General features: G+C 62.6%; 51 protein-coding genes and 1 riboswitch (1 of these 52 only partly in view). Of the genes, 25 read left to right on the top strand and 26 right to left on the bottom strand.

Going from position 1 to position 55,436, the window contains the following annotated elements:
- Positions 1–692, bottom strand: partial view of a competence/damage-inducible protein A gene (locus C2U40_RS00530; RefSeq protein WP_103827308.1) — the 5' portion only. Its footprint begins 466 nt before the window's first position; only the first 692 of its 1,158 coding nucleotides appear in the window; its start codon is at positions 690–692; its stop codon lies beyond the left edge, outside the window.
- Between the two features lie 59 nt (positions 693–751).
- A complete protein-coding gene (locus C2U40_RS00535; protein ID WP_016349264.1) occupies positions 752–1,990 on the bottom strand; it encodes an HD-GYP domain-containing protein in 1,239 nt (412 codons plus the stop codon).
- A gap of 144 nt (positions 1,991–2,134) precedes the next feature.
- Between C2U40_RS00535 and metA the strand changes: the two genes are divergently transcribed.
- Positions 2,135–3,088 (top strand): homoserine O-acetyltransferase MetA, encoded by a 954-nt coding sequence (gene metA / locus C2U40_RS00540; protein WP_017408885.1) that lies wholly within the window; start codon positions 2,135–2,137, stop codon positions 3,086–3,088.
- An 8-nt stretch (positions 3,089–3,096) separates the two neighbouring features.
- Here metA and C2U40_RS00545 read toward each other — a convergent pair whose 3' ends face one another.
- Positions 3,097–3,615, bottom strand: a complete 519-nt coding sequence (locus C2U40_RS00545; RefSeq protein ID WP_181014747.1) for a cyclin-dependent kinase inhibitor 3 family protein — start codon at positions 3,613–3,615, stop codon at positions 3,097–3,099.
- Positions 3,616–3,774: 159 nt separating this feature from the next.
- Here C2U40_RS00545 and C2U40_RS00550 point away from each other — a divergent pair, with 159 nt between their 5' ends.
- Entirely contained in the window at positions 3,775–4,245 is a 471-nt protein-coding gene (locus tag C2U40_RS00550) for an Lrp/AsnC family transcriptional regulator (protein ID WP_011704464.1), read from the top strand.
- A 57-nt stretch (positions 4,246–4,302) separates the two neighbouring features.
- Here the strand turns inward: C2U40_RS00550 and C2U40_RS00555 are convergent, their stop codons facing one another.
- Positions 4,303–6,267 (bottom strand): LTA synthase family protein, encoded by a 1,965-nt coding sequence (locus tag C2U40_RS00555; RefSeq protein WP_103827310.1) that lies wholly within the window; start codon positions 6,265–6,267, stop codon positions 4,303–4,305.
- A 259-nt stretch (positions 6,268–6,526) separates the two neighbouring features.
- On the opposite strand from C2U40_RS00555, the gene C2U40_RS00560 reads away from it, so the two are divergent.
- The 3 genes from C2U40_RS00560 to C2U40_RS00570 all read left to right on the top strand — a co-directional run bounded on the left by C2U40_RS00560 (position 6,527) and on the right by C2U40_RS00570 (position 10,740).
- On the top strand, positions 6,527–6,784 hold the full coding sequence (locus C2U40_RS00560; protein WP_011704466.1) for a DUF2442 domain-containing protein: 258 nt from the start codon (positions 6,527–6,529) through the stop codon (positions 6,782–6,784).
- Positions 6,785–7,029: 245 nt separating this feature from the next.
- Positions 7,030–8,997 (top strand): TonB-dependent copper receptor, encoded by a 1,968-nt coding sequence (locus C2U40_RS00565; protein WP_103827311.1) that lies wholly within the window; start codon positions 7,030–7,032, stop codon positions 8,995–8,997.
- Between the two features lie 123 nt (positions 8,998–9,120).
- On the top strand, positions 9,121–10,740 hold the full coding sequence (locus C2U40_RS00570; protein WP_167825294.1) for an alpha-amylase family protein: 1,620 nt from the start codon (positions 9,121–9,123) through the stop codon (positions 10,738–10,740).
- Between the two features lie 54 nt (positions 10,741–10,794).
- Here the strand turns inward: C2U40_RS00570 and C2U40_RS00575 are convergent, their stop codons facing one another.
- The gene (locus tag C2U40_RS00575) at positions 10,795–11,328 is read right to left on the bottom strand and encodes an MgtC/SapB family protein (RefSeq protein WP_181014748.1); all 534 of its coding nucleotides are present in this window, start codon (positions 11,326–11,328) and stop codon (positions 10,795–10,797) included.
- Positions 11,329–11,352: 24 nt separating this feature from the next.
- Positions 11,353–12,795, bottom strand: a complete 1,443-nt coding sequence (locus C2U40_RS00580) for a RimK family protein (protein WP_102989577.1) — start codon at positions 12,793–12,795, stop codon at positions 11,353–11,355.
- Between the two features lie 186 nt (positions 12,796–12,981).
- Between C2U40_RS00580 and C2U40_RS00585 the strand changes: the two genes are divergently transcribed.
- Genes C2U40_RS00585 through C2U40_RS00595 form a run of 3 tightly spaced genes read left to right on the top strand, consistent with a single transcriptional unit; the run spans position 12,982 to position 14,503 of the window.
- A complete protein-coding gene (locus tag C2U40_RS00585) occupies positions 12,982–13,440 on the top strand; it encodes a GNAT family N-acetyltransferase (RefSeq protein WP_024946079.1) in 459 nt (152 codons plus the stop codon).
- A gap of 14 nt (positions 13,441–13,454) precedes the next feature.
- Entirely contained in the window at positions 13,455–13,700 is a 246-nt protein-coding gene (locus C2U40_RS00590) for a DUF3624 domain-containing protein (RefSeq protein ID WP_016349272.1), read from the top strand.
- 56 nt (positions 13,701–13,756) lie between these two features.
- Positions 13,757–14,503, top strand: coding sequence for an SDR family oxidoreductase (locus C2U40_RS00595; protein WP_103827314.1), 747 nt, complete (start codon positions 13,757–13,759; stop codon positions 14,501–14,503).
- A gap of 61 nt (positions 14,504–14,564) precedes the next feature.
- Here C2U40_RS00595 and C2U40_RS00600 read toward each other — a convergent pair whose 3' ends face one another.
- Positions 14,565–16,037: a C69 family dipeptidase gene (locus C2U40_RS00600; RefSeq protein ID WP_146054359.1), complete on the bottom strand. Its 1,473-nt coding sequence runs from the start codon at positions 16,035–16,037 to the stop codon at positions 14,565–14,567.
- Positions 16,038–16,502: 465 nt separating this feature from the next.
- Between C2U40_RS00600 and C2U40_RS00605 the strand changes: the two genes are divergently transcribed.
- A complete protein-coding gene (locus C2U40_RS00605; RefSeq protein WP_103827316.1) occupies positions 16,503–16,955 on the top strand; it encodes a hypothetical protein in 453 nt (150 codons plus the stop codon).
- A gap of 195 nt (positions 16,956–17,150) precedes the next feature.
- Here the strand turns inward: C2U40_RS00605 and C2U40_RS00610 are convergent, their stop codons facing one another.
- Complete coding sequence (locus C2U40_RS00610) at positions 17,151–17,732, bottom strand: hypothetical protein (RefSeq protein WP_103827317.1); 582 nt, start codon at positions 17,730–17,732, stop codon at positions 17,151–17,153.
- Between the two features lie 211 nt (positions 17,733–17,943).
- Between C2U40_RS00610 and C2U40_RS00615 the strand changes: the two genes are divergently transcribed.
- Complete coding sequence (locus tag C2U40_RS00615; RefSeq protein ID WP_103827318.1) at positions 17,944–19,119, top strand: iron-containing alcohol dehydrogenase; 1,176 nt, start codon at positions 17,944–17,946, stop codon at positions 19,117–19,119.
- A 146-nt stretch (positions 19,120–19,265) separates the two neighbouring features.
- Here the strand turns inward: C2U40_RS00615 and C2U40_RS00620 are convergent, their stop codons facing one another.
- The 3 genes from C2U40_RS00620 to C2U40_RS00630 form a co-directional block, all read right to left on the bottom strand.
- Positions 19,266–19,895 carry a glutathione S-transferase family protein gene (locus C2U40_RS00620; RefSeq protein WP_181014749.1) on the bottom strand — a complete coding sequence of 210 codons (630 nt, stop codon included), beginning with the start codon at positions 19,893–19,895 and terminating at the stop codon, positions 19,266–19,268.
- A gap of 108 nt (positions 19,896–20,003) precedes the next feature.
- Positions 20,004–21,272, bottom strand: coding sequence for an O-acetylhomoserine aminocarboxypropyltransferase/cysteine synthase family protein (locus C2U40_RS00625; RefSeq protein ID WP_103827320.1), 1,269 nt, complete (start codon positions 21,270–21,272; stop codon positions 20,004–20,006).
- 156 nt (positions 21,273–21,428) lie between these two features.
- Positions 21,429–21,605, bottom strand: a complete 177-nt coding sequence (locus tag C2U40_RS00630) for a hypothetical protein (protein WP_016349280.1) — start codon at positions 21,603–21,605, stop codon at positions 21,429–21,431.
- A gap of 100 nt (positions 21,606–21,705) precedes the next feature.
- Between C2U40_RS00630 and sgrR the strand changes: the two genes are divergently transcribed.
- The 3 genes from sgrR to C2U40_RS00645 are packed head-to-tail and all read left to right on the top strand — an operon-like array spanning position 21,706 to position 24,615.
- Positions 21,706–23,439: an HTH-type transcriptional regulator SgrR gene (gene sgrR, locus C2U40_RS00635; RefSeq protein WP_181014750.1), complete on the top strand. Its 1,734-nt coding sequence runs from the start codon at positions 21,706–21,708 to the stop codon at positions 23,437–23,439.
- Positions 23,440–23,474: 35 nt separating this feature from the next.
- Positions 23,475–23,870, top strand: coding sequence for an acyl-CoA thioesterase (locus C2U40_RS00640; protein ID WP_103827322.1), 396 nt, complete (start codon positions 23,475–23,477; stop codon positions 23,868–23,870).
- A 31-nt stretch (positions 23,871–23,901) separates the two neighbouring features.
- Positions 23,902–24,615 carry a hypothetical protein gene (locus C2U40_RS00645; RefSeq protein ID WP_103827323.1) on the top strand — a complete coding sequence of 238 codons (714 nt, stop codon included), beginning with the start codon at positions 23,902–23,904 and terminating at the stop codon, positions 24,613–24,615.
- Positions 24,616–24,679: 64 nt separating this feature from the next.
- Here the strand turns inward: C2U40_RS00645 and C2U40_RS00650 are convergent, their stop codons facing one another.
- Positions 24,680–25,423 (bottom strand): lipase secretion chaperone, encoded by a 744-nt coding sequence (locus C2U40_RS00650; protein ID WP_103827324.1) that lies wholly within the window; start codon positions 25,421–25,423, stop codon positions 24,680–24,682.
- Positions 25,420–26,331 carry a lipase family alpha/beta hydrolase gene (locus C2U40_RS00655; RefSeq protein ID WP_042066117.1) on the bottom strand — a complete coding sequence of 304 codons (912 nt, stop codon included), beginning with the start codon at positions 26,329–26,331 and terminating at the stop codon, positions 25,420–25,422. The genes C2U40_RS00650 and C2U40_RS00655 overlap by 4 nt, the downstream gene beginning before the upstream one ends.
- A gap of 290 nt (positions 26,332–26,621) precedes the next feature.
- Here C2U40_RS00655 and C2U40_RS00665 point away from each other — a divergent pair, with 290 nt between their 5' ends.
- Complete coding sequence (locus C2U40_RS00665) at positions 26,622–27,047, top strand: hypothetical protein (protein ID WP_016349286.1); 426 nt, start codon at positions 26,622–26,624, stop codon at positions 27,045–27,047.
- Between the two features lie 21 nt (positions 27,048–27,068).
- Entirely contained in the window at positions 27,069–27,683 is a 615-nt protein-coding gene (locus C2U40_RS00670) for a superoxide dismutase (RefSeq protein ID WP_103827326.1), read from the top strand.
- A gap of 55 nt (positions 27,684–27,738) precedes the next feature.
- On the opposite strand, the gene C2U40_RS00675 is transcribed toward C2U40_RS00670, so the two are convergent.
- The 3 genes from C2U40_RS00675 to C2U40_RS00685 form a co-directional block, all read right to left on the bottom strand.
- Positions 27,739–28,746 carry a SanA/YdcF family protein gene (locus C2U40_RS00675; protein WP_103827327.1) on the bottom strand — a complete coding sequence of 336 codons (1,008 nt, stop codon included), beginning with the start codon at positions 28,744–28,746 and terminating at the stop codon, positions 27,739–27,741.
- Positions 28,747–28,912: 166 nt separating this feature from the next.
- Complete coding sequence (locus C2U40_RS00680) at positions 28,913–31,660, bottom strand: collagenase (RefSeq protein ID WP_103827328.1); 2,748 nt, start codon at positions 31,658–31,660, stop codon at positions 28,913–28,915.
- Between the two features lie 491 nt (positions 31,661–32,151).
- Positions 32,152–32,475, bottom strand: a complete 324-nt coding sequence (locus C2U40_RS00685) for a fimbrial protein (RefSeq protein ID WP_065479870.1) — start codon at positions 32,473–32,475, stop codon at positions 32,152–32,154.
- A gap of 93 nt (positions 32,476–32,568) precedes the next feature.
- Positions 32,569–32,654: riboswitch (cyclic di-GMP riboswitch) on the bottom strand.
- Positions 32,655–33,686: 1,032 nt separating this feature from the next.
- Between C2U40_RS00685 and C2U40_RS00690 the strand changes: the two genes are divergently transcribed.
- From C2U40_RS00690 to C2U40_RS00715, 6 genes are all read left to right on the top strand, one after another.
- On the top strand, positions 33,687–34,229 hold the full coding sequence (locus C2U40_RS00690; RefSeq protein ID WP_103827329.1) for a fimbrial protein: 543 nt from the start codon (positions 33,687–33,689) through the stop codon (positions 34,227–34,229).
- A 99-nt stretch (positions 34,230–34,328) separates the two neighbouring features.
- Complete coding sequence (locus C2U40_RS00695) at positions 34,329–34,718, top strand: hypothetical protein (protein ID WP_181014754.1); 390 nt, start codon at positions 34,329–34,331, stop codon at positions 34,716–34,718.
- A 67-nt stretch (positions 34,719–34,785) separates the two neighbouring features.
- Positions 34,786–37,320 (top strand): fimbria/pilus outer membrane usher protein, encoded by a 2,535-nt coding sequence (locus C2U40_RS00700; RefSeq protein ID WP_103827331.1) that lies wholly within the window; start codon positions 34,786–34,788, stop codon positions 37,318–37,320.
- Between the two features lie 10 nt (positions 37,321–37,330).
- Complete coding sequence (locus C2U40_RS00705) at positions 37,331–38,062, top strand: fimbrial biogenesis chaperone (protein ID WP_077096674.1); 732 nt, start codon at positions 37,331–37,333, stop codon at positions 38,060–38,062.
- 2 nt (positions 38,063–38,064) lie between these two features.
- On the top strand, positions 38,065–39,090 hold the full coding sequence (locus C2U40_RS00710; RefSeq protein ID WP_103827332.1) for a fimbrial protein: 1,026 nt from the start codon (positions 38,065–38,067) through the stop codon (positions 39,088–39,090).
- Positions 39,091–39,098: 8 nt separating this feature from the next.
- Entirely contained in the window at positions 39,099–39,638 is a 540-nt protein-coding gene (locus C2U40_RS00715) for a fimbrial protein (RefSeq protein WP_077096672.1), read from the top strand.
- Between the two features lie 2 nt (positions 39,639–39,640).
- Here C2U40_RS00715 and C2U40_RS00720 read toward each other — a convergent pair whose 3' ends face one another.
- The 7 genes from C2U40_RS00720 to C2U40_RS00750 form a co-directional block, all read right to left on the bottom strand.
- Complete coding sequence (locus tag C2U40_RS00720; RefSeq protein WP_103827333.1) at positions 39,641–40,870, bottom strand: winged helix-turn-helix domain-containing protein; 1,230 nt, start codon at positions 40,868–40,870, stop codon at positions 39,641–39,643.
- A gap of 301 nt (positions 40,871–41,171) precedes the next feature.
- Complete coding sequence (locus tag C2U40_RS00725) at positions 41,172–42,578, bottom strand: 2-succinylbenzoate--CoA ligase (RefSeq protein ID WP_103827334.1); 1,407 nt, start codon at positions 42,576–42,578, stop codon at positions 41,172–41,174.
- Positions 42,579–42,588: 10 nt separating this feature from the next.
- Complete coding sequence (gene menC, locus C2U40_RS00730) at positions 42,589–43,518, bottom strand: o-succinylbenzoate synthase (protein WP_103827335.1); 930 nt, start codon at positions 43,516–43,518, stop codon at positions 42,589–42,591.
- Complete coding sequence (gene menB / locus C2U40_RS00735; protein ID WP_039215084.1) at positions 43,518–44,378, bottom strand: 1,4-dihydroxy-2-naphthoyl-CoA synthase; 861 nt, start codon at positions 44,376–44,378, stop codon at positions 43,518–43,520. The genes menC and menB overlap by 1 nt, the downstream gene beginning before the upstream one ends.
- Positions 44,371–45,141 carry a 2-succinyl-6-hydroxy-2,4-cyclohexadiene-1-carboxylate synthase gene (gene menH / locus C2U40_RS00740; RefSeq protein WP_103827336.1) on the bottom strand — a complete coding sequence of 257 codons (771 nt, stop codon included), beginning with the start codon at positions 45,139–45,141 and terminating at the stop codon, positions 44,371–44,373. The genes menB and menH overlap by 8 nt, the downstream gene beginning before the upstream one ends.
- A complete protein-coding gene (menD, locus tag C2U40_RS00745; protein WP_103827337.1) occupies positions 45,131–46,861 on the bottom strand; it encodes a 2-succinyl-5-enolpyruvyl-6-hydroxy-3-cyclohexene-1-carboxylic-acid synthase in 1,731 nt (576 codons plus the stop codon). The genes menH and menD overlap by 11 nt, the downstream gene beginning before the upstream one ends.
- Positions 46,862–46,895: 34 nt before the next feature.
- Positions 46,896–48,242: an isochorismate synthase gene (locus C2U40_RS00750; protein ID WP_103827338.1), complete on the bottom strand. Its 1,347-nt coding sequence runs from the start codon at positions 48,240–48,242 to the stop codon at positions 46,896–46,898.
- Between the two features lie 207 nt (positions 48,243–48,449).
- Between C2U40_RS00750 and C2U40_RS00755 the strand changes: the two genes are divergently transcribed.
- A complete protein-coding gene (locus C2U40_RS00755) occupies positions 48,450–49,355 on the top strand; it encodes a 1,4-dihydroxy-2-naphthoate polyprenyltransferase (protein ID WP_026080210.1) in 906 nt (301 codons plus the stop codon).
- A 106-nt stretch (positions 49,356–49,461) separates the two neighbouring features.
- Complete coding sequence (locus C2U40_RS00760; RefSeq protein ID WP_016349305.1) at positions 49,462–49,677, top strand: DUF6500 family protein; 216 nt, start codon at positions 49,462–49,464, stop codon at positions 49,675–49,677.
- A 79-nt stretch (positions 49,678–49,756) separates the two neighbouring features.
- Here C2U40_RS00760 and C2U40_RS00765 read toward each other — a convergent pair whose 3' ends face one another.
- Positions 49,757–51,154, bottom strand: a complete 1,398-nt coding sequence (locus tag C2U40_RS00765; protein ID WP_103827339.1) for a PepSY-associated TM helix domain-containing protein — start codon at positions 51,152–51,154, stop codon at positions 49,757–49,759.
- A gap of 274 nt (positions 51,155–51,428) precedes the next feature.
- Between C2U40_RS00765 and C2U40_RS00770 the strand changes: the two genes are divergently transcribed.
- Positions 51,429–51,824, top strand: coding sequence for a hypothetical protein (locus C2U40_RS00770; RefSeq protein ID WP_024943653.1), 396 nt, complete (start codon positions 51,429–51,431; stop codon positions 51,822–51,824).
- 30 nt (positions 51,825–51,854) lie between these two features.
- On the opposite strand, the gene C2U40_RS00775 is transcribed toward C2U40_RS00770, so the two are convergent.
- On the bottom strand, positions 51,855–52,145 hold the full coding sequence (locus tag C2U40_RS00775) for a YkgJ family cysteine cluster protein (protein WP_016349308.1): 291 nt from the start codon (positions 52,143–52,145) through the stop codon (positions 51,855–51,857).
- A 72-nt stretch (positions 52,146–52,217) separates the two neighbouring features.
- Positions 52,218–53,594 carry an ATP-dependent RNA helicase DbpA gene (gene dbpA, locus C2U40_RS00780; RefSeq protein ID WP_011704511.1) on the bottom strand — a complete coding sequence of 459 codons (1,377 nt, stop codon included), beginning with the start codon at positions 53,592–53,594 and terminating at the stop codon, positions 52,218–52,220.
- 564 nt (positions 53,595–54,158) lie between these two features.
- On the opposite strand from dbpA, the gene C2U40_RS00785 reads away from it, so the two are divergent.
- Complete coding sequence (locus tag C2U40_RS00785) at positions 54,159–55,364, top strand: NupC/NupG family nucleoside CNT transporter (RefSeq protein WP_016349310.1); 1,206 nt, start codon at positions 54,159–54,161, stop codon at positions 55,362–55,364.
- Positions 55,365–55,436: the final 72 nt, after the last annotated feature.

Below are 55,436 nucleotides of genomic sequence, written 5' to 3' on the forward strand. Positions count from 1 at the left end.
CTGGCGCCGTGGCCAATAAGCTTCAGCTCGATGAGCGGCATGGAGGAGCGATAGCCCAGCTCAATGCCGGCGGGCCAGGGAGCGGCATCCAGCATGTCGCTGAGGGCCGACTCGGAGACGCCGAAGGTATAAAAACGGCGCAGTTCGGTGTCGGTCTGTTCGCCGGCCAGCGCCTTGAGGCGCGGCATGATCTGCTCGCGCACCATCTGCTTGAATTCGAACGGCACGCCCGGGGTGAAGAAGAGCCGGCTTGGGCCCTGATGGCCTGTGTGGGTGACCACAAAGCCGCAGGCGGTACCGACCGGGTTGTCGAGGATCTCGCACTCCTGTGGCAGCCAGGCCTGTTTGGCGTTGCTGGCGGGCATGGGCCTGCCCCGGCTGGCGTAGCGCGCTTCGATGGTAGCGAGCCAGTCCGGGAACAGGGTGAGCGGCTGGTCGAAGGCTTCGGCTGCCGCCTGGGCGGTGAGATCGTCGGCGGTGGGGCCGAGCCCGCCGCACACCAGCACCACCTCGGCGCGGCTGGCGCTCTCTGCCAGCACGGCCTTCAAGTCCTTGAGGTTGTCCCCCACGGTGACGCGGCGGCGCACCTGCCAGCCCTGCTCCAGCAACAGGGCGCTCAGCCAGGCGGCGTTGGTGTCCACCACCAGGCCCGTCACTATTTCGTCTCCGGTGCTGATGATTTCGATGCGCATGGCGGGCTCCTCGGGGCTGACGGCTGGACTGGGGGGGGCCACCTGGGTGGCCGGGTCGATCAGGGCTTGGTGTGTTCGAAGTAGTAGCTGATGCGGGTGCGCGGGTTGAGGTACTCAAACACCGCCGGCGGCAGCCGCTTGGGATGGATCACCTTGGCGATGGAGAGTTCGGCCTGCTGCAGGTCGATGATGGCCGCCTCCTGGCGCGGGATGCGCGGATCGTACACCAGCACCGAGGGGTAGAGCAGGCGAGAGGCGTTGACCGACATCACCAGCCCCACCTGGCCGTTGGAGAGCTGGACCACGCTGCCGGGCGGGTAGATCCCCATCAGCCGGATCAGCATGCTGAGGTATTCCGGATTGAACTGGGCCTTGCGCTGCTTGTAGAGGCCGCTCAGGGCCGAGTAGGGCACCTTGGCCTGCATGTGGCAGAGGTTATCGTACTCGTTGATGAGCGACACAATCTGGGTGAGCGGATCGAGCTGCCCCTTCTTGAGCCCCTCCGGCCCGCTGCCGTCCAGGTATTCGTGGTGGTGCAGCACTATGCCCTTCGCCTCGGCCGGGAAGTCCTTGGCCAGATTGAGCAGATCCAGCCCGTAGCGCGGGTGCTGGGCCATCAGGTTCTGCTCCGGCTTGGTGAGCGGCTCGGTCTTGCGCAGGATCTGGCTCGGGATCTTCAGCTTGCCGATGTCGTGGAACAGGGCCCCCATGCCGACCTGGCGGATCTCGTCGGCCGACATGTTGCACTCCTTGGCCAACAGCATGCTGAGCACGCTGACGTTGAGGGAGTGGAAGTAGAGGTTGTTGCCGTCCTCGCTGTCGGAGACCAGGTGCAGCACCATCTCGTCCACCGACAGCAGCTGCTCGGTCATGGCGTTGATCAGCTCCTGCGCCTCGCCGATGGCGTTGAGGGGGCGGGACTGGATCTTGCTCATCACGTTGCGCACCTGGGCCAGCGACTGCTGGAACTGCTTCTCGCACTGCTGCAGATCGCGGCGATACTGCTGCAGCTGCTCGATGCGACGCTCCTTCTCCAGCTGCATTTCGGCCTGACGCTGGGAGGTATCCGGCGCCTCTACCGGCTGAGCCTGGATCTGGTTCAGCGGTTTGGGTGGGGCGTCGCTCTTGTCGGGGATGATGGTCACGAGCTTGAGACCGAGCCGGCGAATGAGCTCGATCTCCTCTTCATTCTTGAGTTTGAAGCTGGAAAACAGGAAGGGGTGTTCGCGCCAGCCAAGTGGCAGAGAAACGTAATTGCCGACTTGCAGCCGGTCTACTGAAATCTTGATACCTGTCATTGTCTTGGATGCGAGAGACACACTGAGCCGTATGCTAGTCAAAGGTGGGGGTGAATACAAAAGGTATCTGATGACAGGGTGGGTGCTTTATTATAGGCTTCTGGATGTCCAGACATATTTACCGATGCAGTACAGGGAGTAAGCATGCCGATCAAGATCCCGGATCAGTTACCCGCCGCCGAAGTGCTGGGGCAGGAGAACATCTTCGTGATGACGGAATCCAGGGCCGTCACCCAGAACATCCGCCCGCTGCGGGTGTTGATCCTCAACCTGATGCCCAAGAAGATTGAAACCGAGATCCAGCTGATGCGGATGCTCTCCAACTCGCCGTTGCAGGTGGACGTGGATCTGCTGCGCATCGACGATCGGGAGTCGAAGAACACGCCCCAGGCGCACCTGGAGAACTTCTATCACGACTTCGAACAGGTACGCGGCAACAACTACGACGGCATGATCATCACGGGGGCGCCGCTCGGGCTGGTGGAGTTCGAGGAGGTGGTTTACTGGCCGCGCATCGTCGAGATCATCGAGTGGTCCCATCAGCACGTGACCTCCACCCTGTTCCTCTGCTGGGCGGTGCAGGCGGCGCTGAAAGCCCTGTACGGCATGGAGAAGCAGACCCACGGCGAGAAGCTGTCCGGGGTCTATCGCCACCACCGGCTCGACGAGCACGAACCGCTGCTGCGCGGCTTCGACGACGAGTTTGTGGCGCCTCACTCCCGCTATGCGGCGTTCGACGGGGATCTGATCCGCGCCCACACCGATCTGCAGATCTTTGCCGAATCGGCAGAGGCCGGGGTCTATCTGGCGGCCACCAAGGATTGTCGTCAGGTGTTCGTCACCGGTCACCCGGAATACGATGCGCTGACCCTGGATGGCGAATACCAGCGGGATCTGGCGGCCGGGCTTGCGCCCGTCATTCCGGTCAACTACTACCCGGACAACGACCCAACCCGAACCCCGCGTGCCAGCTGGCGCAGCCACGGTCACCTGCTGTTTTCCAACTGGCTCAACTACTACGTCTATCAGCTCACCAGCTATCGCGTCGAGGATATCGGCAAGGTGTTTACCTATCAGCAGAACTCGCCGTCGAGGTAGGGACTGGCTCAGTCGCCCTCGGCCAGCCGCGCCGCCAGCCCGTCGAGCCACTGGCGGTGGCAGGCCAGGGTGAAGGCCTTGGGCCGATGGGCCCGGATGGCGGCCATCGCCTCCTGCTGGGGCTGGCCCAGGCTCATCAGCAGGGCCGCCGCCACCAGCCCGGTGCGGCCGCTGCCGCCCTTGCAGTGGATGACCAGGTGCTTGCCGTCCCGCAGCAATCCGATGAGGTCTGGCAGTGCCTGCTGCCAGGCGGCCTCGAAGGCGGCATCGGGAGCCTGATCGTCCTCGATGGGCAGCTGGAACCAGCGCATGCCGGCGGCCTCGATCTGCTGGCCAAGCCTGCCCAGTTCAAGCCGGGCCAGTTCGGCATCGGTCATCAGGGTCAGCACGCCGTGCGCCCCCGCCAGCTTGAGCTGGCCCAGCGCCAGTGGCAGCGCCACCTGCTGGGTGCCGGGGCAGGGGGTCAGCAGCAGCTGGCCATCGACGCGGGGGACTTCCTGGCTCCAGAAGGGGTGAGACGGGTGCATAAAGATCCTTATGACGCCAGCAACGGCGAGGCAAGCCGGGCCTGACCCGGTTTTTGAGTGCGCCAAAGCATAGGGGGCGCGGCCCCGATGTCAATCTGCGTTGTGTTCGGCCCGGTTTACGGGCAGAGTCTAAAAAATTGAGCGGTTCAAGGAGTAAAGATGAGAAACCTGGATCAACTGGATTTGGATATCCTGGCCCATCTGTTTCGCGATGCGGGCATGACCAACAAGGATCTGGCCGCGCTGGTCGGGGTGGCACCGTCCACCTGTCTGGAACGGGTACGCAAGCTGCAGCAGGACGGGGTGCTCAAGGGCGCCCACTGCGAGGTGGATTACCAGGCCCTCGGCGGTCACATCCAGGCCATGGTGTCGCTGCAGTTGGCCCGCCACAGCCGCCAGATCATCGATGCGTTTCGCGACGCCATCCTGGCCCTGCCCGAGGTGATCAGCCTGTTCCACATGGGCGGCAAGGATGACTTCCTGGTGCATCTGTGCGTCGCCGACACCGAGCACCTGCGCAACTTCGTGTTCGATCACTTCACCTCCCGCGAAGAGGTGGTGCACCTGGAGACCTCGCTGGTGTTCGAGCACAAGTTCAGCCGCTCGCTGCCCTGCTTCCTCAACACCTGACGCCCCGTCTGCCTCCTACAAAAAACCCGCCAATCGGCGGGTTTTGTTTTATGGCGCTCAGTTCAGCACGGTGCGGGTATCCGGCGCCGTCCGGTAGAGCCCCTGCTGGTAGGCGAGGCTGCCCCACAGCGCCAGGCCGAGGGCGGCATCCTTCATGGTGGCCGGCTGCGGCGCCGGGGTGAGCGTCTCTGTCGCATCCTCATAGATGAAGCCTTCCGGCGCTCGCTCCGGCTGCAGGATCACCACGTCCTTGCCGCGCATCAGGGCGAAGTTCTTGTCGTACTGCATGATGGCGCGGCCCGGCCAGTCGGCGGGCATGCGGGTCAGATCCTTGCCGAGCATGGGGTAGTCGGCGCTGATCCCCATCAGGGAGAGCAGGGTCGGCGCCATGTCGATCTGGCTGACGATGCGCGGATCCTGTCTCGGCGCTATGCCGTCACCCACGATGACGCCCGGAATGTGGAAGCGGGGGATGGGCACCAGGCTGGCGCCGCTGACCCGGCTGTCGTGATCGGCGATGACCAGGAACAGGGTGTCCTTCCAGTATTCGGACTGTTTCGCCTTCTTGAAAAACTCGCCGATGGCGTAGTCCGCGTACTTGGCGGCGTTGTTGCGAGTCTGCTTGGGCTGCTCATAGAGGGCGATGCGATCGTCAGGAAACTCGAACGGATCGTGGTTGCTCGAGCTGAACACCAGGCTGAAGAAGGGTTTGCCCTGCTTGCTGAGCGCCTGGAAGGTCTCGTCGGCCTTGGCCATCAGATCTTCGTCAGAGGCGCCCCAGGAGCCCTCGAACACCGGGTTCTTGAAGTCCTTCTGCTCGACGATGGTGGTGAAGCCGTTGCCGAGGAAGAAGCTGCGCATGTTGTCGAAGTGGCTCTCGCCGCCGTAGATGAAGCTGGTGTCGTAGCCCCGCTGCTTGAGCAGATCGGCGATGGTGAAGAAGTTGGTCTGGCTGCGGCCGAGCTTGACCACGGCCTGGGCCGGGGTCGGCGTGAAGCCGGTCAGCACCGCCTCGATGCCGCGCACCGAGCGGGTGCCGGTGGCGTAGAGCTGCTCGAACGCCCAACCCTCTTTCGACAAGGCATCGATGTTGGGGGTGAGCGGCAGGCCGCCGAGGGAGCCGACGAACTGGGCGCCCAGGCTCTCCTGCAACAGGATCACCAGGTTCTTTGGCTTGCCGCCGTAGCTGGCCTCGTTGAAGGTCTGGCTGGGCAGGGTGTCGGAGCTGAATTCATGGGATTCGCGGCCGCTCTCCTGGCGAACCAGATCCAGAATGCGCTGACGGGGTAGCTCGTCGTAGAACTGGCCGGCATCCTCCTCGGCCCGCATCTGCTTGATGGCGAAGAACAGGGAGTAGGAGGAGTTGACGGTGAGCGCATTGACCAGCGGATCGCTGGCAAACGCCACCATGGCCGGGTTGAGGGCACGGTGACCCAGGCTGGAGCGGGCACCGAGAAAACCGATGGCGAGGATCAGCAGGGCGAAGGCGGGCCGCCAGTACCAGCGTGGGAAGCTGATGCCGCGCAGCAAGCGGCCACTCAGCCACCAGCCGCCCGCCAGCACGGCGCCGCTGAACAGCAGTGCCAGCAGCAGCTCCCCTTTGCGGCCGGCCCACAGCATGGCGAACACCTCTTTGGGATAGATGAGGTATTCGATGTAGAGGCGATTGGGCCGCACCCCGTACTCGGTCACGAAGGAGGGAGTGGAGATCTCCAGGAAGAGCAGCAGCCAGAGCCCCAGGGTCAGCCAGACCCGGATGAACTGCAGCCAGGCACGGCCCACGGCATGGGGGCCGGCCAGCAGCAGGGTGAACACGGCGGGCACGCCCCACAGCCAGCAGAGGGTAGCGAAGTCGACCCGCAGCCCCTGCAGCAGCATCTCCTGCCAGCCGGCGACGGCGTCGACCCGCTCCAGCTGCCAGAGGCCGAGCGCGAGCCGGCTGATGGAGAGAGAGACGAGCGCGATCAATGAAAAAACGGCGATGGGCCAAAACGGTCCCAGCCATCGTCTGATAGTGGTCATTGTTGTTCCTACAAGCCTGTTTGCACCCGTCCACGGGCGCATTGTTTTTATATTGCAGGGTTATGACAGCGGGCCCGGGGAAAGGTTGCGGGTAGGTGCTGTTTAAAAGGATGTTTTGGCACGATTTATGATTTTTATGTGAGGGCGCGCAGGGTTCGAAGACAGCATAAACGGCTGGAAAAACTGTGATCCTGCCGGCAAAGCGGTGCGGGGGGCTTATCTATAATGGCGCCGAATTTTCTCAATCGGAGCCGAAGGGATGCCGGTCTTTATCGATGTGGAATATTTGCAAGGGTGGAGCCTGTTCGTGGTGCTCTCGGACGGTACCACGGGGGCGCTGGACCTGACCCCCTGGCGCACCCAGCCGCTGTTCGCGGCGCTGGATTCGGAGCGGCGCTGCGCCCGGGTCTTCATCAATCGCCACCACCAGCTGGAGTGGCCCGCCGGCTGCATCCTGTCGGCCCACGAGGTCTATCACCTGATCAAGCCCATCGACGAGCGGGAAGCGTTCAGCTAACCCCCTGTTTTTGTGAGCCATCCCAAGATTCCTGTAACGGGAATGTTTGAGCGTTTGCCTTCCTCACCCAATTTGGGTAAAACCTGCGCAACATTTTGCCAACCCTAGCTTGGCTTCGCCTCAGAGGGCTTGCCGCCACCGCGCCGCAGGCCTTTTTTGCAGCCTGACGGCAAACATTCCAGTTACTGAATGGTTTGTTGGTTGAAATTAAAAAAACAAAATAAACAAAGAGATAAGGAAAGAGTATGGCTTGTCATATGCGCACCCCGCTGGCCCTGCTGGTGGGCGGTTTCGCCTGTCACGGCGCCGCCGGCCAAGAGCCTGTCCAGCAACTGGAGCCCATGGTGGTGGTCGCCAGCCGCCCCGTCAGCACCCTGGAGGTGACCCTGGATCCCAAGAAGCCGGGCTCCCCCATGCCGGCGGCCGACGGCGCCGGTTACCTCAAGAACGTCACCGGCATGAGCATGGTGCGCAAGGGGGGGCTGGGCGGCGATCCCGTGCTGCGGGGGATGGGCATGTCCCGCCTCAACGTGCAGATGGATGGCGGCATGCTGGCCGGTGGCTGCGGCGGCCGCATGGACCCGCCCACCGCCTACGTTTTTCCCCAATCCTTCGACCGGATCCGGGTGCTGAAGGGGCCGCAATCCCTCGAGCAGGGGGCCACTCTGGCGGGTACCGTGCTGTTCGAGCGGGACAGGCCCGAGTTCACCGCCCCCGGCGTCAAGGCCGAGGCATCGGCGCTCTATGGCAGCTTCGGGCGCGACGACCAGATGCTGGATGCCACAGTAGGGGCGCCGCAGGGCTATCTGCGCGGCCAGTTCACCCACTCCGACAGCGATGACTATCGGGACGGCCACGGCGACAAGGTGCGCTCCTTCTACCGGCGCGAGAACGGCACCGCCCAGCTCGGCTGGACGCCCAGTGAGCACACCTGGCTCGAACTCACCGCCGAGCGCAGCAACGCCCGCGCCGCCTATGCGGATCGCACCATGGACGGCCCCATGTTTGACCGCGAATCCTTCGGGCTCAAGCTCAGGCAGGAGCAGATCAGCCGCCACTGGCAGCGCAGCGAGCTGACCCTGTGGGACAACGACATCGACCACATCATGGACAACTTCAGCCTGCGCCCGAACAGCGGCATGAAGATGCTCTCTAACCCGGACCGGCGCAACACCGGCGGGCGCTGGGCCAACGACATCGCCCTGCCAGCCGACTGGCTGCTGACCGCCGGGCTCGATGCCAACCGGGATCAGCACAGGGCCCGCAGCGGGGTGGATTACGCCAGCCAGCCGCGCCAGCGCACCCTGCGCTTCGAGCAGCAGGGCGGCTTTGCCGAGCTGGGCCGTCAGCAGGGGGCCCACAGTTACAAGGGGGGTTACCGGCAGGACAGGGTCGAGACCACCCGTTACGGCGCGGGGGATCAGACCCTCTACAGCGATACCCTGACCCTGGACAGCGGCTTTGGCCGCTACGAATACCAGTGGTCGCCGGCCTGGTCGAGCTACCTGGCCTGGGGCCAGGCCAAGCGAGCGCCGGACTACTGGGAGCGCAGCAAGGACAGCGTGCCCTTCACCCTCAACCCTGAGCGCAGCCGCCAGTGGGATGCGGGGCTGGCCCTGCGCAGTCGCGAACTGGATCTGACCCTCTCCCTCTTTAGCGCCGACATTCAGGACTACCTGCTCTATAACAACAAGTCGAACAAGGTGCGCAACATCGACGCCCAGACCCGCGGTGGCGAGCTGGAAGGGCGCTGGCAGTTTGCCGAGCAGTGGCGCCTCGATGGCGGTCTGGCGGTGGTTTACGGCGAAAACCAAAGCGATCACCAGCCGCTGGCCCAGATGCCACCCCTCGACGGCAAGCTGGCGCTGGGCTGGCAGCCGGCCGAGGCGTGGAACCTGACCCTGCTGGGCCGCGCCGTGGCCGCGCAGGATCGGGTCGATGTGGGCTCTGGCACGGTAGCCGGGCAGGATCAGGGGGAGACCCCTGGCTTCTTCACCATGAACCTGAGCGCCGCCTGGCAGTTCCAGCCGGGCTGGCAGCTGTCGGCCGGGGTCGACAACCTGTTCGACACCTTCTACTACGAGCACCTCTCCAAGTCGGTGCACGCCAGTCAGGCCGGGCTGGGCTACGAGCAGGTGGGGCGGATTCCGGAGCCGGGTCGCGCCTACTGGCTCTCGGTCAGTTACCGTTTCGCCTCGGCCGGCGTGCTCTAGGTCGGCGCGCCAACCGACTGAGCCAGGTAACGTTTTCAGTCACAGACCCGTGCGGACGGGGCCGCTATCATGGCCCCAGTGCGGCGCTTTGGGCGCCGATACCACCACAGCGGGAACATAACAATGAAACAAGGAACGTTGCGCCATGGCGGCCTCATCGGGGCCGCCCTGTTATTGACGGCTTGCGGCAGCGGAGGCGGGAGCGGCTCCAGCGAGCCCCAGCAGCCCCCGGTCACCAACCCGCCGCCGGCCACCGCCAGCCGCGCCTGCTACGGCAATGATCAGCCGGCCTGCAATCTGCGCACCTATCAGGTGATGGTGGAGTCGTTCGTCGACGGCGACGGCAGCGCCAACTACGGCGTCGGTTACGGCCCCTCCCAGCACAACGGCGATCTGCAGGGGATCATCGACAGCCTGGACCACATCAAGAGCCTCAACGTCAATGCCATCTGGCTGACCCCGGTGTTCGACTCCTGCGCGGGGCAAGGCGGTGACGACAAGCTGGATGCCACCGGCTACTTCGCCTGCGACTTCTTCAACGTGGATCCCAACTTCGGCAGCAACGTCCAGCTTAAGAAGCTGGTGGACGGAGCGCATCAGCGCGGCCTCTACGTCTTCCTCGACGGGGTGTTCGGCCACGTCAACAAGGTGGGGGTGAGCAAGCCTTCTCCCGAAGGACGGCTGCCCGCCCTCAAGAGCGGCGGGGCCGGTTATCCCGGCCAGCTGGTGGATTACAGCCAGCCCCAGAGCCTCGCCTACTTCAAGGAGGTGGCCCGCTACTGGGTCGAGCAGTACGGCATCGATGGCTGGCGCCTCGATCAGGCCTATCAGCTCGGCCTCGACGACTGGCGCGCCATTCGCAGCGAAGTGGAGCGGGCCAGCGCGGCGCGCAAGACCGCCGGCCAGCAGTGGGGCACCCTCGGCTACATGGTGGGCGAGGTGTGGAAGGGCGCCGACGAGATCCGCGCCCAGGCATATGGGCCGAGCGACAACCCGGCGCTCTCTTCGGCGTTCGACTTCCCGCTGCGTTACGGCCTGGTGCAGGCGCTGGCGGTGGAGGAGTCCGGCAAGGGCGGGCAGGGGGCCAGCGTACTCGACGCCAGCTGGAACAAGGTGGAGAACTACCCGAATCACGCCATGCCCAACCTGATGCTGGGCAACCACGATCTGGTGCGCTTCGGCGATCTGCTGGAGCGCGGCAACTTCAATCCGGCGGATTACTGGCAGCGCCACAAGGCGGCCTTCAGCTTCCTGGCGGCCCGCTCCGGCCCCATCACCCTCTACTACGGCGAGGAGTTTGGCGACGAGGTGCCAGGCTTTGCCAAGCAGGTGGGGGGCGACTGCGCCGCGCAGGGGCTCTGCGACGATCACGTGGCCCGCAGCGATGGCAAGGTGCCGGGCGCCACCGGCTTCGTGCCGAGCAGCGAGCAGAGCGAGCTGAAACAGTGGCTCAGCCAGCTGCTGGCCCTGCGTGCCGCCCACCCCGCCCTCTATCAGGGGGAGCGGGTCAAGCTGGTGGCCGAGGGGAGCGTCTATGGCGACATCAAGCAGACGGCGGCGGAGCAAGTAGTCTACCTGCTCAACGTCTCCGGCACGCCCCAGAGCTACGCGGTGCCGGTCGGCAAGCTGCGCAGTGCCAGCGCCCTGGTGGATCTGCAAAGCGGCGAGAGCCTGGCCATCGGTGGCAGCAGCGTGACGGTGGATTTGCCGCCGCTGAGCGGCCGCTTCCTGCTGGTGCGCTGAGCGAGGTTGGCAACAAAAAGGGCTCCGTGATGGAGCCCTTTTTCGTGGGGGAGGTTACTTCTCGATGCCGCTGCCGAGTTCGTCCTGATGGGGGGTGGCCTGCGCGTGGCCATTGCCGTGCCGCCAGCTCTCCAGCCGGTTGTGCACCCCGCGGCGCAGGCTCTTGAAGCTGGTCTCCAGGTAGTCCACCCCCACCAGGATGGAGAGGGTAACGCCGGTGAGCAGCAGTGCCTGGTGCAGCATCTGCATGCCGATGAGGGCGCCGAGGGCCGCCAGCATCCAGACGGTGGCGGCGGAGGTGACCCCCAGTACCTGCCCATCCCGGGTCATCATCACCCCGGCGCCGAGAAAGCCGATGCCGGTGATGAGCTGGCCCAGCACCCGCGCCTGATCGGCGCTCTGGGGGCTGACGGCGGCACCGATGGCGAGAAAGCAGTAGGTGCCGAGGATGATGAGCGAGGAGGTGCGGATGCCGACCGGCTTGCCGCGCAGCTGCCGTTCCAGCCCCACCAGGGTGCCGCACACCAGACAGACCAGGATGTTCTCCCAGCCAAGGGGAGCAATGTCCCACCAATCAGTCGTCATCATATCCACCTCTGCTCTCGATGCTTGTTATCCGGCCGCGCTCTGCCCCCGGTTTTCCAGCCGCTGGCGGAAGGCCCGGGCGAGGCGCTCGTAGAGGTCCTTTGCCTCTCTGTCCTCAATATCGCCACGTATCCAGGGATTGTCGATGATTTCCAGCAGCACGCAGTCACGCCCCTGCTGGCGCAGATCCACCCCGAACAGGCCGTTGCCGAGCTGATGCACCGCGCGGCGAGCGGTTTGCAGCACCCGCTCCGGCACCTCGTTCAGTGGCAGCGCCTCAATGCGGCTCATGTCGAGAGGGTGCTTGCGGCGGCGGATGCGGTTGCCGGGCTCGGGGCGGAAACGGCGGCAGGCAAACAGCGGCGAGCCGTCGAGAAAGCCGATGCGCCAGTCGAACTCGGCGGGGATCCGGCTCTGCACCAGCAGCAGGGCGGAGCGGGCCAGCCCCTCGTCCAAGAGGCGGGCCAGCTGCTGTTCGTCGCTGGCCATGGCCAGATCTCGTCCCTGCGCCCCGTCGGGCACTTTCACCATCAGCGGCAGGCCGAGCCGCTGCACCAGCTCGTCCACGTGGTGGCGGCCGCGGCGGGTCACCACCATGGTGGGCGGCATGGGCACACCGCTGCGCACCATCAGCTCGTAGAGATAGAGCTTGTTGCTGCAGGCGAGGATGGCGCGGGAGCTGTCGATCACCGGCATCTTGAGTTGCTCGGCGCGGCGGGCAAATTCGAAGGTGTAGTGGCCGACCGCGGTCTCGGAGCGCAGCCAGAGGGTGTCGAACTCCGGCAGCCGCTCGATGGCGGACGGCGCCAGGATCTCGGCCCGGATCCCCTGCGCCGCGGCCGCCTGGATGAAGCGATCCAGCGCCACTGCATCACTGCTGGCACGACCGTCGTTGGGGTCGACCAGGATGGCAAGCTGGTAGAGCGGCGCCGCCTGCTCCTCGTCACCGGTGCCCACCAGCGCCTGGGCGTGGTGCAGCATCAGCGCCTTCTCGCTTGGGCTCAGCGCCAGCGGCGACAGGCTCTGCTGCTGGCGCACCGACCAGCCGTGGCGGCCGCGCTTGAGGGTCAGCTCCTGCAGCGGCAGCTGGCTCAGGCCGTAGTAGTAGCGGGCCAGCCCCGCCAGCTCGCTCTGCTCGCACTGGCCGAAAATGGCGCGTACCCGGATCCTGTCTTCGCTCTGCTGGGCCAGCCAGCCCTGTAGCTTGCGCCACAGCTTGGCTGGCGGCTGCTGGGGTTGCAGCTGGCTGATGGCCTGCAAACCCGGCAGGCAGTGGTGGCCGCGGGCCTGGGCCAGCAGCGAGCAGTAGTAGCCGGCGCTGAGGTGCTCCAGATTGCGGCAGAGGTTGATGATGCGGGGGCGGCCACCGGTGGTGGGCACCCCGTGTTGCAGGTAGGTGCGGGCGGTCAGCAGATAATCGGCATGGCAAGGCCAGTCGCCCGGCTCTTCGACGATGACGTAGGTACTCATTTTTTCGGCTCCACAGATGAAACTGCCTTACGCGGCAGGATCCCCAGTGGGCTTCGATGCACCGACAAGCACGACAATGGCGCGAGGGGAAACAAGAGGTTACAGTGCCTAATATGCCGCCTTGGTAACTTGTGATACAAGTCGCATTTTTGGTGATGAAGATAAATAACCGAACAAGGACTCCCCGTGTTGACCGTGCGCGCGGCCCGGACCGATGATCTGGGCGCCATCGTTAAGCTGGAACGCTACTGTTTTCCCCCCGAAGTCGCCTTTGGCCGCAGCCGCTGGCACTATCTGCTGACCCACGCCAAGGGGCGTACCCTGCTGGTGCTGGACCAGCAGGAGCAGCTGATGGGCTACCTCTGCCTGCTGGAGCACAGGGGCTGGGATCGGCTGATCATCCAGACCCTCGCCATCCGCTGGACCATCCGCCGGCAAGGCTGGGCCCGCCGCCTGCTGGAGCAGGTGATCCAGGAAGGCAAAGAGGCCGGCTGGGGGGCGATCCGGCTGGAGGTCGGTGATGCCAATGAAGAGGCGCAGGCCCTCTATCGCGAGCTGGGTTTTCGGCCCAGACAGAAGCTGCCGGACTATTATGGTCACGGTCAGCACGCCCACCGGCTGGTACTGGCGCTGAAGCAGGCCTGAGAGAGGAAGAGGGGATGAGCTGCGACAACTGCCTCGCCACCGCCATCAAGGCCAAGCTGGGGCGCTGCCCGGTCTGCGCCGGCCAAACCTTCGTCATCGGCCTGGTCGGTTGGCTGGTCTGGTGGTGGTGTGGCGCCGACACCTCGGTCAACGCCCTCACCGGCCTGCTGTTCGCGCTGGGGGGATCGGGCCTGTTTTTGCTCCACCTGCTGGTGTTTGTCTGGCGCAGGGCGACCGGGCGTGAATTGAGCGATGAATGAATCAGATTGATTTCAAACAGATAAATAACAATAGCGCTGTAGATATGGAGGTTCAGATGATAGCAATGGTAACGGGCGCTTCGTCCGGGTTTGGTGAGTCCATCAGCCGTCAGCTGGTGCAGGCGGGCTACAAGGTGATCGGCACCGGCCGCCGCGGCGAACGGCTGGCGGCGCTGGCCGACGAGCTGGGCGCGCAGTTCCTGCCGCTGGTGTTCGACGTGCAGGACAAGGCGGCCACCCGCGCCGCCATCGACGGGCTGCCGGCCGAGTGGCGCGAGGTGGATCTGCTGGTCAACAACGCCGGGCTGGCGCTGGGGCTGGAGCCGGCCCACAAGGCGGATCTGGAAGACTGGGAGCAGATGATCGCCACCAACATCAGCGGTCTGACCCTGCTCACCCGATTGCTGCTGCCGGGGATGGTGGCGCGCAATCGCGGCCACGTCATCAACATCGGCTCCATCGCCGGCACCTACCCCTATCCGGGCGGCAATGTCTACGGCGCCACCAAGGCGTTCGTGAAGCAGTTCAGCCTCAACCTGCGCGCCGATCTGGCGGGCACCGCCATCCGCGTCACCAACGTGGAGCCGGGCCTGTGCGGCGGCACCGAGTTCTCCAACGTGCGCTTCCACGGTGACGATGCCAAGGCGGCCACCGTCTATCAGGGCGTGCAGGCGATCCAGCCACAAGACATCGCCAATACCGTGCTCTGGGTGAGCCAGCAGCCGGCCCACGTCAACATCAACAGCATCGAGATCATGCCGGTGGCGCAAACCTTCGGCCCGCTCAATATCAGCCGTCGCTGATGGTTGCAGCTGACGAAATAAAAGAGGCTCCCCTGGGAGCCTCTTTGCGTTGGCGAGCCGATTACAGGCTCATGATCTTCTTGAACTCCTCCGGCGAGTAATTCTGCTCGGTGCGCTTGGTGAGATCCGTCATCAGCTTGTAGCGCAGCTCTTTGGCCATCTGATAGGTCTGCTCCAGCTGGCCATAGGAGTAGTCGGCGGCCAGCCCGATGGCGGTAGCCTTGTCGCTGGCGTAGGCCTGCTTCAGGCTCTGGTCTAGCAGGGCCACTTCCTGGTAGAGCTTGCTGCTCTCCTTGCTCCAGACACCGCGCAGCAGCGGCAGGTACTTGTCCGGATCGGCGCTGGCCAGCGCGGTCAGGCTGCGGAACTGCCAGTAGGCGGAATCATCGGAGTAGCTGTCGCTGCCGCTGCGATAGGGCAGGGGGTAGGACTCCAGGGTGTTGTAGAGCGGCACCATCACCGATTCGGCCAGCACGCCGTAGCTCTGCCAGATCAATCCCTGCAGCTCTTTGGGCATCTCCTTGCGCAGCTGGATGACGTGGGATTCGAGCTGCCTGTCGATGCGGATCGGCCGCTCTGCCTTGCCCGCCAGCGGTGTGCCGTCATAGGTGGCGCTCAGCAGTTTGGCCACGTCCGGCACGGCGATGGGAGCATCCGGCTTCATAAAGAGCGGATATTGCGCTTGCCGGGTCGGCTGCGGGTGGCTGGCGGTCAGCATCTTCTGGCCGAGCCACTCCCGATCCACGTTGTAGGGGTCGGCGATGACCCCGAACGCCTTGGCGAAGTTGAACTCTTTCGGGTCGGCGTTATCCAGCAGTTTGTGTTCGCGCACGAACTCCAGCAGCTTGGGTGAGTGCAGCACATCTGCCCCGTCGAGATTGACGCCGTGGATGCGCAGGCCGTTGGCCACCATGGCGTAGCTGTCGTCCGGCACCCGCACCGCGATCCAGTGGTGGCCGGAGCCGATCTCCATCAGCCAAGCCTCGTTCACATCCGCCAGATAGAGGCTGTTGCCTTCCCCGGCGCCATATTGCTCCACATAACGGCCGAGCAGTGCGACCCCCTCTTTGGCCGTCCTGGCCTGCGGCAGGATCAGGGTGGGGATGATGGCTTCTATGATCCCTTTTTCGATCAGGGGATCGGCTTTCTGGGCCTTGTCGTTGACCTCGGCGCTGGTGGTGGCCGAGATGGCGACGTTGAACTCGTTGATGCCGCGCTCCTCGTAATACTTGCCTGCCGGGTCGCTGGACGTCGCATCCCAGTCGCGGATGGCGGAGTAGGCGAAGAAGGCCTTGGGCATCGGCACTTCCAGCCCGTTGCCCAGTTTCCAGATTGTGCCCTCGTTCTGCTGGGCGGGCCGGAAGGCCAGGTACTTGTTCCAGTTGTTGACGCCAAAATCCTCGTTTCTGGCGATCATCACGCTGCCATCGGCAGTGGCGCCCTTGCCGACGATGAGGCCGGTACAGGCGTCGGCACTGGTGCCAAGCAGGGTGAGCAGGGTGGCGGAGAGAAGACTCAAGGTGTGTTTTTTCATGGGATTGCCCGAAGCGTAACTGTGGGTGAAAGCCAGGCGGTGGGATGCAGGTCTGCCGCAGAGCGATCGGCCGCCGATACGCTGCCGGGGGATCGTGCTGCTCATGGTCGATGACGCAAACATTTCATCCATAACACTGCTTGCTGGTCGTTTTGTGCGCCGAAATTGTATGCTTCACCGGTTGTTTGTTTTGTGATCCATGAGTCGTTCCTTTGCTTTGTCTGGTAAAGCGTGAAAAAGGCAGCGATATGCACCAGAACCTGCCGATTGGGCAGCGCAGCGTCATGATTCTGACGTCGAGATGGCCATCGGGAGGCTCGAGAGCCCGTGCAAGCCGGGATCTGCACCAATCTGGCAAGTTGGCCTGCAACTTGCTGGTTTTATTGCCAATGATGGGGCCTGGCGCCTCATGCCATCGAATCAGCGACCTCGTCATGCCGGATCGGCATGCAGACTGGAGTCCCCATGGATATCAAACCCTACAGCCAGCAGCTTGCCCAGAGCGCCTCCAACAACCGCGCCCTCGCCACCCTCAGCAGTGCCGACAGCGGTCAGGGTGGCGGCTGGGAAGATCTGGTCAACCTCTCCTCCCAGCGGATCACTGGCCAGGCCCAGCAGGCGCTGACCTATGAACACCTGGCCAAGAACAGCAAGCTGCCGCCGGCGCTCGACATCGGCTCCGACAAGGGGGGCGTGATGCAGCAGCTGGTGGACAAGGCGCTCGGTTTTGATCGCAAGAAGTTCAACGAGCTAGAAGAGAAGCTCAAGACGATTGCCGACAACAAGCAGCTGACTGCCGAAGAGCGGGCGGAGCAGAGCAAGCCGCTCAACGAGCAGCGGGACGCCATGTTGCAGGATGCGATGGACCGCCTCACCGGCAAGAAGAGCAGCAGCAAGGAAGAGACCAAGAACGCCTGAACGGCGGGATGACTCGAACGGCAATCCATGGTCGGTGGGGGCAATCACTTGCCCCTGTCAGGGCACCAGCGGGTTGCTTAGGCGGCGCAGCACGGGCCGCTCTGCGCCGCCACCACGGCAGCAAAAAAGGGAGGGCGGCTGCCACTCCCTTGGTGACCGGACGGAGCCCGGCCGCTGCATCGACTCAGGCCGTCGCTACTTCTTCTCGGGCAGAATGCCGATCCCCACCGCCTGGGTCTGCACGGCCTTGATCTGGTCGCCCTTGGCGATCAGCGCAAACTGGGCCGGGTTGTGCACCTTGAGCACCAGGGTGTGATCCACCCCCTTCACCGTGATGGTCTGCTGCCCCTTGTCGACCGCGATGACGTCGCCATAGAGAGTGACCTTTTTGCCGATCCCGGCGCCCGGCTTCTCGCCTGCCTCGGCCTTGTCGGCCGCCACTTCCACGACACGTTTTCTCACCCCGGCGGTGCCCTTGAGCAGCTCCAGATCCAGCATCTGCATGTATCTCAGTGCTACCGTATCGCCCACCTTGAGGTTGGCCAGGTTGGTGACCTGCTCACCGGCGACGATGTCGAATGCCTCGCCGGCGGCGTTTTTCAGGCTGACCTTGCGGCTGGCCATATCGATGGCAGTGACCGTGGCCTGGGCCGAGACGGCTTCCACCAGATTGGCCTTGCCAGGGGCCGTGGTGACTTCGGCCGCCACCTCGGCGGCCTGTGTCAGGCAGGTTGAAAGGGAGAGCAAACCGGCAATCCATGCATGCTTGAGTTTCATGTGTCAGACCTTATCAACAAAAGAGTGAGGAGGGTGGGAGCGGGGCGATGAGAGTGGAACACCCGGTTCCCAGAGAGACCATAGCAGAGCGGCACGGAAACAGGAGTGGCGCCGCATCACATCTTTCCGCTAGCCCGGCCCCCACTGCGCAATTTGATAGCCGGCTCCCGTTTTTTGACCTGCCGGAGCCACAGGCGCACAATTCCCCTGCATGTATTCAACCGAGGGCTCTGCCGTGTACAACTTCCAATATGCCAATCCTACCCGCGTCTGTTTCGGTGACGGCCAGATCGCCAGGCTGCCGGAGCTGATCCCGGCCGGCCGCCGCCTGCTGGTGCTCTACGGCGGCGGCAGCATCAAACAGAACGGGGTCTACGAGCAGTTGACCCAGGCGCTGGCGGGACGGGAGTGGCTGGAGTTTCCCGGCATCGGCGCCAACCCCCAGTATGAACAGCTGATGGAGGCGGTGGCCCTGGTCAAGCGCGAGCGCATCGACTTCCTGCTGGCGGTCGGCGGCGGTTCCGTGGTGGATGGCAGCAAGTTCGTGGCCGCCGCGGCCTGCTTCGAGGGGGCGGATCCCTGGGAGATCCTGCTGCACAAGGCCCCCATCAAGGCAGCGCTGCCGCTGGGCTGCGTGCTGACCCTGCCGGCCACCGGTTCGGAGAGCAACCCGGCCGCCGTGGTGAGCCGCGGGGAGGCCAAGCTCTCCTTCATGAACCCGCTGGTGCAGCCGGTGTTTGCGGTGCTGGATCCCACGACCACCTACAGCCTGCCGCCGCGCCAGGTGGGCAACGGGGTGGTGGATGCCTTCGTCCACATCATCGAGCAGTACCTCACCTTCCCGGTGGGGGGCGAGGTGCAGGACCGGCTGGCGGAAGGGCTGCTGCAGGTGCTGGTGGACAACGGCCCGCGTGCGCTGGCGGAGCCCACCAACTACCAGGTGCGCGCCAACCTGATGTGGGCGGCCAGCCTGGCGCTCAACGGCCTCATTGGTCGCGGTGTGCCGCAGGACTGGTCCACCCACGCCATCGGCCACCAGCTCACCGCCCTGCACGGGCTGGATCATGCCCAGAGCCTGGCGGTGGTGCTGCCCTCCCTGCTGCGTGAGCAATCGGCCCAGAAGCAGGAGAAGCTGGCGCAGTTCGCCGAGCGGGTATGGCACTCCAGCCGGGAAGACAAGGCGCTGCGCATCGAGGAGGCGATTATCCGCACCGAGCAGTTCTTCCAGCAGATGGGGGTGGGCACCCGGCTTGCCGACTACGGCCTGAGCGAGAGCTGCATCCCTAGCATCTGCTCCAACCTCAAGCGTTTCGGGCTGACCGCCCTCGGGGAGCAGCAGGACATTGATCCCGACAAGGTAGCGCGGATCCTTTCTCACGCCCTCTAGGCCTGAGGCCCTTGGCCAAGGGGCGATCTGGACAACAAGTGCGGCCAGGATCCTCTCTCACGCACTCTGATCATCTGGCTGACGGCCGGAAAAGAGAACGCCCCGATCATCGGGGCGTTTTGCGTGGTGTCGCCGGGCACTGCCGTTTATCCGGCGCTGCGGTCCAGCTCGCGCTCCAGCGCCGCCGCCTTCTGGCGGGCCGGATGGGTATTGAGGCGCTGCCAGTAGGCTTGCAGATGCGGGAACTGGGCCAGCTGACCGCTTTGCGCCAGCAGATCCACCAGGAAGGAGTTCAGGATGTCGGCGCCGGTGAGGCGATCGGCCACCAGATAGCGGCGGCTTGCCAGCACCGCATCGAGGTAGCCCAGCACCTTGGCGCACTCGGCTTTGGCGTAGTCCGGCAAAAAGCGCATCGGGCTGCCGTCCTTGCGCACGAACATGTCGAGCAGCAGCGGCAGAATGCCTGAGCTCTCGGCAAAGTGGAGCCACTGCAGATATTCGGCATAGTCGGGGCTATCTTGAGCCGGTGCCAGCCGATCGGCGGCGTGGCGGGCGATCAGGTACTCGGTGATGGCACCGGATTCGGCCAGTACGCGGCCGTCGAACTCGATGACCGGCGACTTGCCGAGGGGGTGGATGGCCTTGAGCTCGGGCGGCGCCAGAAAGGTGGCGGCATCGCGCTGATACGCCTTGATCTCATAGGGCAGGCCCAGCTCTTCAAGCAGCCAGATGATGCGCTGGGAGCGGGATTTGTTCAGGTGGTGCAGGACTATCATGGAAACCTCGACGCAGTGACGGAAGGCGGTGATACGCAGCGGCGCGGTGGCAGGTTCACCGCTGACCAAAAAAGAGCGGGCTGGATGCCCGCTCCTGCGTTGACTGACTCAGGCCTCCAGCGCCTGATCCAGATCCGCCAGTATGTCCTCGATGGCTTCGATCCCCACCGACAGCCGGATCATCTCAGGTTTCACGCCGGCCTTGGCCTGCTCCGCCTCGCTCAACTGGCGATGGGTGGTGGAGGCCGGGTGGCAGGCCAGCGACTTGGCATCGCCGATGTTGACCAGCCGCTTGAAGATCTTGAGCGCATCGTAGAAGCGCACGCCCGCTTCATAACCATCCTTCAGACCGAACGAGAGAATGGCCGAGGGGCGGCCGGCCATGTATTTCTCCGCCAGCAGGTAGTGGGGGTGACCCGGCAGACCGGCGTAGCTGACCCAGGCCACCTTGGGGTGGTGCTTGAGGTGATGGGCCACCCGCAGGGCGTTGTCGACGTGGCGCTCCATGCGCAGGCTCAGGGTCTCCAGCCCCTGCAGCAGCAGGAAGGCGTTCATGGGGGCCAGCGCGGCGCCGGTATTGCGCAGCGGCACGGTGCGCACCCGGCCGATGAAGGCGGCCGGGCCAAAGGCCTCGGTGTAGACCACCCCGTGATATGAAGGCTCGGGTTGGGTCAGCTGAGGGAAGTGCTCGGCATGATCCGCCCAGGGGAACTTGCCCGAGTCGACGATGACGCCTCCCAGCGAGTTGCCGTGGCCGCCGACATATTTGGTCAGGCTGTGCACCACGATGTCAGCGCCGTGTTCGATGGGTTTGCACAGCACCGGGGTGGCGACCGTGTTGTCGACGATGAGCGGCACGCCGCGGGCGTGGGCCACCTTGGCGAAGGCCGCCAGATCGACGATGTTGCCGGCCGGGTTGCCGATGCTCTCGCAGTAGACCGCCTTGGTCTTGTCGTCGATGAGGGCGGCGATGGCCTCGGCGCTGTCATCCTTGGCGAAGCGCACCTCGACCCCGAAGCTCGGCAGCATGTGGGCGAACAGGGTGTAGGTGCCGCCATAGAGCTGGGGGGTGGAGACGATGTTGTCGCCGGCGGCGGTCAGCGCCTGGATGGCGTAGGTGATGGCAGCGGAACCCGCCGAGACCACCAGGCCGGCGATGCCCCCTTCCAGCGCGGCCATCCGCTGCTCCAGCACATCGTTGGTGGGGTTCATGATGCGGGTGTAGATGTTGCCTGGCACCGCCAGATTGAATAGATCCGCCCCGTGCTGGGCGCTGTCGAACTCGTAGGCCACCGTCTGGTAGATGGGCACGGCGACGGCCTTGGTGGTGGGGTCGCTGGTAAAGCCGTGGTGCAGGGCCAGGGTCGCATCTTTCATCACACACTCCTTGTTGGATGTTGCTGGGTAGCAGTTATAGATGGATAGACGTCCAATCTATCAGGCCCAGCGCCGATGTAAACCACCCAATCCGGCAAAGCAATTGCGCCCGTTGGCGAACTGCGCCCCCCCTTGTGCGATCCGGGCGAGGGGGGCTCAGAGGCGGCGGCGATACTCCCGATCGTCGATCTGCTGCATGTCCCACTGCATCAGGCGGTTGAGCTGGCTCATGGGATCTTCGATCAGGGTCAGCGGCCTGGGCAGGATCCGCTTGAAGTAACGGCGCAGGATCTGTTGGATCCGGTTCGGTTTGATGGGGTTGGCGTGGCTCATGATGGTGCTCCTCTGCTGTGGTTCTCACGTTCGCCAGCAGTATTGAGCTAAAATGCGGAAGTAAAAACTGATGACTTTAAGCAACAGGATTTCCTCTTTTATGCCCACCAGCCGCCTTTACCAGCAATTCCAACGGCTCGCCCAGCAGCTTGGCTGCGACGAGCGGGAGATCAGCCTCGCCGAGGTGGCGGATCTGCTCTGCTGCACCCCGCGCAACGCCCGCCTGCTGCTGCGCCGCATGCAGGATCAGGGTTGGCTCAGCTGGGCGGCGGAGGCCGGGCGGGGGCGGCGCTCCCGGCTCACCCTGCTCGACAACCAGGAGAGCCTGACCCGGCGCCGGCTGCGGGATCTGCTCAGCCAGGGCCAGCTGGCGCAGGCGGTGCGGCTGGCCGAAGATCGCCTCGATCTGCTCACTCCGCTGCTGATCGAGCAGCTCGGTCAGGCCACCCGGGAAGGGCGCCAGATCCTGCGGGTGCCCTACTACCGGCCGCTGCCGCGCCTGTTGCCCACCGGCCCACTGCGTCGCTCCGAAATCCACCTGAGCCGCCAGATCTTCAACGGCCTGACCCGGCGAAATGAGGAAAATGGGGAAATCGAGGGGGATCTGGCCCACCACTGGGAGTGTCTGGGCCCCTGTCACTGGCGCTTCTACCTGAGGCCGGCGGTGCGCTTTCACCATGGCCGCGAGCTGGTGGTGGAGGACGTGGTGGAGAGCCTGCTGGCCCTGCGCGATCGCCCGCTGTTCGCCCATCTGGCGCGGCTGGAGAGCCCCTGGCCGCGCACCCTGGATCTTCATCTCGACAGCCCGGATCCTCTGCTGCCCCAGCTGCTGGCCGAGCCGGTGGCGGCCATCCTGCCGCGTGAGCTCAAGGGGGAGGCGGGCTTTGCCCTGCAGCCGGTGGGCACAGGCCCCTACAGGGTGACCGCCAACGATCCGCTGCAGCTGTGTCTCGCGGCATTCGACGACTACTTCGGCCTGCGCGCCCTGCTCGACGAGATCGACATCTGGATGCTGCCGGAGCTGGCGGAGCGGCTGGAGAGCCACTTGCAGCTGGGGCGCGACAGCCCCGAGCTTGGCACCATGCGCGGCGAGTCGGAGCTGGAATCCGGCTGCTACTTCCTGCTGCAGGACGACAGATCCGCACCCTTGCAGGATCCCGCCCTGCGCCAGTGGCTGGCCGGCCTGCTCAACCCCATCGCCCTGATGGCGCGGGTCGCCCCCGAGCTGCAGCGGGGCTGGACCAGCGCGCTCGGCCTCTTGCCCCACTGGCGCGAGGCGCAGCCGGCCCCGCTGCCGACGCCGAAACAGCTGCCGCGCCAGCTGGTGCTGGCCTGCTTCAACCAGCACCTGGAGTTCAACGAGTGTGCCAACGCCATGAGCAGCCTGCTGGCAGAGCAGGGGATCCGGCTCGAGGTGCGCACCCTGGACTACGGCCGCTGGGTGAGCGGGGCGGACGAGGACGTGGATCTCTGGCTCGGCACCCTCAACCTGGAGCACGAACACGCCTTCGCCCCCTACGCCTGGTTGCAGGGCACCCCGCTGCTGCGCAAGGTGTGGGGCAGCCAGCAGCGCCTGTGGCAGGGGCTGACGCAGTGGCGCGCCAGCTGCGAGGAGCCGGGGCCACGCGCCCTGCTGGCAAGCGTGCAGCAGCAGGGCTGGTTCGTGCCGCTGTTTCACCACTGGCTGGAGCTGGAGAGCCGGGTCGGCGTGCACGGGGTGCGGATGACTGCGCTCGGCTGGTTCGATTTTCGCAGCGCCTGGCTGCGCCCGGAGCTGGCCGTCGGCGCCGGCGACACGACGGGGGAGCTTGAGTCCAAAGGCGGGCCGCGTTAGCCTGAGCGCGGTCCAACGACAAGGAGTCGATATCCATGCTGGAAATGCAGATCCAACCCCGTTTTCAAGAGACAGATGCCCTCGGCCACATCAACAACACGGTGCCGGCAGTCTGGTTTGAATCGGCCCGCGACCCGCTGTTTCGCATCTTCTCCCCCGAGCTGGATGTGCACAACTGGCATTTGATCATCGCGGGTTACACGGTGCAGTTCAAACGGGAGCTTTTCTACGGCCAGCAGGTATTGATCAAGACCGGGGTCCGCCGCATCGGCTCCAGCTCCTTCACGCTCTGGCAGGAAGCCTGGCAGGGGGACGAGCTGGCGGTGACTTCCGAAACCACCCTGATCCATTTTGACTACCAGTCCCGCCAGTCCATTCCCCTGAGCGATCGCCACCGGGAGGGGCTGCGGGCCTGGCTGATAGAAAGCTAACCTTGGCCCACCGGCCAATCACAGGACACTTATGCGCAATACCGTGATCGCCCTGAGCCTCGGCTTGGGACTGGGGCTCTGCTCCCTGCCTTCCGTGGCGGCCTCCCTCGCCGAGCAGTTCTCCCTGATGGAAAAGGGGGCCGAGAGTGCCCTCGATACCCGTCTGTTCAGCCACGACGGCGTCGACATCAAGGCCTGGGTGGATGGCGCTCCCGTCATCATCGCCGTGCCCATCATGAACGAGCAGGGCAAGCTGGAAGGGGAGAGCCGCTACTACTTCAAGGGCGGCAAGCTGTTCGGGGTGAAGGAGCCCGCCGCCCAGTTCACCTTTGACGACAGTGGCAAGCTGACCCAGTGGCTGGACGAGAAGGGCCAGCCCGCCGAGTTCGTCAGCAAGATGAGCATGCAGCAGCGGGAAGTCTGGCTCACCAAACGGGCGGCCGAGCTGGGCAAACTGTTTGCCCAGAGCCCGGCCGAACAGAAGGCGGCCAAGGGTGGCGTCAAGTTCAAGGGAGCGGAGCTGGCCCACTGGCTCTGCAACGGCAAGTTGATGGCGCTGGCCGGGGGTGACAAGGTGACCTTCGAGCAGGCCAAGCTCAAGACCCGTGCCGAGGGTATCGAGGGGGAAGTTTCCCTGCGCCAGGAGAAGGGGTGGCAGGATCTGAGCCTCAAGTGCGAGGTGCAGGGACCCCAGGTGACCCGCCTTACCTGGCAGCCGCTGCCGGGTGCCAACAAGCCGCAGTAAGCGCGGCAGTATCAAAGCAAGGGGCCCAGATATGGGCCCCTTTTTATTTTGGTTATTGTGGCGGTTACTCGCCCAGCCTGAGCCGGGTGAGGGCTTCCACCCGTCGCCACTGGTCGGGCTCGAACCAGCGCGCCAGTAGCTCCGGCTGCTGTTCGGCTCGGCGCTCGGCGGGCAGGGGCTTGAGTTCGGCCAGATAGCCGGCCAGCTGCTGCTCGAACCCCTGCTGGCTTTGCGTCAGCTGGTGCAGCCGGTCCGCCGCCTCCGGTCCCAGCTGCTCGCGCAGCACGGTGTCGCGCTCGGCTGCCGGCAGCCGCTCCAGACTCTGCAGGTCGCCGAGCAGGCGGCTGTTGGCCTCCGCCTCCCGAAACCACTGGGGCTGCTCCGCCAGCCAGAGCTCGAGCTCGCTCGCCAGCAGCGGCTTGTCGGCATCGCCAGCCTCCGCCAGCGCCTTGCGGCGCAGGGTCCACTGCTCCATCAGCCGATCTTCGGCAAACAGCTGCTCCTGCTCGGCCGGGGTGAAGCTCTGCTGGCGCAACTGCTCGCGCTCGTCGAACAGCACCTGCAGGCTGGCCAGGCCCGGATCGGTCGGCACCGTCAGGCTGCCTTCGGCGGCGAGAAAGGCTTCATAGCGGGTCTGCAGCGAGCTCTCATCGGGCGAGGAGGCCGCCTGCCGGGCCAGGGGGGCGCTCGGCCTTGCCTCGTCCACCGGGGGAACGGCTGGGGTGGAGTTCGGGGCGGGCCACAGCTGCCAGCCCCCCAGCAGCAGGGCCGCCCCCAGCGGAGCGGCCATCAGCCATGCCTTGTTCATAACCCCAGTCTCTGCAGGCGGTTGGCATGCTGGCGATAGAGGCTGACCGGGTCGGTCTCAAACAGGTGGCGAATGCCGAACGACTGGTTCACCTCGTCCAGGTGGTTCATCCGGTAGTCGGTGCCGATCACCTTGCCGAGGTGGCTGCTGCACACCCCGACCAGGCCGTCGTTGGGCTCCTTGAAGAAGCTGCCGGTCAGCGCCAGCGCCGGATCCACCGGATCCAGGATGTTGGTCATGGTGCCGCGCCCGCTCCAGGAGAAGTAGTAGACCCCGTTGGCGGCCTGCATGGGCCCTTCGCCGCAGTACTGGCTGGGCAGCCCCTCCGGGTAGCGCTGGTTGAAGCGCTGGGCGCCGGCGCTGGTGAGGGCGTCGAGGGCGGCGAGGGGATCCTGCGGCAGCTGGCTGCCCCCGGAGAGCAGCGAGATGACCCCGGACAGGGCGGAGGCAGCCGCCACCGCCAGCTTCTCGGCCACCGAGCCCGGTGCCACGTTGGCGCGCACCAGATCGGCGATCTCCGAGCCGTAGTTGACCCCACCCACGCTGGTGGCGGAGGCGACCAGCTCGGGGGCGACCGAGGCGACGTAGCGAATGGTGGGGCCGCCGTGGGAGTGGCCGATGAGGTTCACCTTCTCCGCCCCGGTAATGGCGAGCACCTGCTGCACCTGCTTGAGCAGCTGCTCGCCGCGCAGTTCCGAGCTCTGGGTGGCGGAGACCTGGGCCACATAGACCCTGGCGCCATCCCGGGTCAGCGCCTGGGGGATGCCGTAGAAGTAGTCGACCCCGAGCAGCTTGTCGAAGCCGAACAGGCCGTGCACCAGCACTATGGGGTAGCGGGTCTGGGTATACCCTGCCGCCTGGCCCAGCATGGGCAGGGCGCACAGCAGCACCAATAGCCATTTTTTCATCTTGTCCATCCTTGTGAATAAGGTTGCCGCAACGGCAACCACCGGCCTCATGCCAGTACCGACCAGCATGACGGAGCGGGACGTTTGCATCTGTGCAAATGATCACCAAACAGACAGATTCAAAAAAGCCCTACCCATATGGGCAGGGCTGTTGGCGGTGCCGGCACAACTATCCCTTGTGTTCGCCGCCCACATAAGTTAAATAATAATTATTATCATTTGTGGTGTTGAGGATCATGGCGGCGAGCTGGGTAAGAGGATGGGTGGGGACGGAGGAGAGCGACAGCAGCATGGTGCACTGGAAGGTGCAGACCATGAGCGGTAATCGCCACTTCGATGCCGGTGAACACGGCAAGGCGCTCTCCTGCTATCAGCAGGCGCTGTGGCTGGCCCGCCAGCAGTTTACCGGCTGGCCCGACGTGGACGAGGCGGTCGCCGCACTGGTGGTGGCCCACCACAATCTGGCGGATCTGCTGGTCGCCATGGCGCGGCCGGAGCGCGCTGCCGACCTGCTGTGCCACATCCATGACTGCCTGCTTGCCACCAGCCAGTCGCCGGCCAGCCCCGATCCTCTGCGGGATGCGGCCCTGCGCCACACCCGCAGCACCCATGCCGAGCTGCTCGCCTTCCTGCGCAAACACGGCAACCACGACGGCATCCGCCGCTGCCTCGGCCAGTGCCTGTGCCAGACCGGGTCCGCCCGCCAACTGCATTAATCACAATAAACAGAGGTGACCATGAGCCATACCCTGCCAGCCCTGCCCTATGCCTATGACGCGCTGGAACCCCACATCGATGCGCTGACCATGGAGATCCATCATAGCCGTCACCATCAGACCTATATCAACAACCTCAATGCCGCCCTGGCCGATCTCCCCGAGCTGGCGGCGCTGCCGGTGGAGGAGCTGCTTGCCCGCTTCGACAGCCTGCCTGCCAAGGTACAGGGGGCGGTGCGCAATCACGGCGGCGGTCACGCCAACCACAGCCTGTTCTGGCAGGTGATGAGTCCGCAGGGCGGCGGCGAGCCGGCCGGCGAGCTGGCCGCGGCGATCGAGCGAGACCTGGGCGGACTGGAGGCCTTCAAACAGGCCTTTACCCAGGCGGCGCTGAGCCGTTTTGGCAGCGGCTGGGCCTGGCTGGTGGTCGATCAGGGCGGCAAGCTGCAGGTCGTGAGCAGCGCCAACCAGGACAGCCCCCTGCAGGATGGGTTGGTGCCCATTTTGGGGCTGGATGTGTGGGAGCACGCCTACTACCTCAAGTACCAGAACAAGCGTCCCGACTACATAGCCGCGTTTTACAACGTGATCGACTGGAACGAGGTGGCACGGCGTTACGTGACGGCGCTGGCCTGATCGCCGGAAATACCGACCCCTCAATAGCAGAGACCCGCCTGTTGGCGGGTCTCTGCTATTGAGGGGTCGGCGCGCTGCTGGTTGGCGGCGCCGCACTGGCGGCAGCCGAATTATCCACGGGCGTAGCTTCGCTCGGCATGGCTGCGCTGGTGGTCTGGGCACTGCTGGTTGGTGTTGCCGCACTGGCGGCAGCCGGGTTATCCACGGGCGTTGACTCGCTCGGTGCAACTGCGCTGGTTGCCGCTGCCGCACTGGTGGCGGTTGCAGCGCTCACTGCCACTGCCGGCTTGGCCTTCGGCTTATGAGGGGGCGGTGCAATGGGCAGGCAGGGCTGGCTCGCCCCTATGGTGCTAAACGCCTGGCAGGGGACCGGGCCGCCGATGACGATGGGCTCGCCGAGGAACTTGGGACCCTTGTCCAGCACGTAGAGGTCGAGCAGCCCCATCAGGCGGGCGAACACCTCGCGCACCCGGGTCTTGATGCCCTGATAGGCGCTGGGATCCACGGCGTTGAAGCCGACCGCCTCGATGCCGAAATGGCGGGCGATAAAGATGGCTCGCTCGTTGTGAAAGGCCTGCGAGACCACGGTGAAGTGGGCCTGACCGAACACCTCCTTGGCCCTCACGATGGAGTCCAGGGTCCGAAAGCCGGCGTAGTCGCTGTAGATGACGTTGGCCGGGATGCCGGCCTGGATCAGAGCCCGCCGCATCTGGCGCGGCTCGTTGTATTGTACGGTGGCGTTGTCGCCGGAGACCAGGATGTAGTCCACCTTGCCGTTGTTGTAGAGCTCGGCGGCGGCCTTGATCCGGTACTTGAAGTAGTGGTTCGGGCTGCCGCCAATCAGGTACTTGGAGGTGCCGAGCACCAGGGCGACCCGGTTGTAGGGCACCGCATTGACGTCGTCGTAGGTGTAGTGACGGGCGTCCGAGACGGTCCACTCGCTGTAGCCCAGCAGTGTTGCGACGGAGGCCAGCAACAGGCAGAGGCAGGCGAGCAGGATCTTGGCAAACTTCTTCATGCGCGGTGCGGTTCGGGTCTGAAGTAAGAGGTGACAGAGGGTCATTCTATTACAAGTTGCCGCCGTACGTCAGGCTTGATGACCGCCGAAGACGTCACTCGGGCAGAGGTTGTCGCAGGGAGAGGTCGGCTAACTGCTTGATCCTGAGCCGATTAAAATCGTTCATAAGCAGGGGCGGCCATGGCCGCCCCTTGTCATAGCCGTCTCGTCCTCAGTGGGAGGAGTCGTTGGCTTTGCACTCGTCGGAGTCCTTGTTGGCTTCCCACCAGGGCAGCAGCTCACGGCCGAGCCACTGCTGGTAGGCCTCGCTGTCATTGGCAATCAGCTGGTCCAGCTCGGCTTCGAAGGCGCTCATGGCCTGCTGCTGATCCGGGTTGCGCAGGGCCTGGGCCATGGCCAGCCAGCTGGCGCCGCGACCGGTCTCGTTCAGGAAGCGGTGCACCGTGTAGGACCAAGAGTAGACCATCTCGCCGCCCTTGTCGTAATCCAGGTGCAGGATGTCGGCCAGGGCCGGACGATCACTGGCCGGACGGCCGGCGACGTTGTCCAGACCGCGGGCGAAGCACTGACCGTGGGCGACGAACTCCGCCAGCCCTTCCGACCACCAGGTGGTACGGTTGAGCGGGTAGTGGCCGAAGCTGCCGTACTGGTTGAAGCGGCCGTCCAGGTAGTGCACGTACTCGTGGCGCAGGTTCCACACCTGGAACGCTGGGCGCTTCCACTCCGCCTCGTAGGCAAAGAAGCGGGCCTGGTTGCCGGGGCGAGCCGGATCCCCTTCGAGGTAGATGCCGCCGTTGTCGGTGGAGACGCCGCCGAACAGGGCACTGCCGTAGCGTTTCCAGTCGGCGGAGGAGTTGAAGACCACCAGTTCCAGCGCCTCGTTGTGATCGTCCGCCACCGGCTGCCAGCCGGTCTCCATCTGCTGGTGGAACTGCTGCTCTTCGGCACCCAGTTCACGGCAGATCCCCTCGGCCTGATCCATGGTGAGATCCTGGGCCCGCAGGCGCAGGGTCGGCGAGCAGGTGTGCTCGAACGGCAGCACGTCCTCTACCCGGACAGGGGTGCAGAGCCCGGCAAAGTCGCCGCTGATGCAGGCTTCGCTGGTACGGTCCGTGTAGGTCAGGTAGTAGGTGGAGAGGGTCAGTGACATGTCTTCCAGCAGATCCTGGCTCTGCTGACCACCAGGGATCAGGTCGTGGTGGCGAACCAGTGCGATGACGGAGTCATCCAGCAGTTTGCGGTAGCCGTCGAGCTCGTCCGGACGGGTATAGCGGGCGACCCGGTAGAGGCGGGTGTAGGCATCCAGCACGTTGTTGAGCAGGAACAGATCGGCGCCATCCCGTCCCTTCCACAACGCGAGTTCGCTCATGCCGAGGGCGTGCAGCTGCTTGCGCAGCTCGCCATCCTGCTGGCGGAAGTCGTTGGCGAAGGGGTCGCTGTAGTCGCTGGCGAAGTCGAGGAAGTTGAGCAGATCGAACAGACCGGTCGCCCAGGCGTGCTGACCGTTGATCTCGCTGGCATGGCGGGTGCTGTAGGCCAGCATCTGGTTGAACTCGCCGAGCAGGGTGCCAAAGCGGCTCTGCACTGCCGGGCTCTTGAACTGGCCGTGCAGGGCGATGCTCCAGGCACCCATGACGGCACCAACCTCGTCGCTGGCCTGCTCCGGGAAGAGCAGCGGATGGGCGCCCAGCGCCGTCAACGCCTCGGCCAGCGCCTCGGCGGCGGCCGGGCCGTCTTCCTTGTGCTTGCCGTAGTTGTGGTAGTTGTGGGCACGCACGTATTCCAGCAGCAGCTTCATGGCCGGATGGGCCGGTTGATTGGCCGCCAGCAGGCTCTGGATGCCGCGCGACACGGCCAGCAGCTTGGTGTCATCGTGACCATAGTTCTCCTGCCAGACCGGCGCGGGCTGGCCACTGGCATCCTGCACTATCTTGGCTGCTTCGGCGTCCAGCAGCTCGGTGCCCGGCAGATCCGGCTCGGAACAGGCGCGGCCGTCGGCACGGCGACAGTCGAGTTGCTCTTCCTTGCTGGCCAGCACGATGGGGCGGTTGAGCACCCGGCTCTCCTGCCACTCGGTTGTTTCCGGCAGGGTCTGCCATTCGCTGCCCCCCACCGGGTATTGATAGCCGGTGTCCTTCAAGACCACCTGCACTTCGCTGCCGGCGGGCAGGGTCTGACGGCACACCCGATAGCTGATGGTCTTGTCCCCTTCCTGGCGGGTCTGGGGTTCATCGCACTCCTGCTGGGTCTTGGTCTGTTCCAGCAACCAGGTGTACTGGCGCCAGACGTGCAGCTCGCTCACCTGCTTGGCGGCCTGGCTGCCCGCGATGGGCTGCAGGCGGAAGAAGATCTGCTCGAGGCGGCCATCCCGTTCATTGGGGGTCTCTTCCAGTACCTTCAATTGCTGCCAGTTTTGCGGCTGGTACTGCCATACCTGCTCGGCGCAGCGACCTTCGGTGTTGAGCTCGCAGCGATCCAGCTCCTGCTCGCTGTGACCCAGGATGACCCGCTCCGCCAGCGGCAGACGATCCTGACGCGGCGCGGTCGGGGTGCCTGCCAGTGGCTCCCAGCGGCCCTGCTTCATGCCGTAGCCAAAGTCATAGCTGCTGGCCGGAACGGCCTTGCCGGCCGGCACCACCTCTTCACAGCTGAGGTAGCGGATCTGCCAGCCCTGCTCGATCTTGAGCTGCGGCTCGCCGCACTGCTGCTCTGCCAGCGCGGCCAGGTTGGCATCGCTCCAGTCGAAGCGGCGATACACCCTCAGCTGCTGATAGGGGGCGCCGCCGCTGCGGGCGCTCAGCTCGTAGGTCACTTCGGTGAGACGATCCCCCAGCTGACGGCTGGATTCACCTTTGAGTTGATACTGTTGCCAGTCGGAGGGGGAGTAATTGGCCAGCGCCGAAGTGGCAAACAGGCCCGGTGCTGCCAGCAGCAGCAACCTGGTACCCAGATTGTTCATTTTTATCCCTTTGCTTGATTGTCTGCGTGATTGACGCGTGCAATCTAGTCAGCCCCAAAGGGATATCAACCCACCAATCAGGCCATACAAATCATTTATTTAGATTAAATCAAAACAAAGTGAGCCCCATTGGGGGCCTGGTTGATAGCAAGGACTCATCTGCCATCTGGGGGGGATCTCAGTCTGAGGCCGACAACTGTGATCAACGTCTCGTTTGAGGTTCTTTTGCCAAGCGGGAATGCGACAGTAGCAAGCTGGGGATCAAGCAGGGAAAGAGCTGAGCTGCCTGCGTAGAAAGCAGGGGTCATAGTGAGAAGCCGCCGGGCGGCAGTTGGCATGGAAATAGAGAAAAACGGGAGGGGGATTGGTGGATGGAGAGCAGTGATTAACGATGGCAGCCTAGGGGAGGCTGTCGGGGCTCATTCTTCAAAAGGCGAGCAGATCCGCCCGAGGTAATGAACAACCTCGGGCAGATGGCAGGAACGACCCGATCAGAGGTAGCTGACGGTGACGATGGCCATGTTGCTGCTGCCGGCAGAGAGCTTGTACTGCATGGTGCTGCTGATGGTATTGAGACTGCCGGCTTGCTGCAGGCTGGCCAGATCCAGGGTCTGGCGCTGAGTGCCGGAATAGCAGGTCACGCTGTTGTCGGCGAAGTCGCAGGGAGCTTCGTAGATGGTACCGGTGAAGGTGATGGTGCCGTCGGCGGCGGAGGCTGTGGCAGGCAGCAAAGCAGCACCCAGCAGCATGGCTGCGGCGGCAGAAGAAGCGAAACGGATGGCGCTGTTGCGAACGGAAGCGGTGGAAGTGTTCATTTTTATGTCCTTTTCGTCACATGTCGTTGTACGAAAAGGGCAACGCAATCAAAGAGAATGACACAGATACAACTGATGACATCGCTCTTCTCAGATGGCAGCTCCGCTGTCTTAGGTTATGAACCCTTAGACCGGTGGCTTTGCGTCCCGACCTTTCGACCGGTTTGCCCTTTACTCTATGTTTAGATGATAACACCCTACTTTGAGAAATCAATCGCCATCAAAAAGTGTGGGAGATCAGTCACAAATAAAATTTTATATATGACCGTGACAGGAAATATATGGTCTGGCCCATATTCGGATGTGCATATCCAATATTGATCATCATTGTTGACTGCTGGCTTTTGACTGAACTTCAGTCAGTGGTAAACATGCATGATGGCCATCTGGTGAATTAAAATCAAGGCCACACTGGATGGTGGCAAGAGCAGATATATCAACTTCCCCCCAAGTCTAATGGGTTAAAATGATTACCTGATTACCTGATTACCTGATTACCTGATTACCTGATTACCTGATTACCTGATTACCTGATTACCTGATTACCTGATTACCTGATTACCTGATTACCTGATTACCTGATTACCTGATTACCTGATTACCTGATTACCTGATTACCTGATTACCTGATTACCTGATTACCTGATTACCTGATTACCTCTTTGGAGGCGGTTTACGAGGTGGGTGATAACTATTATCAAATATCCTGCAGTTATTTTAGTTGTGTTTTTGTTAACTTGTTGTGAGTAATTTTAAATTCACCGCCTAAGAATATTGAGATAGATGTTCTTTATATGAACGTTATTTATTTCATGATATCTAAATGTGTTCTTGGTTGGTTATAAGCATTTGTTTTTAAAGTGTTTATAAAATAATTTATATAAATCAAAATGTATTTGATGCGCATCAAATGAGTCGTTAATTTGTTCGTCAAGCAAAAGCGGAACACGGCTTTCTGCGCAGACGACAGGGATGTATGTAGTTGTGCAGATGAGGTGTAGCGGGAACTGCCCCTGATGCGGTGTGCTGCTTTTGCTTATTTAAATAAACCTTAAAAGGCACAGCTGATTATTGGCATGACCTCTCACCGGCTTAATGAGAGGTTGAGCACCAGCAGTTGCTGTGCTGCATATCGCGGCATCACTGAAGATCGTGACTCCAGCATGATTGGAGTGATGCAGTACAACACACGTTAATGTAGGTATAAACGAATGAAAGCTAACAAGATTCTGGTTGCTATGGGTGTTGGTTCCATGCTGCTGTGCGGCACTGCTTTTGCTGCTGGCACCACCGGTTCAGGCAAAGTCACCTTCAATGGTGAAATCATCAACGCTCCTTGCTCCGTTGCTCCTGAGTCTGTTGACCAGGTAGTTGAAATGGGTCAGATCAGCACCAAAGAGCTGGCCAACGGTGGCGAGTCCAACTCCAAGCCGTTCAGCATCAAGCTGCTGAACTGTGAAATCTCCGACAAGGAAGATGCCGTCAAGGTAACCTTCAGCGGTGCCAAAGACCCGGTAGATTCCAGCCTGCTGGTCATCGGTGGTGGTGACGCCGCTGGTGCCGGTATCAAGATGACCGCTCCGGGTGGTGCCGCGATCGTACTGGGTACCCCGACTGCCGCCTTCGGCCTGGTCAACGGTGACAACGAGCTGCCCTTCAGCGCCGTACTGAAAGGTTATGCCGATCAGACCACCAACCCGCTGAAAGCCGGCGCTTTCACTGCAGTAACCAACTTTACTCTCTCCTACGAGTAATAGAGTGCCTTAACGTGTGATCAGGGTTGTGGTGGTGCGAGCCACCACAACCTCACACATTCTGTTTCCTCACATCGAACCTTGATCATGAAAACTTCAATGATGGCAGCTATGGCGCTGCAGCTGGTGATGATGGCGGGATCAGTCCACGCCAACGAACGCACGGATGGACTGGCCGAATCGGGCTGTACGCTGGAGGTGCTGCGCAGCATTCCGCTGCAGGCTCAGCAACCGGGCACGCTGAAAATCAGCGGCTGTCAGGTCGATGGGGCGACGGAGGCATCACTGCCTTTTATTTCCATGTCCGTGCGCGGTGCCATGAGCGATGAGCTGGGCATTCTCAACAACGGCCAATATCACAAGGTATCCGGCGAGCATTTTATTATTTCGGATATCGTCAACAGTGATTTGGAATTCAATTTGGGGCTCACTAGTAGTCAGCTGTTTTTTCCGGACAGTACGACACTGTTTGAACTCAATTATATGTAAGCAAGCCAATTGCTTAGTGTAGATACCTCATTACGTGAGACCGTTATGCAATTCCTAGAGTGAAAATATGAGCGTTTCAACATCAGACTCTGTGAGAAAAAAACATTATTCAAAAATGGCTTTTATGTTATGCGTGCCCGGCCTGATGGCGGTGGCAAATCACGCATGGGCAGAAACGGAGTTTAATATTGATGCGCTCGATCTGGACGAACGGACCAAGATCGACCTCTCCCAGTTTGCCGACGAAGGTTACATCCTGCCCGGCGACTATTACCTCGAGATCGAGGTCAACAAGAACAAGCTGCCCCTGCAGAAGATACCTTTCTACGAGACTGACACCGGCAAGGGAAAGGGTGGGGTGGCCTGCCTGCCGCAAGAAGTTATCCCCAAGCTGGCGCTGACCGACGAGGCCATCGCCAAGATCGATACCTGGCACGATGGCCAGTGTGCCAACCTGCTGGCGCTGGACGGTGTGGTGATCTCCAATGACATAGGTAACGGCTTGCTGCGCATCGCCGTGCCTCAGGCGTGGATGAAATACAGCGATCCCAACTGGATTCCACCCGAACAGTGGGATGAGGGGATCCCGGGGATGATGCTGGATTACAACATCAACGCCCAGGTCAACGAAGGGGATGGTTACTCCAATCGCAACATCAGCAGTTACGGTACGCTGGGGTTCAACTACGGCGCCTGGCGTCTGCGGGGCGACTATCAGGCCACCTCTTACTGGGGCGATAATGAACGGACATCGACCGAGCTGAACCGTATCTATGCCTATCGCCCCTTGACCGACATGGCCGCCAAGCTGACGGTGGGCGAGCAGCAGCTCAACTCCCAGCTGATCGACGGCTTCCGCTATACCGGCGTCAACCTGGCCAATGACGAGCGCATGTTGCCGCCAAGCCTGCAGGGTTATGCGCCGGAAGTGAGCGGCATCGCCAAGACCAACGCCAAGGTCACCATCTCCCAGTCCGGCCGGATCATCTATGAGACCAACGTGCCGGCCGGTCCGTTTCGCATCCAGGGGCTGGACAGCTCGGTACGCGGCCGTCTCGACGTGCGGGTAGAGGAGCAGGATGGCAGTGTCAGCTCGTTCCAGGTCGACACCGCGACCGTCCCCTATCTGACCCGTCCCGGCTACGTCCGATACAACCTGGCGGTCGGTGCGCCTTCCGAACAGACGGATTCGGTGCACGATGTGCACGGTCCGGCCTTCGTGACCGGTGATTTCTCCTGGGGTGTGGCGAACTCCTGGTCGCTGTACGGTGGCAGCCTGGTTGCGGGTGAATACAACTCCATGGGGCTGGGTATCGGTCGCGATCTCTATGCCTTCGGCGCCATCTCTGCCGACCTGACCCAGTCCATCGCCAAGCTGCCGGGCCTCTCCACCAAGATTGGCCAGTCGGTGCGGGTGAACTACGCCAAGCAGTTTGATGAATACAACAGCGCCATCACCTTCGCGGGTTATCGCTTCTCCCAGCACAACTTCATGACCATGTCGCAGTTCCTGAGCAACAAGGATCGGTTGGAGAACAACACCACGACCTCGAGCGATGATTACAACACCTGGGGTGACAAGGAGCTCTATACCATCACCGCCAACAAGACCTTCTGGGCGGAGGATGCGGCCAAGGCGCTGACTGTCTATCTGGACTACACCCACAGAACTTACTGGGATCACGACGCCGAGGCTCGCTACAACTTGTCCATCAACAAGAACGTGAACATCGGCAGCTTCAAGGATGTCTCCGTCTATCTATCCGCATCCAAGACCAAGACCGAGAACTACGAGGATGACAAGAGCGTCATGCTGACCTTGAGCATGCCGATCGGGGACAGAAAGAGCGCGGGATACAGTGTGCAGTCCTTCAATGGCAAGGTGACCCATATGGCAAACTATCAGGATTACAGCCGGCCGGATGATACCTACCAGCTGGGGGCGGGCGTGCAGAGCAACGGCCACGCCGTGGCGCGGGGCTACTACAACCACAACAGCGACATCGGAGCGGTCAGCCTCAATGCCTACAGCGTGCAGAGCGAATACACCTCGGTCGGTGCCAGCCTGCGTGGCGGCCTGACGGCGACCCAGCACGGTGCGGCCCTGCACCAGGCGACCCGCCGTGGCGGTACCCGCATGATGGTGGATACCGACAAGACCTCCGGCGTCTCTTTCAACAATGGCCGCGCCGTAACCAACCGCTTTGGCGTCGCGGTGATCAGCGACATGACCGACTATCGCAAGAGCGACACCCGGGTGGACGTGGATCAGCTGGGCGACGACATCGATGCGATGAACGCCATCAAGCAGGGGACCCTGACCGAGGGCGCAATTGGGTATAATGCCTTCGAAATCGCCGAAGGGTTCAAGCTGCTGGCCAACGTCAAACTGCCTGATGGCTCAGTGCCGCCGTTTGGCGCCACCGTCGTCAAGGATTCCGGCCGGGTGCTCTCGGTGGTGGATGAAGATGGCCTGGTCTATCTGACCGGGGTGAAACCGAATGAAGCGTTTGAACTCTCATGGGGCGGGGCCCGCCAGTGCAAGATAGTGGCACCGCAACAAGTAACCGATCTGTCGATGAAGACTCTCACTTGCAAGTAATGGGATACCGATGAAAAAGCTGCTCTCTTATACCTGTCTGGCCGTGCTGGGCATGACCTCGCTCAACGTCAGCGCTGCCATCGTGCTGGACCGTACTCGTGTCGTCTATCCGGGCGGTGCCAAGTCCATCAGCCTCAACATCAAGAACGAGAACCAGAAGCTGCCCTACCTGGCGCAGGCCTGGATTGAAGATGCCCAGGGCCAGAAGATCGCGTCTCCCTTCGTGGTGCTGCCGCCGGTACAGCGGGTGGATGCCAACCAGAAGTCCATCGTGCGTATCGCCAGCGTGCCGGCCATCGACAGCCTGCCCAAGGATCGCGAATCCATCTACTACTTCAACCTGCGCGAGATCCCGCCCAAGAGCGAGAAGAGCAACGTGATGCAGATTGCCGTGCAGTCCAAGATCAAGCTGTTCTACCGCCCCGAGGCCATCCTGCCCGAGCGCGGTGCCATCTGGCAGGATCAGGTGCTGATCACCAAGCAGGGCAAGGCCCTCAAGGTCAACAACCCGACTCCTTACTACATCACCTACGTGGGCCTCGGCCATCCGCAGGGCAAGGAGCGGACCACCATCAAGGGGTTCTCCGCCTTTATGGTTGCCCCCAAGTCAGAGCAGACGGTCACCATCCCGGAAACCCTGGGCAATGAATTTGTGATCAGCTACGTCAATGACTACGGCGGATATATGGATATCAAATACCAGTGCACAGGCAATGCCTGTAAAGCTGTGAAGGAGAGATAAAGATGATATTGCGTACCGGTGTACTCGGTATCATGTTCTTGTCCATGCCGGCATTGGCTATCAATGGTGAAGTCAGGGCTGCTACAAAAACTTATGATATTGAGCTTAAAAAGGAAGACATCGTTAACGAGGTAGGTGCAAGAAAAGAGTTTAAGTGGGATTTGAATGGTACTTACCCTGGTACGGCATTCTGTCCAGATCAGGATATTATCGATCAACCTATTTATTACAAGGCAGTAATGAGTGCAGGGTTACCCAGCGTTGGTGGTGGATTTGTCAAGTTAAACGAATTTTTGGATCTCAAGGTTGATATCTGGATTGAAGGTGATCGTCGGGCATATGTTACTGCCCCTTTTACTGAAGAATCCAATTTGGGTAGGTTTACCTGCTACAAGAGAAAGGGCTCTGCAGATTTCGGTTTTAGAAGTGGTAGCAAGGGAATTGTGACGTTTCGCGTTCGTAAACCCATCATCAATGGCGTACAAATCGACGACCATGAAATAGTCGAGATGTTTGGTCGTCTGGGCAGAACGGATTCCGGATTCAATAACGAGGTCATGTCCAGAATCGTTATCAAGTCCTCAGTGTTGTATGTGCCAGAAAAATGCACCATCAACGGAGGGCAGACGATTGAGGTCGAGTTTGGTGACTTGCCTGGTTCCGGGCTGGATGGCAACAACTTTGAAAAAACGGTACCACTTAATTTCGTCTGCAGTGGTGGTGTATTTGACAAAGGGTCATCACTGAAAATAAATCTCGCCATTTCTGGTAAACCCACATCATTTAGCCAGAGTTATCTCAGAACCACTCGAGATGGATATAAAGGTGGTGACGTTATCAAGGATCTTGGTATCAAATTCAAACAACTGGATGGCTCGACACTGAATCTGAATGACTGGTATCCAGTTTCCATGCAGGGGAATATCGGTGACTGGGGTTTTATTGCCGCCCCGATAAGCCCTGCTGGCGCAGAAGTTGCTGCGGGTGATTTCTATGCAACCGGCACTATTGTTGCCTCATTCCAGTAGGAGTCGATATGTTGCGCTTAGGCTGTTTGGGGTTGTTGATTGTTCCGTTGTGGGTCAGTGCTGCTGCCGATGACCTTGAACTGCTTGGAGGGGATCTTCATCTCCATGGCCGTATCATCGATCAACCCTGTGTAATTGCCCCCGAGTCGCTCGATCAGGCGGTGGACATGGGAGTGGTCGATGTCAGGGAGCTTTATGCCAACGGGACCGGGGTTCAGGTCCCCTTTGTCATCCGGCTGACCAACTGCAAGTCGGGTATCTTCCGCATGGCCAAGGTGACCTTTACCGGTTCGCAGGACGCTCAGCTCAGTGGCGGTCTGGCATTTTCGGCAGGCTCCGCCAAGGGGGCCGGCATCCGCCTGTATGACGTGACCCAGTCCCCCTTGACGCTGGGAACTCCCTCCCGTGGTTATCTGCTGGGCGGCACGACGGAGAATGAACTGCAATTCTCTGCCCGGGTGGAAGGGCACCCGGACGCGCTGGCGGCCAAGAATATCCAGCCCGGTGACTATACCGCCGTGGCCAATTTCATCGTGGCTTATGAATAAACTCAGAGGTCGTTGCGCTGGACGACCTTTGAATTGCCGAGGCTGGGCCAGGTGATGACGCCACCCAGATAATTGGAGAGGTAAATGCCGCCCGGCAGCTGAATAAATTGTGCCGTTTGTTTGGGGGGCGTCAGCGCCGCCACCAGGGTTGCCACCATGCCATTGCTGGTCAGCGCCTGCTGATCAATGAAATTGACGATGGTATTTTTGACCTCGACCGAAATATCGCCGTCATCCCGCTCTATATCTCCGACAGAATCCAGATTGAACAGTGTCTGAGCCTTGTCGTCAGTCGCAATAACGGTCGCCACCACAATTTCTCTGTTCATGGTGACAATGAACTTGCTCTTTCTGGTCATCTCCACCCAGTTGTCCGGTGCCTGACAACTGCTGTGGTATCTGACGGTCGTGTCAGCATTATGGTAATAGTTGTGGGATACATTTTTCCCCTGCTGCGCCATGGTCGTGATCACACACTGCAGCTCTTCGGCGATAGGGTGACCATTGCGCAACATGAATATATTTTCCGACAATTGCTGGCTTTTATTGTCGATCGAGAAATAACTGATGGCCTCTTTGCCGACCAGAATGGAAACCTGTTCGTCAGCATAATGAGGAATGCGTTTTATCGGCGGCAACAGGGCGTCAATTTTCAATTTCAGCGCATTTTCCGTATCGCTGGTCATATAAAGCGAGACATGGCTGAGATTGATGGTCCGCAAGGTGTTGGCGGTGGCATAGCTATATATCACCACTGCCAGCGAGGTGAGTGATACCAGCAGCAGCAACAACACGATACGCTTTGGGCTGAAATACCTGTCATATTTGCGACGTGTATATTGGCGGCGGATCTGGGGCGCATTGGCTGGTGCCATCTGATTATCCGCGGGCACGGCCGATTCTTCTGTCTCGCCGACGACCTCGATAGGGGCACAAAAGATATATCCCACTCGTGGAATGGTATCGATCGCATCCATCAAACCGAATGATTCCAGCTTTCTTCTCAATGAGAGGATCTGCCGGTTCAGGTTGGTATCGGTATTGTCCTGGTTTGGCCACAAGGCATCTTGCAGTTTGCTTCTTGGAATGACACTGCCTGCCTCATCACACAGCATTTCGAGCAGCTCGGCTTCTTTGTTGCTGAGCTTGATGTCCTTTTCTCCCTTAGAGAGTCGGAATATTGCCGCGGAGAAAAATATCTCCTCTGCAATTTTATAATTTTTGTTACTCATGTGTGACTCGCCTTACTGCCAAGGAGAGCATTTTACCACCATGCAGTCTTTGTTCAAATAATGCAAAATTGACAATGTCTTTAACTATCAAACGGTTACCTTTCCATTGAAATGCATGATGGCGGATATGGTACTACAGGTAATTAATTCAGTTCAAAAAACGTGCAAAAAAATAGCCATTTATGTAATCGTTCTCACTTACTTGGGCCTGTGAGGAAGATTTTGACACCGCCAGCATTTTCTTTCGAATAATGTGCGTATTTGGATGACTCCTGCATGCCAGGTCCTGTCGCAGGAGTGATTATTGCGCCTTAAGAATATTCTGATATTGCTTGCGCTGCGGCTTGAGGTGACCGCCCAGATCGGGCCAGGGGTGCCACTGGTCCGGCACCATGAAACCGGGCAGAACCTGCCGGATCCAGGCCGCCAGCTCGGCAGGGGACACAGATTCGCCATGCCAGTCGATGAAGGCGGCCGGGCGCTGCCCCCACTCATCGCTCGGTACCGGCACCACCAGCGCCTGCGCCACGGCGGGGTGATCCACCAGTCGCTGCTCTATTGTCTCGGGCTGGATATTCTCGCCCCCGGAGATGAAGAGGTTGTCGAGCCGCCCCTCCACCACCAGTTCGCCATCCGCGGTGAAATGCCCCTTGTCGCGGGTGTGGAACCAGCCTGCCTCATCGAGCAGCCGCTCCAGCTCGCCAGCGTTGAAATAGCCTGCAAACAGGGTGTCACCGCGTACGCAGATCTCCCCCTGCTGGATGCAGACCTCCCGTCCCGGCAGCGCCTTGCCTACCACGCCGGCGGTGGACGGCCGACCGGTGCAGACCTGGCTGCCCATCTCGGAGAGGCCGTAACTCACCTTGGGCACCAGCCCCATGGCGCTCAGTCGGTTCACCAGGGGCTGGGGAATGGCGGCGCCGCCGAGCAGCAGCTCGCGCAGCAGGGTTCTGGCGGGATCGAAGCCCTCCGCCAGCAGCCGCCAGAGCTGGGTCGGCACCAGGGACAGATGGGTGATGGGCTGCTGCTCGAGCCGCTCCCTGAGCGGGCGGCTGCGATCGTCCAGCACCAGGGCAGCACCCGCCAGAAAGACCCGGAACAGGATGGCGTAACCGCCGACATGAAACAGCGGCAGGGAGAGCAGCCAGCCGCACTCGGCGTCGAGCGGGATCACGGCGGCCGAGCCCCGCGCCGAGGCCAGATGATTGGCCAGCTGGTGTACCACGGCCTTGGGCGTACCGCTGGAACCCGAGGTGAGGATCATGTTGTTGAGCCGGGCAGGATCCAGCATGCAGTCGCCCTCGTCCACCACCAGCTCATGGGTGAAGTCGAGCCGCAGTGGCTGCCAGTTGCCGGCCGGGATCTCGCCTGCCGACCAGCAGGCCCTGACGGCGAGCAGGGCCGCCAGCTCCGCTTGCCGCGCCAAGGGAAAGGCAGGGTTGAGCGGACAGAAGACGATGCCGCTGCGCACACAGGCCCAGGCCAGCAACAGGTCGGGCAGGGCGCCGCGCACCACGGCGGCGAGGCGATCACCGGCCTGCAGGCCCGCCAGCGCCAGCTGCCGGCACAGGTCGTTGAGTCTGGCATCCAGCTGTTGGTAGCTGAGTGGGTCGGCGGTGTGAATGGCGATGCGGTCCGGGGCGGACCTCGCCCAGTGACGCACCGGGCAGGGTTGCAGAGGGTGGTGATGGTCAGATAGCGGTGGCATGCAGGCCCCTTCAATCACGGTGAAACAGGGGCTCCAGCAGGCTCAGGTCGGGTTTGCCGGTCGCGTCCAGCAGATCGGCGGCCAGCCAGCGTTTGGTATCTAGGCCGGGGGCCTGATCCGGCGCCCATTCGCCCGCCAGATGGAACAGCTGGTTCAGGCCGAGGCCGGATTCGAAGCAGGAGGAGACGATCACCTTGAGGCGCAGCTCGCGAGCGCGGGCGACCAGTGCCTCGCAGTGGGCCAGGGAGCCGAGCAGGGTGGGCTTGAGTACCAGGGCGCGCAGCTGGGGGATGGGCTCCCACGGCTTGCCTTGGGCCAGCAGCTCGTCGATGGCCACCGGCATGCCGGTACGATTGGCCACGAAGGCGATGTCGGCAAAGTCGGCGCAGGGGTCTTCCAGGTACTCGATCCGGTTTGGATCCAGATGGCCGCAGAAGGCCCAGGCCTCCTCGCGGGTCCAGCCCTGGTTGGCGTCCAGCACCAGCTTGAGGGTAGGGATGCGGTCGCACAGCAGGCGGATCAGCGCCAGCTCGTCGCGCATGGGGTAGCGGGCCACTTTCAGCTTGGCCTTGCTGGGGGTCTTGTGCAGCCAGTTCTTCCAATGCTTGAGCAGCTCCTGAGGGGAACCCTGGATAAGCGGATAAGGCTCCGGCAGCGGGGTGGTCTGGGCAGGCCAGCAGCGGCGGGCGCAGTCCAGCCCGAATTGCACCGAAGGGAGCTGCGGGGCGATCTCCTGCCCCGCCGCCAGCCGCTCCAGACAGGCGATGGCTTCGGCTTGTGCCTCGGCCAGGCTCTCGCGGGAGAAGCCGGGCAGGGGGGCGATTTCCCCCCAGCCGTCGTCAACGCGAACCAGCAGGCCCTCTCGCGCCACCTCCACCTTGCCGTGAAAGGTCAGGGGCTGGGTAAAAGGCAGTTGGTAGCGATAGAGAGCTAGTGTCATCAGGGATTCCGCTTGTATTTGGAGAAGTCGGGACGGCGTTTCTCGTTGAACGCGTTGCGCCCTTCCTGACCCTCTTCGGTCATGTAGAACAGCATGGTGGCATTCCCCGCCAGCTCCTGCAAGCCGGCCTGGCCGTCGCAGTCGGCGTTGAGAGCGGCCTTCAGGCAGCGCAGCGCCATCGGGCTGTTCTGCAGCATCTCGCGGCACCAGCGCACGGTTTCACGCTCCAGCTCCGCCAGCGGCACGACGGTGTTGACCAGCCCCATGTCGAGGGCTTGCTTGGCATCGTACATGCGGCACAGGAACCAGATCTCGCGGGCCTTCTTCTGGCCGACGATGCGGGCCATGTAGGAGGCACCCCAGCCGCCGTCGAAGGAGCCCACTTTCGGACCGGTCTGGCCGAACTGAGCGTTGTCGGCGGCGATGGTCAGATCGCACATCATGTGCAGCACGTGGCCGCCACCGACCGCGTAGCCGGCCACCATGGCAACCACCGGTTTCGGGCAGGTGCGGATGTCGCGCTGGAAGTCGAGCACGTTGAGGTGATGGGTCCCCTCGTCATCGCGATAGCCACCGTAGTCGCCACGGATCTTCTGGTCACCGCCGGCGCAGAAGGCCTTCTCGCCAAAGCCGGTCAGGATGATGGTGCCGACCTGATCGTCGTAGCGGGCATCGGCCAGCGCCTGCAGCATCTCTTTGACGGTGCGGGGGCGGAAGGCGTTGCGTACCTGGGGGCGGTTGATGGTGATCTTGGCAATGCCATCGTCGGACTTGTGATAGAGGATATCCTCGTAACCGGCGGAGCAATCACGCCACTCGACGGGGGCATAGAGTTCCGCTTCAGTCATTGCTTCAATCATGACGCTTCTCTTCTTGTTGTTGGTTGACCCACTCCGCGAGGAGCCGGGCAAAAGTCTCAGGCTGGTGGGCATGCAGATTGTGGCCGCCATCCAGCTCCAAGTGGTTGATTTTGCGATGCTGACTCGCCATGAGGCAAGCCAGCTGATGGAATTTGTGATCCCGCTTGCCGCTCACGTAGGTGACCGGCAGCGCACCTTGCGCCAGCCAGTCGCCGAGATCCGGCTGCTGGCCCAGGGAGGTGGCGCGCAGCATGGCGGCCACGGCCTTGCCGTCGTTGCCAAGGCGGCGGGCTATCTGGCGGGCGCGGGCATCCTCGCCCAGATCGGCGAACACCCCCTGCCGATACCAGTCGGCCAATACGGCCGCCAGGGGCTCCTGCTCGAAGCGCCGGGCCCAGCCCTCATCGTGGGCGAGGCGGGCGGGCCGCTCTGCCGGTGGCAGGCCGGGATGGCAGTTCTCCAGCAGCAGGGCCTGCAGCCCAACCGGCGACTGGCTGGCGTGATAGAGGGCGAGTCGCCCCCCCAGCGAATAGCCCGCCAGTTGGTAGCGATCGATGTCGCGCGCGGCCAGCTCGTCGCACAGCCAGCGATGGGCCTGCTCGAACCCCGCTACCCGCACTGCCTGGTTGCTGCCGTGGCCCGGCAGATCCAGCGCCAGGCTGGGGAGGTCGGCCAGGGCCGCCTGCACGGGTTGCCAGTCGTTGGCATCGCCGAGCAGGCCGTGCAGCAGTACCAGCGTCGGCTGGTCGGCACTAGTTGCCACGGATCGCGCTTCCCAGTGCCTTCAGATCCTCGGCGACTTCGCTGCTGGGGACCTTGATTTCAATCAGCGTTACCCCCTTTTCCAGCGCGGCGGCGTAATCCCGTTCAAAGTCGGCGAGGGTGGCCGGCGCCCGGTAGTGGAGGCCGAACATGGCTGCGGCGTGCTCGAAGTGCAGGCCGTGGGGCAGGCAGTAGTAGGTCTCCAGCAGCGCGTCCTGGGTCGGCACCGGCAGCATGCGAAAGATGCTGCCGCCGTCGTTGTTGAGCAGGATCACCACCAGCGGCCGACTCGATTTGCCAAGCAGCGCCAGGCTGTTGAGATCGTGCAGGGCGCTGAGATCGCCGAGCAGCAGGGTGGTGGGCTCATTGCTGCCTGGCTGGACCGATTGCGCGAAGCCGTAGGCAGTGGCGATGAGGCCGTCGATGCCGGAGGCGCCGCGGTTGGTCATCACCCGGCTGGGGCCCTTGCCCGCCTCGCCGAGCATGTCCATCAGCCGGGCCGGCATGCTGTTGCCGACAAACAGCTGGCCCCTGATCAGCTGGTTCAGGCGGTGGCACACCCCGAGCTCGGAGAAACGCTCGCAGGCGCTGCGCACCTGCAGGCTCACGGCCTGCTGGCGCTCCGCCAGCCGGTGCCAGGGCAGGTGCGGGTGCGCCACCGGATGGGCGGCGGCAAAGGCGGCGGGTTCGCACAGCAGGCGCCGGCGCAGCCGGTAGTCCGGGTCGAGCCGGGCTGGCTGCGGGTCGATGAGCCAGTATGCCTGCCAGGGCTGCTGCTTGATGAACTGGCCGAGCCGCTTGGAGATGAGGCGGGCGCCAAATTGCAGCAGCACCTCGGCCCGGGCCAGCTCGGCCAAAAAGCCGCTGTGTTGCAGGGCGAGATCGGCGTGCACCAGGTTGCGGCCATCAAAGCGCAGCTGGCTCTGCAGGTCAGCCAGCAGAGGCCAGCCAAGCCGCTCGGCCAGGGCGGCGACCGCCTTGGCCTGGACGGGATCCTGAATGCGGCCGGCGACGATGAGGCCGCGCTTGCCCTGCAGCTCGTCCCAGTCTGGCTGACACGGGCAGGGGGCCTGCGCCAGTTGCCAGGGGCTCCAGGGCTCGGACGAGCTGAGCCAGTCGCCGAGGGGGGCGAGGTAGGCGGAGAAGTCCAGATAGGCGTCGCCCGGATAGAGGGGTTCGGGGTACATGCAGTTGAAGTGCACCGGCCCCGGTGTGCGCGCCTGCTGGGCCAGCGCCTGATCCACCGAGCTCAGCACGAAGGCGGCCGGGATGGTGGCGGTGGGGCTCGGCAGGTTCTGCTGATAGACGGGGTAGCAGCCGAAGATCCCCTGCTGATCGATGGCCTGGTTGGCGCCGTTATCGATGAGTTCTGGCGGCCTGTCTGCAGAGAGAATGATGAGCGGCACGCCGGTGAGCTGGGCCTCGGCCACCGCCGGCCAGAGGTTGGCCACCGCAGTGCCCGAGGTCATGATCACCGCCACCGGGCGGCCGCTGCCCTTGGCCAGCCCCAGCGCCATGAAGCCGAGGCCGCGCTCGTCAAAGTGCAGATGGCGGCGAAAGCCGGGGTGGGCGGCGGCTGCCATGGTGAGCGGCGCCGAGCGCGAACCGGAGGCCAGCGCGATGTCGCGCACGCCGAGGCGAAAGAGCTCCTCCAGCAAGAGGGAAGACCAGACGTGGTTGAAGGTGGCATGGTGGCTGGCAAACTCTTGGCGCGCGGACATGAGGCTCTCGCAGTGAGGAAACGGTGAGAAAACGCTATCCCAGCAGGGAGAGCACGTTGGCGATCTTGTTGTCGAGTTCGGCCCACTCGGCGGCAGGCTCGGAACCCGCGACGATACCGGCGCCGGCAAACAGGGTGATGGCCTGCGCCGTGATGCGTGCGCTGCGGATGGCGACCGAGAACTCCGAGGTCTCCCGGCTCAGCATGCCGCAGGCGCCGGCATACCAGCCGCGATCATAGGGCTCGCGCTCGCGGATGAAGGCCAGCGCCGCCTCGCGCGGGGCACCGCCCACCGCAGGGGTGGGGTGCAGCGCCTCCAGCAGTTGCCAGTCGCAGACGCCGGGCTTGAGCTCGGCCTCGATGTCGCACTTGAGGTGCTGCAGCAGCCGCAGTTTGAGAATGCGCGGCTCGGTCAGGGTGGCATCTGTGGTGAGCGGCGCCAGCCGGCTGAGGATATCGGCGTGCACCAGCCGGTTTTCCAGCCGGTTCTTGCTGTCGGCCAGCAGCTCGGCGGCCAGCGCCGCGTCGGTCGCCTCGTCGCCGGAGCGGCGGATGGTGCCCGCCAGCGCCTCGGTGAAGAGGTGCTGCTGTTCGCGGCGGTAGAGTCGCTCGGGGGAGCAGGCGATGAAGCTCTGCTCGGGCGAAAACTGGAAGCCGAAGTGAAAGCAGTCCTGACCGTGCTGTGCCCAGCTGGCCAGCAGCGACCAGGGGGCGACGGCCTGCGGGTCGGCCGCGTGCGTCGCACCGTCATGGGTAAGCCGGCTCTGGCGCGACAGCACCACCTTGGGGGTGTGGGCCTGGAAGTCGGGGGCGGTGACCTGCTCGACCAGGGTCTGCCACTGTGGCTGGCTCGGGCAATCTTCCCGCTGCCATGAATGACGGGTCAGCGGCGGCAGAGGCGCCTCCGGCCGAAGGGCGTCGAGGGCGGCGGCGGCGGCCTGCAGTTCGGCCTCGAAGGCGTCGCTGCCGGTCTGCTCCGGCAACCAGAGGTTGAGGCAGAGGGTGACGCACTCGCCACGACGCACCAGTTCGATGCGGGGCAGTACGAAGCGGCAGGGGCCGAACCCCTGCCAGCCGGGCTGGGTGGGGTCGAACGCCAGCCCGCCATAGTAGCGGGGGCTGTCGTCATGGGGCTGGCTGGTCTGTTCGCAGACCTGGCGGATCGCCTGGGGCTCGGTCAGCTCGCGCAGGCAGCCCAGCGCCACGTATTCGGGACGGTCGTGTCCTCTGGCATGCCAATAGATACGGGGATAGAGGGTCTGCGCCGCGAGCCAGCCCAGAAAGGAGCTGACCTCGATTGCCACGCGCAGCCGCACGAAGCCGCTGGCATTGCCGTGACGCAGGGCGTCCAGTTGTTGCTTGATATGGGTCTGAGCCAACATGGATTTCGTCTATGAGCCGATAGTGACGGTCCATCCTGCAGAAGGATGCCGTTGGTTTATGCCAAAGGAGCGATTATTCCTATATATTATCTGCCCATTCGTCCATGTAAATCGCCCGGGGAGCTACCTCCCGAGGGGCCAAGTATACCGAAATCCGGTTCGATAACCCTTAACACGATCAATATCTGATTGTTTGGCCATCACAATATGACAAATACCTTATCTATTTGGTTGCTGGCGGCGCGTTTGCGAACGTTGCCGCTGGCGTGCTCCTCCATTTTGCTGGGTTCCGGGCTGGCGGCCAGCCGCGGCGCCTTCGACGGTACCATCATGGCGCTCTCCCTGCTGACCGCCATTCTGCTGCAGATCCTCTCCAATCTGGCCAACGATTATGGGGATGCGGTATCCGGGGCGGACAATGGCGAACGGATCGGCCCCCAGCGCGCCGTGGTCTCCGGCCTCATCACCCGCCGGCAGATGTGCGTGGCCATGGCGCTGACCGCGCTGGCCGCAGTAGTCAGCGGCCTCGCCCTGCTGGGCTGCGCTTTTGGCGATCAGTGGCTGCAGATCCTCACCTTCGTGCTGCTCGGCGGCGCCGCCATCGTCGCCGCCATCACCTACACGGTGGGCAAGACTCCTTACGGCTATCGCGGCTTCGGCGACATCTCGGTGTTCCTGTTCTTCGGCCTGCTGGGGGTGCTTGGCTCCTACTACCTGTTCACCAAGACCCTGCAGTGGGATCTGCTGCTGCCGGCCACCGCCTGCGGCCTGCTGGCCACCGCGGTGCTCAACATCAACAACGTGCGCGACATCGAGACCGACGCGGTCAGCGGCAAGATCACCCTGGCGGTGCGGCTCGGTCGCAACCGGGCCATCGCCTACCACTGGGTTCTGCTGGGGGCTGCATTGCTGACCACCATCGCCTTCCTGCTGACCCAGCCCGCCAGTTTCTGGCCCTGGATCTTCCTGCCCGCCATGAAGCCACTCACCGATGCCGCCAAGACCCTGCGCCAGAGTTTTGATGGCGAGGTGCTGACCGGCGCGCTCAAGAAGACCGCCATCAGCGCCTTCCTGTTCAGCCTGCTGCTCTCCATCGGGCTGGCGCTCTCCTGACTGGGTGTCATGTGATCGGCTAGGCAGAAGGGCTCCCGGACGGGGGCCCTTTTTGTTGGTTGGGGTATGCTGGCCGGCCAATCACTCATCAGGCCGGAACGCCGCCATGCGCGACTCGCTCAAACAGAAAATCATCCAGGTGTGCCATCAGAAAATCGCGCAGAAGGGGGAGGCGGTCGGCGTCTCCTTCTATGCGTTTTTTGCCAACCGCAACGATGACCCCGAGTTGCTGATGGAGGCGGCGACCTGGTGGATCCAGACCCAGCGCCTCGATCACTTCGAGAAGGCGAGGAAGATCCTCCAGCTGGTGGAGCAAGCGTAAAGGTGCACTGAAACCAGGAGGGCTCCCGTGTGGGAGCCCTCCTTGAGTGGCAGCTTGGTGCGGCGCACGGCGCCGGCGACTAGCTGACCCGTGCCAGCCGGGGCGCCCGACGGCGGGCGAAGAGCAGGCTGTCCAGCAGCCAGATCACCAGCATGGAGCCGCCCACCAGCGGGAAGCAGATACCGAGCAGGATCAGCAGGGCAATGGCGCCGCGCATGGGGGGCAGGTTGGGCGGCAAGGGCGGTGCGGCGAGGCGACCACTGGGGCGGCGGCTCCACCAGATCCAGAGCCCGCTCACCGAGCTCAGCAACACCAGCAGGCAGATGAGCAGCATGGCCAGCTGGTGCGGCCAGCCGTAGAGCTTGCCCATGTGCAGCATGACGCCGGTTTCCACCGTCTTGGCGACCGGGCCGTAGTCTTGCCAGCGCACGTCGGCCAGCACCTTGCCGCTGTATTGATCGATGTGCAGGGTAGCGTCGTTGCGCGGATCATCGGCCGAGATGGCTATGGTGTAGACGCCGCTCGCCCCGGCCGGTGGCGTGATGCTGTAGCCCGGCGTGACCTGGCGTGCAGTGGCGATCTCCACCACCTGTTGCAGCGGGATGCGGTGCTCCGCCATCACCATGCCGTCGTGCTCGCCGCCATGCCCCATGGCGCTGTGGTCGTGGGCCTTGGGCTCGGCCGAGCTGGGGATGGGGGTGTTCTCGACCGCCCAGGGGACTGTCTGTTGATGGGCATGGTTGAGGCTGCGCGCCAGGGGGGCCGACTTGGGCACCTCGTTCCACATGGCGGCCGGGAAGCGGTTCCAGACGGCGGCAAACTGATCGCCCCAGAAACCGGTCCAGGTCATGCCGCTCAAGAGCAGCAGCAGCAGGAAACCGGCCCCCCAGAAACCGACCACGGCGTGCAGATCGCGCCACCAGAGCCGCCCGCGCTGGCTCCAGCGTGGCCACAGGATGCCGCCGACTCCTGGCCCCTTGCGTGGCCACCAGAGATAGAGCCCGCTGATGAGCAGCACGATTCCCCAGCCGGCGGCCAGCTCGATCAGCCGATCCCCTATGGTGCCGAGCAGCAGATCGGCGTGCAGGGCGCGCGCCACCGCCTGCAGATTCCACTTGTTGTCCAGGGTGCCGAGCAGGGCGCCGCTGGCGGGATCGAGGAACAGGATCAGCTCGTTGCCGCCCTGGCGGACGATGAACTGGGCGCTGGCCTCCGGGCTGACCGGTGGCAGGTACTTGCTCAGGCTGGCATCCGGCATGGCCACTATCGCCTTGACCAGCAGCTGATCGGCGCTGAGCGGCTGGCTGACGGGGGCGACCTTCATCAGCTCGGGGTACATCAGGTTGTCGAGCTGGGGCTTGAACAGATAGACGATCCCGGTCAGCGAGAGCAGGATCAGGAAGGGGGTGACGAAGAGACCCGCATAGAAGTGCCAGCGCCAGATGCGCTGATAGTGGTTCGCGTCCCGATTTTTCATCTCTGTTCCTTGCGCCGTGAGTTAACGTTTCAGTTGGTGGAATGTTGGTGGCGGCGCGGATGATAGCAGCAACGTTTTGTTAACTGCAACAGAACATGGCGGCTGGCCGATGTGGCGGGCAAGGGCGTGCTGAGCAGGCCGCCAGTGGGTCAACCGGTGACGCAATCCCTCCAGGTTCGCGCCTGGCAGAATGGACTTTTTGCAGAGAAATCCTTACCTTGTTGCAACATAAAAGGGTGCTTGCGCGACGAAGAATCCAGGGAAGGAGGCAGACGTGAAGTTGCAACCACACGGCCATTTCGAGATGCAGCGACGCGGTCAGGTGCTGATCTGCCGCCCGAGCGGCCCCTTCAATCTGGCGGGGGCCATGGCCTATGAGGCCCAGTTCAGCCAGCAGATCGCCAGCCTGCGCGACGCGCCCTGGGGCATTGTCGAAGTGGCGACCGAGTTCGAGGCAGCGGGCCCCGAGGTGCTGGCCCGCTTTCGCCGCCAGTTCGGCTGGTGCGCCAGCAACGGCTGCGCCTTTCTGGCGGTGGTGCTGGCGGGCAGCTTCAAGCAGTATCTGGCGGATCAGGTGTTCAGCGGTTTGCCGTTTCAGGGCGTCCGCTACTTCGAGCAGACCGACGAGGCGCTGCAGTGGCTGGAACGGCAACTGGCCGGGCTGGTTTGACGGCACTGCAGGCTGATCATTACCCGCAGCTCAATTGAGCTTGATAAACCACTTGTCCCGCTCGTCGACGCAGTCGGGCTCGCCCATTTCAAATTCACGGCATATCAAGGGACGGACTTCGTAGATGCGGCACATCATGGTGTTGCGATCGAGCGCTGCGCACCAGCCATCTTCCAGCCGGTGCATCACCGGCACTTCACCTTCTCGCTCTTCCACATAGCGATCCGGTACGCCGGTATCGGTAAACAGCATCACCTCGAGGCGGCAGCAGCAAGCTTCGCAGTTCTGGCAGCTCACTTCGGGTCGGGTTGTCTGGGTCATTGCATCTGCCTTGTTCTCATGGGCACGGATAAATATGAAACAGGCGCCGAACCGGCGCCTGTATCGTGAACCTTAGCCCAGCTTGCGAGCGCGGTAGCTGCGCCCCTTGATCTTGCCTTCCTGCAGCCGCTTGAGGGCGGCGCTCGCCACCTGGCGCTTCACCGCCACGTAGGAGTACTGCTCGGAAATCTGGATCTTGCCCACATCGGCCCCGGCAATGCCGCCTTCGCCAGTCAGAGCGCCGAGGATGTCACCGGCACGCACCTTGCTCTTGCGGCCCGCATCGATGGAGAGGGTCACCATCTGCGGCGCGATCGGCTTGATGTCGCGGCCGATCCCGGCCAGGTCGCCCTGGGGAATGGGGGCCTGCTGGTACTCCTCGATGAAGTTGACGCGCTGGGCCTCGTTCGGCTGGTAGAGGCTCAGGGCCAGACCCTGCTGGCCGGCGCGGCCGGTACGACCGATGCGGTGCACGTGCACCTCGGGGTCGTAGGTCAGCTCGTAGTTGATGACGGCGCCCAGCTCCTTGATGTCGAGGCCGCGGGCGGCCACGTCGGTGGCCACCAGGATGGTGGCGCTGCCGTTGGCGAAACGAACCAGTACCTGATCCCGCTCGCGCTGCTCCAGGTCGCCGTTCAGCGCCAGCGCCGAGAAGCCCTTGGCGGCCAGGTGATCGGCCACGTCGTTGCAGGCGCGCTTGGTGTTGCAGAACACCACGCAGGAGCTCGGCTGGTAGTGGCTGAGCAACCAGCCGAGGGCGTCGAGGCGCTGACCGGCCGGCACTTCATACAGCTTCTGCTCGATGGCGCTGTCTTCGTGCAGGGACTCCACGCTCACCTCGACCGGGTTGCGCTGCACACCGCGGCTCATCTGGGCGATCCCCTCCGGATAGGTGGCGGAGAACAGCAGGGTCTGGCGGTCGCGCGGGGCGTGGCTGATGACCCGGTTGATGTCTTCGCCAAAGCCCATGTCCAGCATGCGATCCGCTTCGTCCAGCACCAGCGTCTTGAGGCCGTCCAGCTCGAGGGTGCCCTGCTCCAGGTGCTTGAGGATCCGGCCCGGGGTGCCGACGGCGATGTGGGCGCCAAAGCTCAGGGTGGCGGATTGCGGTGCGGTCGGGGTGCCGCCGCACAGGGTGACCAGCTTGACGTTGGGCAGGGTGCGGGCAAGACGGCGGATCTCGGTGGCAACCTGATCGGCCAGCTCGCGGGTCGGACAGAGCACCAGCGCCTGCACCTCGAGCCGATTGACATCGAGGTTGGCAAGCAAGCCGAGGCCGAAGGCCGCGGTCTTGCCGCTACCGGTTTTTGCCTTGGCGATCAGGTCTTTGCCATCGAGTACCAGGGGCAGACTCTGGGCCTGGATCGGGGTCATCTGCAGATAACCCAGGCTGGCGAGGTTGTCCTGCAGGGCGGGGGAGAGGTTCAGGCTGCTAAATTCGTTGTTCACAAAAAGACTCTATATCGGAGAAAACGGGCTGCGCCGTGCGCAAGGGCGCGCATTGTATCAGAAAGCGCTGCCGGGTGTGGCGGATTTTTGAACGACTGGACGGCGACGATGACGGGGCCGCCGCCGGGGAAAAACGGTGGCGGCATGTTGTCCGGCTCGTCTGAAAATACCCCACTGCCTTTCGGGAATTAGCTGAAAGAAGCCGGGTCATTCATCGCAAATAAGATAAACGTTTGTCATTTTGATTTGATTAAATAAATTCGCAGTAAATTTAACCTCACCGCTATGACGCCATTCGCCAGGTTTTAAATAAATGTGAGAAAGCTGTGAAAATAACCCATTCAGACTGAATGGCTTATTTTTAACTATATGTTTTTTAATGATTTTTATGTTTATTGAACAATGATTAGATGCTTGCGTGAGCGTTTAATTAATTTAAAAACGTTTGTATTATCCAACATGCATATTTTTACCGCAGATTGTGATGGCTATCTGATTTTTAAATATGCAAATGTCTATGATGGCGCCGGTCAAAAAATTACAAATTACTCAGGTGCTACTGGTATGGAATACGTTCACTTTGTGCTCGGACTCGTGATGGTCCTCGCTCTTGCTTTGCTGGCCAACCGCCACAACTGGAAACAGATCAAACTGCGTTATATCGGCCAACTGCTGGTGGTCGAACTGGCGCTGGCCTGGTTCATGCTGAACTCCGAAGTGGGTCTGGCGGTGGTGGGTGGCTTCGCGGCCGGCTTCACCAAGTTGATGGAGTTTGCCAAACAGGGTACCGACTTCGTGTTCGGCGGCCTGGTCAATGAAGGGGCCTTCTCCTTCTTCCTGATGGTACTGATGCCCATCGTCTTCATCTCCGTGCTGATCGGTATCCTGCAGTACATCCGTCTGCTGCCGCTGGTGATCCGCGGCATCGGTACCGTGCTGGCCAAGATCAACGGCATGGGCAAGCTGGAGTCCTTCAACGCCATCAGCTCCATGATCGTCGGCCAGTCCGAGAACTTCATCGCGCTCAAGAACATCCTGCCGCACCTGAACGAGAAGCAGATGTACACCCTGGCCGCCACTGCCATGTCCACCGTCTCCATGTCCATCGTCGGTGCCTACATGCAGCTGATCGAGCCGCGCTACGTGGTGGCCGCGCTGGTGCTCAACATGTTCAGCACCTTCATCGTGCTGTCGCTGATCAACCCCTACGAGCCGGACAATACCGTGACCGACGCCAAGGCGCTGGCCGAAGGTGACGAGCACCACAGCCCGAAGAAAGAGAACTTCTTCGAGATGCTGGGCGAGTACATCATGGCCGGTTTCACCGTGGCGGTCATCGTGGGTGCCATGTTGGTCGGCTTCATCGCCCTGATTGCCCTCATCAACTACCTGTTCGAGATGGCATTCGGCGTCAACTTCCAGTTCGTCATGGGCTACCTCTTCTACCCGATCGCCTGGATCCTGGGCATCCCGAGTGGTGAAGCGCTGCAAGCCGGCTCCATCATGGCGACCAAGCTGGTGACCAACGAGTTCGTGGCCATGATGGATCTGGGCAAGATCGCGGCCCAGCTCTCTCCGCGCACCATCGGCATCCTCTCCATCTTCATGGTGTCGTTCGCCAACTTCAGCTCCATCGGCATCATCGCCGGTGCGGTGAAGGCGCTGAACGAAGAGAAGGGCAACATGGTCTCCCGCTTCGGTCTGAAGCTGGTGTACGGCTCCACCCTGGTGAGCCTGCTCTCCGCCGTGATTGCCGGTGTGATGCTGTAATACCGCCACCCGCTCTCACCATGACAAACCCCTGCCTCGGCAGGGGTTTGTTTTTTGGGGCGACAGCAGGCG

Source organism: Aeromonas sp. ASNIH4 (assembly GCF_002934425.1).
Classification (GTDB): domain Bacteria; phylum Pseudomonadota; class Gammaproteobacteria; order Enterobacterales; family Aeromonadaceae; genus Aeromonas; species Aeromonas hydrophila.

Coding starts and splice junctions, on each gene's coding strand:
- C2U40_RS00535 (WP_016349264.1), bottom strand. CDS start 1,990: ATGACAGGTATCAAGATTTCAGTAGACCGGCTGCAAGTCGGCAATTAC.
- metA (WP_017408885.1), top strand. CDS start 2,135: ATGCCGATCAAGATCCCGGATCAGTTACCCGCCGCCGAAGTGCTGGGG.
- C2U40_RS00545 (WP_181014747.1), bottom strand. CDS start 3,615: ATGCACCCGTCTCACCCCTTCTGGAGCCAGGAAGTCCCCCGCGTCGAT.
- C2U40_RS00550 (WP_011704464.1), top strand. CDS start 3,775: ATGAGAAACCTGGATCAACTGGATTTGGATATCCTGGCCCATCTGTTT.
- C2U40_RS00555 (WP_103827310.1), bottom strand. CDS start 6,267: ATGACCACTATCAGACGATGGCTGGGACCGTTTTGGCCCATCGCCGTT.
- C2U40_RS00560 (WP_011704466.1), top strand. CDS start 6,527: ATGCCGGTCTTTATCGATGTGGAATATTTGCAAGGGTGGAGCCTGTTC.
- C2U40_RS00565 (WP_103827311.1), top strand. CDS start 7,030: ATGGCTTGTCATATGCGCACCCCGCTGGCCCTGCTGGTGGGCGGTTTC.
- C2U40_RS00570 (WP_167825294.1), top strand. CDS start 9,121: ATGAAACAAGGAACGTTGCGCCATGGCGGCCTCATCGGGGCCGCCCTG.
- C2U40_RS00575 (WP_181014748.1), bottom strand. CDS start 11,328: ATGATGACGACTGATTGGTGGGACATTGCTCCCCTTGGCTGGGAGAAC.
- C2U40_RS00580 (WP_102989577.1), bottom strand. CDS start 12,795: ATGAGTACCTACGTCATCGTCGAAGAGCCGGGCGACTGGCCTTGCCAT.
- C2U40_RS00590 (WP_016349272.1), top strand. CDS start 13,455: ATGAGCTGCGACAACTGCCTCGCCACCGCCATCAAGGCCAAGCTGGGG.
- C2U40_RS00595 (WP_103827314.1), top strand. CDS start 13,757: ATGATAGCAATGGTAACGGGCGCTTCGTCCGGGTTTGGTGAGTCCATC.
- C2U40_RS00600 (WP_146054359.1), bottom strand. CDS start 16,037: ATGAAAAAACACACCTTGAGTCTTCTCTCCGCCACCCTGCTCACCCTG.
- C2U40_RS00605 (WP_103827316.1), top strand. CDS start 16,503: ATGGATATCAAACCCTACAGCCAGCAGCTTGCCCAGAGCGCCTCCAAC.
- C2U40_RS00610 (WP_103827317.1), bottom strand. CDS start 17,732: ATGAAACTCAAGCATGCATGGATTGCCGGTTTGCTCTCCCTTTCAACC.
- C2U40_RS00615 (WP_103827318.1), top strand. CDS start 17,944: ATGTATTCAACCGAGGGCTCTGCCGTGTACAACTTCCAATATGCCAAT.
- C2U40_RS00620 (WP_181014749.1), bottom strand. CDS start 19,895: ATGATAGTCCTGCACCACCTGAACAAATCCCGCTCCCAGCGCATCATC.
- C2U40_RS00625 (WP_103827320.1), bottom strand. CDS start 21,272: ATGAAAGATGCGACCCTGGCCCTGCACCACGGCTTTACCAGCGACCCC.
- C2U40_RS00630 (WP_016349280.1), bottom strand. CDS start 21,605: ATGAGCCACGCCAACCCCATCAAACCGAACCGGATCCAACAGATCCTG.
- sgrR (WP_181014750.1), top strand. CDS start 21,706: ATGCCCACCAGCCGCCTTTACCAGCAATTCCAACGGCTCGCCCAGCAG.
- C2U40_RS00640 (WP_103827322.1), top strand. CDS start 23,475: ATGCTGGAAATGCAGATCCAACCCCGTTTTCAAGAGACAGATGCCCTC.
- C2U40_RS00645 (WP_103827323.1), top strand. CDS start 23,902: ATGCGCAATACCGTGATCGCCCTGAGCCTCGGCTTGGGACTGGGGCTC.
- C2U40_RS00650 (WP_103827324.1), bottom strand. CDS start 25,423: ATGAACAAGGCATGGCTGATGGCCGCTCCGCTGGGGGCGGCCCTGCTG.
- C2U40_RS00655 (WP_042066117.1), bottom strand. CDS start 26,331: ATGAAAAAATGGCTATTGGTGCTGCTGTGCGCCCTGCCCATGCTGGGC.
- C2U40_RS00665 (WP_016349286.1), top strand. CDS start 26,622: ATGGTGCACTGGAAGGTGCAGACCATGAGCGGTAATCGCCACTTCGAT.
- C2U40_RS00670 (WP_103827326.1), top strand. CDS start 27,069: ATGAGCCATACCCTGCCAGCCCTGCCCTATGCCTATGACGCGCTGGAA.
- C2U40_RS00675 (WP_103827327.1), bottom strand. CDS start 28,746: ATGACCCTCTGTCACCTCTTACTTCAGACCCGAACCGCACCGCGCATG.
- C2U40_RS00680 (WP_103827328.1), bottom strand. CDS start 31,660: ATGAACAATCTGGGTACCAGGTTGCTGCTGCTGGCAGCACCGGGCCTG.
- C2U40_RS00685 (WP_065479870.1), bottom strand. CDS start 32,475: ATGAACACTTCCACCGCTTCCGTTCGCAACAGCGCCATCCGTTTCGCT.
- C2U40_RS00690 (WP_103827329.1), top strand. CDS start 33,687: ATGAAAGCTAACAAGATTCTGGTTGCTATGGGTGTTGGTTCCATGCTG.
- C2U40_RS00695 (WP_181014754.1), top strand. CDS start 34,329: ATGATGGCAGCTATGGCGCTGCAGCTGGTGATGATGGCGGGATCAGTC.
- C2U40_RS00700 (WP_103827331.1), top strand. CDS start 34,786: ATGAGCGTTTCAACATCAGACTCTGTGAGAAAAAAACATTATTCAAAA.
- C2U40_RS00705 (WP_077096674.1), top strand. CDS start 37,331: ATGAAAAAGCTGCTCTCTTATACCTGTCTGGCCGTGCTGGGCATGACC.
- C2U40_RS00710 (WP_103827332.1), top strand. CDS start 38,065: ATGATATTGCGTACCGGTGTACTCGGTATCATGTTCTTGTCCATGCCG.
- C2U40_RS00715 (WP_077096672.1), top strand. CDS start 39,099: ATGTTGCGCTTAGGCTGTTTGGGGTTGTTGATTGTTCCGTTGTGGGTC.
- C2U40_RS00720 (WP_103827333.1), bottom strand. CDS start 40,870: ATGAGTAACAAAAATTATAAAATTGCAGAGGAGATATTTTTCTCCGCG.
- C2U40_RS00725 (WP_103827334.1), bottom strand. CDS start 42,578: ATGCCACCGCTATCTGACCATCACCACCCTCTGCAACCCTGCCCGGTG.
- menC (WP_103827335.1), bottom strand. CDS start 43,518: ATGACACTAGCTCTCTATCGCTACCAACTGCCTTTTACCCAGCCCCTG.
- menB (WP_039215084.1), bottom strand. CDS start 44,378: ATGATTGAAGCAATGACTGAAGCGGAACTCTATGCCCCCGTCGAGTGG.
- menD (WP_103827337.1), bottom strand. CDS start 46,861: ATGTCCGCGCGCCAAGAGTTTGCCAGCCACCATGCCACCTTCAACCAC.
- C2U40_RS00750 (WP_103827338.1), bottom strand. CDS start 48,242: ATGTTGGCTCAGACCCATATCAAGCAACAACTGGACGCCCTGCGTCAC.
- C2U40_RS00755 (WP_026080210.1), top strand. CDS start 48,450: ATGACAAATACCTTATCTATTTGGTTGCTGGCGGCGCGTTTGCGAACG.
- C2U40_RS00760 (WP_016349305.1), top strand. CDS start 49,462: ATGCGCGACTCGCTCAAACAGAAAATCATCCAGGTGTGCCATCAGAAA.
- C2U40_RS00765 (WP_103827339.1), bottom strand. CDS start 51,154: ATGAAAAATCGGGACGCGAACCACTATCAGCGCATCTGGCGCTGGCAC.
- C2U40_RS00775 (WP_016349308.1), bottom strand. CDS start 52,145: ATGACCCAGACAACCCGACCCGAAGTGAGCTGCCAGAACTGCGAAGCT.
- C2U40_RS00785 (WP_016349310.1), top strand. CDS start 54,159: ATGGAATACGTTCACTTTGTGCTCGGACTCGTGATGGTCCTCGCTCTT.